The 57671-nt window shown below is 57.1% G+C and carries 45 protein-coding genes, 1 other RNA gene and 2 pseudogenes (2 of these 48 running past the window's edge); 24 read left to right on the plus strand and 24 right to left on the minus strand.

The annotated features are described in order from the left end of the window. The 3 genes from folP to rlmE all read right to left on the minus strand — a co-directional run. Positions 1–477: the 5' portion of a dihydropteroate synthase gene (gene folP / locus TU81_RS23060; RefSeq protein WP_048396626.1), read on the minus strand. Its footprint begins 375 nt before the window's first position; 477 of the gene's 852 nt are visible here — the first part of the coding sequence; it begins with the start codon at positions 475–477; the stop codon falls past the left edge of the window. A gap of 8 nt (positions 478–485) precedes the next feature. After that, the gene (gene ftsH / locus TU81_RS23065) at positions 486–2396 is read right to left on the minus strand and encodes an ATP-dependent zinc metalloprotease FtsH (protein ID WP_030128083.1); all 1911 of its coding nucleotides are present in this window, start codon (positions 2394–2396) and stop codon (positions 486–488) included. Positions 2397–2598: 202 nt separating this feature from the next. After that, entirely contained in the window at positions 2599–3228 is a 630-nt protein-coding gene (rlmE, locus tag TU81_RS23070; protein WP_007900501.1) for a 23S rRNA (uridine(2552)-2'-O)-methyltransferase RlmE, read from the minus strand. 101 nt (positions 3229–3329) lie between these two features. Here rlmE and TU81_RS23075 point away from each other — a divergent pair, with 101 nt between their 5' ends. After that, positions 3330–3638, plus strand: coding sequence for a YhbY family RNA-binding protein (locus TU81_RS23075; protein WP_007900503.1), 309 nt, complete (start codon positions 3330–3332; stop codon positions 3636–3638). 9 nt (positions 3639–3647) lie between these two features. Here TU81_RS23075 and TU81_RS23080 read toward each other — a convergent pair whose 3' ends face one another. The 8 genes from TU81_RS23080 to grpE form a co-directional block, all read right to left on the minus strand. Further along, entirely contained in the window at positions 3648–4052 is a 405-nt protein-coding gene (locus TU81_RS23080; protein WP_048396629.1) for a hypothetical protein, read from the minus strand. 28 nt (positions 4053–4080) lie between these two features. Beyond that, positions 4081–4557 carry a transcription elongation factor GreA gene (gene greA / locus TU81_RS23085; RefSeq protein WP_010463507.1) on the minus strand — a complete coding sequence of 159 codons (477 nt, stop codon included), beginning with the start codon at positions 4555–4557 and terminating at the stop codon, positions 4081–4083. Further along, the gene (gene carB, locus TU81_RS23090; protein WP_038978902.1) at positions 4554–7775 is read right to left on the minus strand and encodes a carbamoyl-phosphate synthase large subunit; all 3222 of its coding nucleotides are present in this window, start codon (positions 7773–7775) and stop codon (positions 4554–4556) included. The genes greA and carB overlap by 4 nt, the downstream gene beginning before the upstream one ends. A 117-nt stretch (positions 7776–7892) precedes the next feature. Next, positions 7893–9029 (minus strand): glutamine-hydrolyzing carbamoyl-phosphate synthase small subunit, encoded by a 1137-nt coding sequence (gene carA / locus TU81_RS23095; protein ID WP_048396631.1) that lies wholly within the window; start codon positions 9027–9029, stop codon positions 7893–7895. Between the two features lie 259 nt (positions 9030–9288). Continuing rightward, positions 9289–10095, minus strand: a complete 807-nt coding sequence (dapB, locus tag TU81_RS23100; protein WP_048396633.1) for a 4-hydroxy-tetrahydrodipicolinate reductase — start codon at positions 10093–10095, stop codon at positions 9289–9291. A gap of 9 nt (positions 10096–10104) precedes the next feature. Next, positions 10105–11229: a molecular chaperone DnaJ gene (gene dnaJ, locus TU81_RS23105; protein WP_007900528.1), complete on the minus strand. Its 1125-nt coding sequence runs from the start codon at positions 11227–11229 to the stop codon at positions 10105–10107. A 297-nt stretch (positions 11230–11526) separates the two neighbouring features. Further along, on the minus strand, positions 11527–13443 hold the full coding sequence (dnaK, locus tag TU81_RS23110; protein ID WP_038978899.1) for a molecular chaperone DnaK: 1917 nt from the start codon (positions 13441–13443) through the stop codon (positions 11527–11529). A gap of 102 nt (positions 13444–13545) precedes the next feature. Further along, positions 13546–14112, minus strand: coding sequence for a nucleotide exchange factor GrpE (gene grpE, locus TU81_RS23115; RefSeq protein WP_038978898.1), 567 nt, complete (start codon positions 14110–14112; stop codon positions 13546–13548). 241 nt (positions 14113–14353) lie between these two features. Between grpE and recN the strand changes: the two genes are divergently transcribed. Next, positions 14354–16027, plus strand: coding sequence for a DNA repair protein RecN (gene recN / locus TU81_RS23120; protein ID WP_038978897.1), 1674 nt, complete (start codon positions 14354–14356; stop codon positions 16025–16027). Between the two features lie 75 nt (positions 16028–16102). Here the strand turns inward: recN and fur are convergent, their stop codons facing one another. Next, on the minus strand, positions 16103–16507 hold the full coding sequence (gene fur, locus TU81_RS23125) for a ferric iron uptake transcriptional regulator (RefSeq protein ID WP_003197684.1): 405 nt from the start codon (positions 16505–16507) through the stop codon (positions 16103–16105). A 97-nt stretch (positions 16508–16604) separates the two neighbouring features. On the opposite strand from fur, the gene TU81_RS23130 reads away from it, so the two are divergent. Then, positions 16605–17132, plus strand: coding sequence for an outer membrane protein assembly factor BamE (locus TU81_RS23130; protein WP_038978896.1), 528 nt, complete (start codon positions 16605–16607; stop codon positions 17130–17132). A 61-nt stretch (positions 17133–17193) separates the two neighbouring features. Here TU81_RS23130 and TU81_RS23135 read toward each other — a convergent pair whose 3' ends face one another. From TU81_RS23135 to TU81_RS23145, 3 genes are read right to left on the minus strand one after another with little or no spacing between them, the layout of a single operon-like run. Continuing rightward, positions 17194–17508, minus strand: a complete 315-nt coding sequence (locus TU81_RS23135) for an RnfH family protein (protein WP_048396636.1) — start codon at positions 17506–17508, stop codon at positions 17194–17196. After that, entirely contained in the window at positions 17501–17935 is a 435-nt protein-coding gene (locus tag TU81_RS23140; protein ID WP_030128093.1) for a type II toxin-antitoxin system RatA family toxin, read from the minus strand. Before TU81_RS23140 ends, TU81_RS23135 begins: the two co-directional genes overlap by 8 nt. A 7-nt stretch (positions 17936–17942) precedes the next feature. After that, positions 17943–19346, minus strand: coding sequence for a sodium-dependent transporter (locus tag TU81_RS23145; RefSeq protein ID WP_038978894.1), 1404 nt, complete (start codon positions 19344–19346; stop codon positions 17943–17945). Positions 19347–19464: 118 nt separating this feature from the next. Here TU81_RS23145 and smpB point away from each other — a divergent pair, with 118 nt between their 5' ends. After that, entirely contained in the window at positions 19465–19947 is a 483-nt protein-coding gene (smpB, locus tag TU81_RS23150) for an SsrA-binding protein SmpB (protein ID WP_007900551.1), read from the plus strand. Positions 19948–20079: 132 nt separating this feature from the next. Here the strand turns inward: smpB and TU81_RS23155 are convergent, their stop codons facing one another. After that, on the minus strand, positions 20080–20847 hold the full coding sequence (locus TU81_RS23155; protein ID WP_038978893.1) for a GntR family transcriptional regulator: 768 nt from the start codon (positions 20845–20847) through the stop codon (positions 20080–20082). Between the two features lie 262 nt (positions 20848–21109). Here TU81_RS23155 and TU81_RS23160 point away from each other — a divergent pair, with 262 nt between their 5' ends. The 11 genes and pseudogenes from TU81_RS23160 (at position 21110) to TU81_RS23200 (ending at position 32740) form a co-directional block, all read left to right on the plus strand. Beyond that, positions 21110–22801, plus strand: coding sequence for a lactate permease LctP family transporter (locus tag TU81_RS23160; protein WP_048396639.1), 1692 nt, complete (start codon positions 21110–21112; stop codon positions 22799–22801). Between the two features lie 151 nt (positions 22802–22952). Continuing rightward, complete coding sequence (locus tag TU81_RS23165; RefSeq protein ID WP_038978891.1) at positions 22953–23777, plus strand: (Fe-S)-binding protein; 825 nt, start codon at positions 22953–22955, stop codon at positions 23775–23777. After that, complete coding sequence (locus TU81_RS23170) at positions 23774–25228, plus strand: LutB/LldF family L-lactate oxidation iron-sulfur protein (protein WP_048396641.1); 1455 nt, start codon at positions 23774–23776, stop codon at positions 25226–25228. The genes TU81_RS23165 and TU81_RS23170 overlap by 4 nt, the downstream gene beginning before the upstream one ends. Further along, positions 25228–25899 (plus strand): LutC/YkgG family protein, encoded by a 672-nt coding sequence (locus TU81_RS23175; RefSeq protein WP_048396643.1) that lies wholly within the window; start codon positions 25228–25230, stop codon positions 25897–25899. The genes TU81_RS23170 and TU81_RS23175 overlap by 1 nt, the downstream gene beginning before the upstream one ends. Beyond that, positions 25896–28706, plus strand: coding sequence for an FAD-binding and (Fe-S)-binding domain-containing protein (locus tag TU81_RS23180; RefSeq protein ID WP_048396645.1), 2811 nt, complete (start codon positions 25896–25898; stop codon positions 28704–28706). The genes TU81_RS23175 and TU81_RS23180 overlap by 4 nt, the downstream gene beginning before the upstream one ends. A gap of 129 nt (positions 28707–28835) precedes the next feature. Continuing rightward, entirely contained in the window at positions 28836–29108 is a 273-nt protein-coding gene (locus TU81_RS23185) for a hypothetical protein (RefSeq protein WP_038978887.1), read from the plus strand. A gap of 306 nt (positions 29109–29414) precedes the next feature. Beyond that, positions 29415–29690: a hypothetical protein gene (locus TU81_RS23190; RefSeq protein WP_048396647.1), complete on the plus strand. Its 276-nt coding sequence runs from the start codon at positions 29415–29417 to the stop codon at positions 29688–29690. A gap of 97 nt (positions 29691–29787) precedes the next feature. Beyond that, positions 29788–30181, plus strand: a transfer-messenger RNA (tmRNA) gene (gene ssrA / locus TU81_RS29810). Positions 30182–30359: 178 nt separating this feature from the next. After that, positions 30360–30730, plus strand: a pseudogene (locus tag TU81_RS31205) (hydrolase). A gap of 379 nt (positions 30731–31109) precedes the next feature. Next, a complete protein-coding gene (locus tag TU81_RS23195) occupies positions 31110–31904 on the plus strand; it encodes a hypothetical protein (RefSeq protein ID WP_038980204.1) in 795 nt (264 codons plus the stop codon). After that, positions 31901–32740, plus strand: coding sequence for a hypothetical protein (locus TU81_RS23200; RefSeq protein WP_038978869.1), 840 nt, complete (start codon positions 31901–31903; stop codon positions 32738–32740). The genes TU81_RS23195 and TU81_RS23200 overlap by 4 nt, the downstream gene beginning before the upstream one ends. Positions 32741–32790: 50 nt before the next feature. Here the strand turns inward: TU81_RS23200 and TU81_RS30360 are convergent, their stop codons facing one another. Beyond that, the gene (locus TU81_RS30360; protein ID WP_151152253.1) at positions 32791–33081 is read right to left on the minus strand and encodes a hypothetical protein; all 291 of its coding nucleotides are present in this window, start codon (positions 33079–33081) and stop codon (positions 32791–32793) included. Between the two features lie 73 nt (positions 33082–33154). Here TU81_RS30360 and TU81_RS23205 point away from each other — a divergent pair, with 73 nt between their 5' ends. From TU81_RS23205 to TU81_RS23215, 3 genes are all read left to right on the plus strand, one after another. Further along, positions 33155–33529, plus strand: a complete 375-nt coding sequence (locus TU81_RS23205) for a DUF6124 family protein (protein ID WP_048396649.1) — start codon at positions 33155–33157, stop codon at positions 33527–33529. A gap of 36 nt (positions 33530–33565) precedes the next feature. Further along, positions 33566–33823 (plus strand): hypothetical protein, encoded by a 258-nt coding sequence (locus tag TU81_RS23210; RefSeq protein WP_038978867.1) that lies wholly within the window; start codon positions 33566–33568, stop codon positions 33821–33823. A gap of 370 nt (positions 33824–34193) precedes the next feature. Next, positions 34194–34562: a DUF6124 family protein gene (locus TU81_RS23215; protein WP_048396652.1), complete on the plus strand. Its 369-nt coding sequence runs from the start codon at positions 34194–34196 to the stop codon at positions 34560–34562. A 504-nt stretch (positions 34563–35066) separates the two neighbouring features. Here TU81_RS23215 and TU81_RS30965 read toward each other — a convergent pair. The 3 genes from TU81_RS30965 to pmrG form a co-directional block, all read right to left on the minus strand. Continuing rightward, entirely contained in the window at positions 35067–35450 is a 384-nt protein-coding gene (locus TU81_RS30965; RefSeq protein WP_267885939.1) for a nucleotidyl transferase AbiEii/AbiGii toxin family protein, read from the minus strand. Between the two features lie 160 nt (positions 35451–35610). Then, on the minus strand, positions 35611–36141 hold the full coding sequence (locus tag TU81_RS23225) for a GNAT family N-acetyltransferase (RefSeq protein WP_048396654.1): 531 nt from the start codon (positions 36139–36141) through the stop codon (positions 35611–35613). 143 nt (positions 36142–36284) lie between these two features. Next, positions 36285–36956 carry a lipopolysaccharide core heptose(II)-phosphate phosphatase PmrG gene (gene pmrG / locus TU81_RS23230; protein WP_048396700.1) on the minus strand — a complete coding sequence of 224 codons (672 nt, stop codon included), beginning with the start codon at positions 36954–36956 and terminating at the stop codon, positions 36285–36287. Between the two features lie 390 nt (positions 36957–37346). Between pmrG and TU81_RS31285 the strand changes: the two are divergent. From TU81_RS31285 to TU81_RS23255, 6 genes and pseudogenes are all read left to right on the plus strand, one after another. After that, positions 37347–38225, plus strand: a pseudogene (locus TU81_RS31285) (methyl-accepting chemotaxis protein); the annotation flags it as partial. Between the two features lie 201 nt (positions 38226–38426). Beyond that, positions 38427–39131 carry a methyl-accepting chemotaxis protein gene (locus TU81_RS31290; protein WP_408003886.1) on the plus strand — a complete coding sequence of 235 codons (705 nt, stop codon included), beginning with the start codon at positions 38427–38429 and terminating at the stop codon, positions 39129–39131. A gap of 216 nt (positions 39132–39347) precedes the next feature. Continuing rightward, a complete protein-coding gene (locus TU81_RS29140; protein ID WP_053078307.1) occupies positions 39348–42734 on the plus strand; it encodes a Tc toxin subunit A in 3387 nt (1128 codons plus the stop codon). A gap of 26 nt (positions 42735–42760) precedes the next feature. Then, positions 42761–46603 carry a Tc toxin subunit A-related protein gene (locus TU81_RS23245; protein ID WP_048396658.1) on the plus strand — a complete coding sequence of 1281 codons (3843 nt, stop codon included), beginning with the start codon at positions 42761–42763 and terminating at the stop codon, positions 46601–46603. Beyond that, positions 46600–51024 carry a SpvB/TcaC N-terminal domain-containing protein gene (locus TU81_RS23250; RefSeq protein ID WP_048396660.1) on the plus strand — a complete coding sequence of 1475 codons (4425 nt, stop codon included), beginning with the start codon at positions 46600–46602 and terminating at the stop codon, positions 51022–51024. Before TU81_RS23245 ends, TU81_RS23250 begins: the two co-directional genes overlap by 4 nt. Then, a complete protein-coding gene (locus TU81_RS23255) occupies positions 51021–53822 on the plus strand; it encodes an RHS repeat-associated core domain-containing protein (RefSeq protein WP_048396662.1) in 2802 nt (933 codons plus the stop codon). The genes TU81_RS23250 and TU81_RS23255 overlap by 4 nt, the downstream gene beginning before the upstream one ends. 44 nt (positions 53823–53866) lie before the next feature. On the opposite strand, the gene TU81_RS23260 is transcribed toward TU81_RS23255, so the two are convergent. The 4 genes from TU81_RS23260 to TU81_RS23275 all read right to left on the minus strand — a co-directional run. Continuing rightward, positions 53867–54235, minus strand: coding sequence for a glyoxalase superfamily protein (locus TU81_RS23260; RefSeq protein ID WP_048396664.1), 369 nt, complete (start codon positions 54233–54235; stop codon positions 53867–53869). Positions 54236–54403: 168 nt separating this feature from the next. After that, positions 54404–55861: an N-acyl-D-amino-acid deacylase family protein gene (locus tag TU81_RS23265; RefSeq protein ID WP_048396665.1), complete on the minus strand. Its 1458-nt coding sequence runs from the start codon at positions 55859–55861 to the stop codon at positions 54404–54406. Position 55862: 1 nt separating this feature from the next. Continuing rightward, positions 55863–56723 carry a MurR/RpiR family transcriptional regulator gene (locus TU81_RS23270; RefSeq protein WP_048396667.1) on the minus strand — a complete coding sequence of 287 codons (861 nt, stop codon included), beginning with the start codon at positions 56721–56723 and terminating at the stop codon, positions 55863–55865. Positions 56724–56738: 15 nt separating this feature from the next. Then, positions 56739–57671: the 3' portion of a GntT/GntP/DsdX family permease gene (locus TU81_RS23275; RefSeq protein WP_048396669.1), read on the minus strand. Its footprint extends 417 nt past the window's final position; only the last 933 of its 1350 coding nucleotides appear in the window; its start codon lies off the right edge, out of view — the gene reads right to left on this strand; the stop codon is at positions 56739–56741.

Below are 57671 nucleotides of genomic sequence, written 5' to 3' on the forward strand. Positions count from 1 at the left end.
CGGATTGTCCTGCATGTCGCCCGGCTCACCGAGCATATGCATCAGACACACCGGCAAACCGGTGGCTGCAGCCGCATCCAGAGCTCCGTCCCGGCGTAACGAACGCACATCATTGATCAAACCCGCCCCCAGCCTTGCGGTTTCACGCATGACCGCCGGTGTGGAGGTATCGACCGAGATGATCACATCGAGTTCACGACTGATGCGCTCAACGATAGGCGCTACACGCTCGAGCTCTTCAAGCGGTGAAACCGCCCCGGCACCGGGCCGGGTCGATTCGCCACCAACGTCGATCAGCGTCGCGCCAGCCGCCACCATCGCCTCGGCGTGACGCAGGGCTGCATCCAGCTGACTGTATTGGCCGCCATCGGAAAAGGAGTCGGGAGTGACATTGAGAATGCCCATGACATGCGTCTGAGCCAAATCAAGAACCCGGTTGCCGCAAGGCAACCGGGTCGAAGACCGAACAGAAGTCATTTCAAACCTTATACATCAGCAGCCGGGCCACCGATTGGCGTTTCCGGACGCCCATCCTGCACCGCCGGAGGCGTACCGGAAGTATCGCTGCCGCCAGACCAGTCGCGAGGCTCGCGAGGCGCACGACCCGCCATGATGTCATCGATCTGATCAGCATCAATCGTCTCGTACTTCATCAAGGCATCTGCCATGGCGTCGAGCTTGTCGCGGTTATCCGTGAGGATCTGCTTGGCCGTGCCGTAGCACTGATCAATGATGCTGCGCACTTCGGAATCGATCAGTTTGGCTGTCTCGCCGGAGAAGCTGGCATGTTGACCACCGCCGCCACGACCGAGGAACACTTCGCCCTCTTCTTCGGCGTACATCAACGGACCGAGCTTTTCCGACAAGCCCCACTTGGTCACCATATTCCGTGCGATCTGGCTGGCACGCATGATGTCGTTGGATGCACCAGTGGTGACACCGTCGAAACCCAGGGTCATTTCTTCAGCGATACGACCGCCGTACAGCGAGCAGATCTGACTGATCAGCGCACGCTTGGACAGGCTGTAGCGATCTTCTTCCGGCAGGAACATGGTCACACCGAGCGCGCGACCGCGCGGGATGATCGACACTTTGTAGACCGGATCATGCTCAGGAACGACACGACCGACGATAGCGTGGCCAGCTTCGTGATAAGCAGTGTTCTGCTTCTCTTTCTCGGACATGACCATGGATTTGCGCTCGGCACCCATCATGATCTTGTCTTTGGCCAGTTCGAACTCTTTCATCTCGACGATGCGCTTGCCGGCACGGGCTGCGAACAACGATGCCTCGTTCACCAGGTTGGCCAGGTCGGCACCAGAGAAACCAGGAGTACCACGCGCGATCACGGCCGGAGCGACGTCGTCACCCATTGGCACTTTACGCATGTGGACTTTGAGAATCTGCTCGCGACCACGGATATCCGGCAGACCGACCACGACCTGGCGGTCGAAACGGCCCGGACGCAGCAATGCAGGGTCTAGCACATCGGGACGGTTGGTCGCTGCAATGACGATGATGCCGTCATTCATTTCGAAGCCGTCCATCTCTACCAGCAACTGGTTGAGTGTCTGTTCGCGCTCGTCGTGACCACCACCCATGCCGGCACCACGGTGGCGACCGACGGCGTCGATTTCATCGATGAAGATGATGCATGGCGCGTGTTTCTTCGCCTGCTCGAACATGTCACGAACACGACTGGCACCGACACCGACGAACATTTCGACGAAATCGGAACCGGAAATGGTGAAGAACGGCACTTTGGCTTCGCCGGCAATCGCCTTGGCGATCAAGGTTTTACCCGTACCAGGAGGACCGACCATCAGCACACCACGAGGAATGCGACCGCCCAAACGCTGGAACTTGCCCGGATCACGCAGGAATTCGACCAGCTCGCCAACTTCTTCCTTGGCTTCGTCGCAACCGGCAACGTCAGCCAAAGTGGTTTTCACCTGATCTTCGGAGAGCAGGCGCGCCTTGCTCTTGCCGAAGCTCATCGGCCCGCCCTTGCCACCGGCACCGCCCTGCATCTGCCGCATGAAGAACATGAAGACGGCGATGATCACCAGGATCGGGAAGCTTGCGACCAGGAGTTGAGTCCAGATGCTTTGCTGCTCAGGCTGTTTGCCTTCAACTACCACATGGTTATCCACGAGGTCGCCGATCAGGCCATTGTCCTGGATTGCCGGACGAATGGTCTTGAAGCTGTCGCCATCGTTGCGCTTGCCGGTAATCACGTAGCCATCAACCGCTACGCGCTCGACCTTGCCATCCTTGACCTGCTGGATGAAGTCGGAATAGTTGAGGGTCTGCGGCTCGTTAGGGCTGGAGAAGTTGTTCATCACCGTCACCAGGACAGCCGCGATGATCAACCACAGGATCAGATTCTTTGCCATATCGTTCAATTAACTACCCTCTGAAGCAAGCTCCGCTAATGGCGCGTGCTTCGCATGATATTCACCGGCCTAACTTACTACATTACCTACGGCTCTGGCAGGCGCCGTCTGTAACCCTTTGTGAAACACTTTCTACACAATATTCGCTAATGCTCACGGGACGAAATACGAAAAACCTATCGACCCGCAAAAAAACCTCGATTTACTCACTACGGCCGCGGTAGCCCCAAGCCAGCATGTATTGCTCGCGGGAACTGCCACGGGAAGAGTCCGGCTTGATCATCTGGACCTTGTCGAACTTCTGACGAGCGTCCTTCACGTAAGCATCAAACCCTTCGCCCTGAAACACCTTGATCACGAAATTACCACCCGGCTTGAGTATCCGAGCCGCCAGATCAAGAGCCAGCTCACATAGAAACATGGCTTTTGGCATGTCCACCTCAGGCGTACCACTCATATTGGGGGCCATATCGGAAATCACAAGGTCCACCTGCGAATTACCCACGGCTTCAAGGATCTGAGCGAGCACTTCGTCCTGGGTGAAGTCACCCTGGATGAAAGTCACGTCCGGAATGCTGTCCATTTCCAGGATGTCCGAGGCGATCAGACGCCCCTGACCACCGATCAGCCGACTAGTGACCTGCGACCAGCCGCCGGGCGCCGCACCCAGGTCGACAACGCTCATACCCGGACGGATCAGCTTGTATTTCTCCTGGACCTCCAGAAGCTTGTAACTCGCACGCGAGCGATAACCATCCTTCTGCGCCTGCTTCACATATGGATCATTGACATGTCTTTTCAGCCAACCAAGGCTTGTCTTGGAACGCGCCATTGGGCACCTCGATGATAAGGGTCGTGATTAATTGGGCGGATCCACGAACCCTCGGGTAAAATGGCCGCCATTTTACAGAATCCAGACTAAAGGGTCAGATTATGCCGCTCACTCAAGAGCAGAAGAAACAGTACAAATCCATTGGCCACCATCTGAAACCAGTTTTGATTGTGGCTGACAACGGTTTGACTGAAGGTGTGTTAGCCGAACTTGAACGCGCTTTGGCGGATCACGAGCTGATCAAAATCAAGCTCAATATCCTCGATCGCGAATCGCGCCTGGCAGCCATTGCAGAACTCTGCAAGGCCGGCAAAGCCGATCTGGTTCAGGTCATCGGCAAGATGGCACTGATTTACCGCAAGAACTTCAGCGTCAACAAGCAGCTGTCGAACGTCCATCGCTTCAAGTGATGACAAGGGTCAAGGGTGTGCTTCGCGCACCCTCACACTCCATCCCGGCACCGGCTGCATCACCAGCACCAGCCCGGAAAATCCCAGAACAAGATAGCTGAACAGCTGCCAATGCGCCGCGTGCGGCCAGCCGACGTGGACCGCGAAATACATCGCACCCCCATACAGCGCCATCATCAGCAGTTGCCCACGAATATCGCGCCATAGACTGGCAAGGCCCTTGGCCTGAACCAGCACCAAAGCCTGAAAACCCACACACGCCGTGGCAAATCCCACCATCAGCGTATTCAGCATGCCTGCGATTTCGTCAACCAGCAGCGGTGCCAGGCCTATTCGACCCAGCACCGGCAGCAGACCGATGTGCAACAGCCACAAGCCGCCAACCCACAACATTTGGGTCAGCTGCCAAAGCATGGCGCCCGCACGTAGCGGGCGCCTTCTTTCAGATGTGGCGAACTTCGACAATCTCATACTCGATAACGCCACCGGGCGTTTTCACGGCGACCACGTCACCCTCTTCCTTGGCAATCAAGGCGCGGGCCAGTGGCGAACCCACCGAAATCTTGCCGAGTTTGAAGTCAGCCTCATCCTCACCCACGATGTGGTAAGTGACGCTTTCATCAGTCTCGACGTTGGCGATTTCAACGGTGGTGCCGAAAATCACTTTGCCGGTATGAGGAATGGTCGTGACATCGATGATGACCTGATTCTGAATCCGGCCTTCGATGTCACGAATCCGCGCCTCGACCATACCCTGCTGCTCACGAGCAGCGTGGTATTCGGCGTTTTCCTTCAAGTCACCCAACTCGCGAGCCGTACCGATGTCCTGGCTGAGCTTCGGACGGACGACCTTGGTCAGATGAGCGTGTTCTTCTTCCAGGGCTTTCGCGCCCTGGACGGTCATTGGGTATTTGATCATGCCTTCAATCCTGCGTGTAGATCCTGCAAGCGGCGCACGGTCTTCTCGGGACCGAACTTCAGCGCTTCGCAGATAGCTTCGCCAGCAGCAATGGTAGTGGTGCAGTAGATCTTGTGCTGCAAGGCATTACGACGAATGGAGTAGGAATCGGCGATCGACTGGCGACCTTCGGTGGTGTTGATGATCAGGGTGACTTCGTCATTCTTGATCATGTCGACCACGTGCGGACGACCCTCGGTCACCTTGTTCACACGACGCACTTTCAGGCCTGCGGCTTCGATCAGCTTGGCAGTACCGGCAGTGGCGACCACTTCGAAGCCCAAGTTGATCAGATCACGGGCCACGCCTGCAACCAGTGGCTTGTCATCGTCACGCACGCTGATGAACGCGGTGCCGCCAGTCGGCAGCACTTCGCTGGCACCCATCTGGGCTTTGGCAAAGGCTTCGCCGAAGGTGTCGCCCACGCCCATCACTTCACCGGTGGACTTCATCTCTGGGCCCAGGATCGGGTCCACGCCAGGGAATTTGGCGAATGGGAACACCGCCTCTTTCACGCTGTAGAAGTTCGGAATGATTTCTTTGGTGAAGCCGATTTCCTTCAGGGTTTTACCGGCCATCACGCGAGCCGCGATCATTGCCAGGGAAACACCGATGCACTTGGACACGAACGGAACGGTACGGGAAGCGCGCGGGTTGACTTCGATGACGTAGATGTCTTCGCCTTGCAGCGCCAACTGAACGTTCATCAGGCCGACAACGCCCAGTTCCAGGGCCATTTTCTTGACCTGTTCGCGCATCTCGTCCTGGATGTGAGCAGGCAGCGAGTACGGCGGCAGGGAGCACGCGGAGTCACCGGAGTGAACGCCGGCCTGCTCGATGTGCTGCATGATCGCGCCGATCACCACGTCAGTGCCGTCGCAGACTGCATCCACATCCATTTCGATGGCGCAGTTGAGGAAGTGATCGAGCAGCACCGGGCTGTCGTTGGACACTTTCACCGCATCACGCAGGTAGCGCTTGAGCTCTTCTTCTTCGTAGACGATTTCCATCGCGCGACCGCCCAGTACGTAGGACGGGCGAACCACCAGCGGGTAACCGATCTTGGCGGCGGCACGAATCGCTTCGTCTTCGCTGCGCACGGTGGCGTTTGGCGGCTGACGCAGGTTCAGACGCTCAACCATTTGCTGGAAGCGCTCACGGTCTTCGGCACGGTCGATGGCGTCAGGGCTGGTGCCGATGATTGGCACGCCGGCTTCTTCCAGGGCACGCGCCAGTTTCAGCGGGGTTTGGCCGCCGTACTGGACGATCACGCCTTTCGGCTTCTCGACGCGGACGATTTCCAGTACGTCTTCCAGGGTGACTGGTTCGAAGTACAGGCGATCAGAGGTGTCGTAGTCGGTGGAAACGGTTTCCGGGTTGCAGTTGACCATGATGGTCTCGTAACCATCTTCGCGCAGGGCCAGTGCCGCGTGTACGCAGCAATAGTCGAACTCGATGCCCTGGCCGATACGGTTTGGACCGCCGCCGAGGATCATGATCTTGTCGCGGCCCGACGGCGCGGCTTCACATTCTTCCTCGTAGGTCGAGTAGAGGTAAGCGGTGTCGGTGGCGAACTCGGCCGCGCAGGTGTCAACGCGCTTGTAGACCGGGAAGATTTCCAGCTTGTGACGGTGGCGACGCAGAGCCTTCTCGGTCACGCCCAGCAGCTTGGCCAGACGCATGTCGGAGAAGCCTTTGCGCTTGAGGCGGAACATCAAGTCGTGGTCGATGCTGGCCAGACCCAGGGTCTTGACCTTCTCTTCTTCCTTGATCAGATCTTCGATCTGCACCAGGAACCACGGGTCGATCATGTTCATGCCGAAAATGTCTTCGACCGACAGCCCGGCGCGGAACGCGTCAGCGACGTACCAGATACGCTCGGCGCCCGGCACGGTCAGTTCGCGCTTGAGGATGCTCATGCTTTCCGGGTTGCTCAGATCGAGCTTCTCGTCCAGGCCGCAAACGCCCACTTCCAGACCGCGCAGGGCTTTCTGCAGGGACTCCTGGAAGGTCCGGCCGATGGCCATGACTTCACCGACCGACTTCATTTGCGTGGTCAGACGCGCGTCGGCTTTCGGGAATTTCTCGAAGGCGAAGCGTGGCAGCTTGGTCACGACGTAGTCGATGGACGGCTCGAAGGATGCAGGAGTAGCGCCGCCGGTGATTTCGTTCTGCAGCTCGTCCAGGGTGTAGCCGATCGCCAGTTTGGCAGCGATACGCGCAATCGGGAAACCAGTGGCTTTCGAGGCCAGTGCCGAAGAGCGGGATACACGCGGGTTCATCTCGATCACGACCATGCGGCCGGTGTCCGGGCAGATACCGAACTGAACGTTGGAGCCGCCGGTTTCCACGCCGATCTCACGCAGTACCGCCAACGAGGCGTTACGCATGATCTGGTATTCCTTGTCCGTCAGGGTTTGTGCCGGAGCAACGGTGATCGAGTCACCGGTGTGCACGCCCATCGGGTCAAAGTTTTCGATCGAGCAGACGATGATGCAGTTGTCCTTCTTATCGCGGACAACCTCCATCTCGTACTCTTTCCAGCCGATCAGCGATTCGTCGATCAGCAGCTCTTTGGTCGGCGACAGGTCCAGACCGCGGGCGCAGATTTCTTCGAACTCTTCACGGTTGTAAGCGATACCGCCACCGGTGCCACCCATGGTGAAGGACGGACGAATGATGCACGGGAAGCCCAGGCGTTCAAGAACTGCGTTGGCTTCTTCCATGCTGTGGGCGATACCCGAACGCGGGCAGTCCAGACCGATGGATTTCATCGCCTTGTCGAAGCGCGAACGGTCTTCGGCCTTGTCGATGGTGTCCGCGTTGGCGCCGATCATCTCTACGCCGAACTTCTCCAGAACGCCTTCGCGCTCCAGGTCCAGTGCACAGTTCAGAGCAGTCTGGCCACCCATGGTTGGCAGCAGCGCGTCCGGACGCTCTTTCTCGATGATCTTGGCAACGGTCTGCCACTTGATCGGCTCGATGTACGTGGCGTCGGCCATGTCCGGGTCGGTCATGATGGTCGCCGGGTTGGAGTTCACCAGGATGACGCGGTAACCCTCCTCGCGCAGGGCTTTGCAGGCCTGGGCGCCGGAGTAGTCGAATTCGCAGGCCTGGCCGATCACGATCGGGCCAGCGCCGAGAATCAGGATGCTTTTAATGTCTGTACGTTTTGGCATGGGTTGTCACTCAAATCCGCAGGTCAGTCGGCAAGCCGTCTTGTTCAATCTCTGAAGCCTTGAGGGGGCCACCGGTTTCGGGACCGCCCTCAGGCTTCGCTACATCAGGGCGAGCGATTAGCGTCGCTTGGCCATTTCGTTGATGAAGCGATCAAACAGTGGCGCTACGTCGTTCGGGCCAGGGCTGGCTTCAGGGTGACCCTGGAAGCTGAAGGCGCTCTTGTCGGTACGCTCGATGCCTTGCAGGGTGCCGTCGAACAGCGATTTGTGGATCGCCCGAACGTTGCCTGGCAGGGTCGCTTCGTCTACCGCAAAACCGTGGTTCTGGCTGGTGATCATCACCACACCGCTGTCCAGATCCTGGACCGGGTGGTTGGCACCGTGGTGGCCGTGACCCATTTTCAGGGTCTTGGCACCGGAGGCCAGGGCCAGCAATTGGTGACCAAGGCAGATGCCGAACACCGGAACCTCGGTTTCCAGCACGTCCTTGATTGCCTGGATCGCGTAGTCGCATGGCTCAGGGTCGCCCGGGCCATTGGACAGGAACACGCCATCAGGTTTCAGTGCCAGAGCTTCGGCGGCCGGAGTCTGTGCAGGCACCACGGTCACCCGACAACCGCGCTCGACCAGCATGCGCAGGATGTTCAGCTTGACGCCGTAGTCGTAAGCCACCACGTGGTATGGCAGCTCGGAGGCTTCCAGAGTCGCGTGGCTGTCGGTTTTCAGATCCCAGACAGTCGAGCGCCACTCGTACTTCTCTTTGGTGCTGACGACTTTTGCCAGGTCCATGCCTTTAAGGCCAGGGAAACCCTGAGCGGCGGCGATGGCGGCTTCTTCGGAAATGTTGTCACCGGCCATGATGCAGCCGTTCTGTGCGCCTTTCTCACGCAGGAGGCGTGTCAGGCGGCGAGTGTCGATACCGGCGATTGCCACCACATTGTTGGCTTTCAAGTAATCGGACAGTGACATCGTGTTGCGCCAGTTGCTCGCAACCAGTGGCAGGTCACGGATGACCAGGCCAGCGGACCAGACGCGATCGGACTCGGCGTCTTCCGGCGTGGTGCCGGTATTGCCGATGTGCGGGTAAGTCAGGGTAACGATCTGTTGGGCGTAGGAAGGATCGGTAAGGATTTCCTGATAGCCGGTCATTGCGGTGTTGAACACCACCTCACCAACGGTTTGACCGTCGGCTCCAATGGCTTCGCCGCGAAAAATGCTGCCATCAGCAAGGGCGAGTATGGCTGGCTTAGTCAAGAAGACCTCCCGTAAATAAAGCCTGAAAGGGCGATCGCAGGTTGTAAAAAAGCGGAGTGACGTATGGACACGTCACCCCGCTTCTTCACCGAATTATTCTGCGCGCTTTTAGTGGACACACTAAAGCTGTAGCTTACAGAAAAAGGCATTTTTGGTCTACCGCCAATGAGCCCTAAAGGCCGGAGAATGCGACAGGACGTCGCTTGGCGGAATAAAACCGGGCCCAAACGCTGAGTTTGAGCCCGATTTCGAGCACATCTTACCGCAGGTCGAGCACGTCTTGCATGTCGTAAAGGCCTGGCTCACGACCGTCCAGCCACAAAGCTGCACGTACCGCGCCCTTGGCGAAGGTCATGCGACTGGATGCCTTGTGAGTGATTTCCAGTCGCTCGCCTTCACAGGCGAACAGCACCGTATGATCACCGACCACATCCCCACCGCGAACAGTCGCGAAGCCGATCGTTTCACGCTCGCGCACTCCGGTATGACCTTCACGGCCATAAACCGCAACCTTCTGCAGATCACGATCCAGCGCATTGGCGATCACTTCGCCCATGCGCAGAGCCGTGCCTGAAGGCGCATCGATCTTGTGCCGATGATGGGCTTCGATGATTTCGATATCCGCGTCATCACCCAGCACACGAGCTGCCATATCGAGCAGCTTCAGCGACAGGTTTACCCCGACACTGAAATTGGCCGCGAACACAATCGCAATATCTTCGCTCGCCTCGACCAGCAACTGCTTCTGCGCGGCGTCCAACCCCGTCGTGCCGATCACCATGGCCTTGCCCGCCTTACGGCAGAACGCCAGGTTTTTCAGCATGACTTCCGGGAGCGTGAAGTCGATCAACACATCGAACTCATCAGCCACCGCATCCAGCTTACCGGACAGCGGCACACCGATTCGCCCCAGCGATGCCAGCTCACCGGCATCCACGCCAATCAGCGTGCTGCCAGGGCGCACAATGGCTGCCGTCAGGCCGGTCAGCGGCGCGCGTTGCTGCACTGCCTCGACCAGAATCTTGCCCATGCGCCCGGCAGCGCCCATCACAGCTATACGTCGCATGCCGACTCCTTACAAATCGCCGAAGAAGCGCTTCACGCCTTCGAACCAACCGGTGGTTTTCGGCGAATGACTGTTGTCACCCGCCAGGGAGCTGCGCAACTCCTCCAGCAATTCGCGCTGACGACGGCCCAGGTTGACCGGGGTTTCGACTGCCACACGGCACATCAGGTCACCAGCACCGCCACCACGAACCGGCGCGACGCCTTTACCGCGAACACGGAACTGCTTACCGGTCTGAGTCCCCTCAGGGATCTTCAGCTTGACCCGACCATCAAGGGTCGGAATCTCAAGCTCGCCGCCCAGCGCTGCGTCGACGAAACTGATTGGCACTTCGCAGAACAGGTGCTTGCCGTCACGCTGGAAGATCGCGTGCTCGCGCACATTGATCACCACGTACAGGTCGCCCGTCGGACCACCCTGCGCACCCGCCTCGCCTTCGCCAGACAGACGAATACGGTCACCGGTATCAACACCGGCCGGCACTTTCACCGACAGGGTCTTGTACTCTTCGACGCGACCTTCGCCGTGGCAGGAATCGCACGGATCGGAAATGATCTTGCCCTGGCCATGGCAGCGCGGGCAGGTCTGCTGCACCGAGAAGAAGCCCTGCTGCATGCGGACCTGACCGATACCGCCGCACGTCGGGCAAGTGATCGGCGATGAGCCTTTCTTGGCACCCGAGCCATCGCACGGCTTGCAGTTGACCAGTGTCGGAACGCGGATATTCACGGTCGTGCCGCGCACCGCTTCTTCCAGGTTCAGCTCCAGGGTGTAACGCAGGTCGCTGCCGCGCTGAGCGCCGCCACGAGCACCGCCGCGACCGCCACCGAAGAAGTCACTGAAGACATCGCCAAAGATGTCGGAGAAGTTCTGACCGCCAAACCCGGCACCGCCGCCACCCATGCTCGGGTCGACACCGGCATGACCGTATTGGTCATAGGCCGCGCGCTTGCTGGAATCGGACAGCACTTCGTAGGCCTCGTTGGCCTCCTTGAACATATCTTCCGACGCTTTGTCATCGGGATTACGGTCCGGGTGGTGCTTCATCGCCAGGCGACGGTAGGCCTTTTTCAGGTCCGCTTCGCTTGAACCACGCTCAACACCCAATACTTCGTAATAGTCACGCTTTGCCATAAGTCTTTGCACTCTTAAGGACGTTCGGCAAACCTCTCCTGAGCCTCGCCAAACTCGTTGAGCCCCAATACAGGCCCGGACCCAACTCACGTCAATTCAACGATCCTGGTCTTTGATTCGATGCGGTACTTTCGACTCGAAAAGCAGGAGCATTTCCGGTCATACCGCCAACATCCGAGCGTTGTCGCATGCTGTAAAAATTCGCTTACTCCAGACACGCCAACGCGGGAGCAAGCTCCCGCGCGGCGACATCCTACCAGTCACCGCCTGAAGGCAGTCAACCGGGCGACCAACAACTTACTTGTGGTCTTTGACTTCTTCGAACTCGGCATCGACAACGTCGTCAGCCTTTTCAGCCGATTCGTCTTTCGGCGCCGCGCCTTCAGCTGGCTGAGCCTGGTCGGCGTACATCTTCTGAGCCACTGGCGCGGAGACCTTGGACAGCTCTTCAACCTTGGCTTCGATAGCGGCCTTGTCGTCGCCTTTGATGGCGGTTTCCAGGGCAACTACAGCTGCTTCGATTGCAGTCTTCTCTTCAGCGCTTACTTTATCGCCAGCATCAGCGACCATTTTGCGCGTCGAGTGAACCAGGGCATCGCCTTGGTTACGGGCGCTGGCCAGCTCTTCGAACTTGCGGTCTTCTTCAGCGTTCACTTCAGCATCGCGAACCATCTGCTGAATTTCTTCCTCGGACAGACCAGAGTTGGCCTTGATCACGATCGACTGAGTCTTGCCGGTAGCCTTGTCTTTCGCGCCGACGTGCAGGATGCCGTTGGCGTCGATGTCGAAGGTCACTTCGATTTGTGGCACGCCACGTGGTGCTGGTGGAATCTCGGCCAGGTCGAACTTGCCCAGGGACTTGTTCTGTGCGGCTTGCTTACGCTCACCTTGCAGTACGTGAATGGTCACTGCGCCCTGGTTGTCGTCGGCAGTCGAGAACACTTGCGATTTCTTGGTAGGAATCGTGGTGTTTTTCTCGATCAGCGCGGTCATTACGCCGCCCATGGTTTCGATACCCAGGGTCAGCGGGCTGACGTCGAGCAGCAGAACGTCTTTCACGTCACCAGCCAATACCGCGCCCTGGATAGCAGCACCCATGGCAACAGCTTCGTCAGGGTTGACGTCTTTACGAGCTTCTTTACCGAAGAAATCGGTCACCAGCTTCTGAACCAGTGGCATACGGGTCTGACCGCCGACCAGGATCACGTCGTTGATCGCGCCAATTTCGATACCGGCGTCTTTCATCGCAATGCGGCAAGGTTCGATGGTGCGCTGAACCAGGTCTTCAACCAGCGCTTCGAGCTTGGCGCGGGAGATTTTCACGTTCAAGTGCTTAGGACCGGTAGCGTCTGCAGTGATGTACGGCAGGTTCACGTCGGTCGACTGGCTCGAGGACAGTTCGATCTTGGCTTTCTCAGCGGCTTCTTTCAGGCGCTGCATGGCCAGCGGGTCACCCTTGAGGTTCATGCCGCTTTCTTTCTTGAACTCGTCAACGAGGTAGTCGATCAGACGAATGTCAAAGTCTTCACCGCCCAGGAAAGTGTCACCGTTGGTGGCCAACACTTCGAACTGGTGCTCGCCATCGACTTCAGCGATTTCGATCACGGAAACGTCGAAAGTACCGCCGCCCAAGTCGTAAACGATCACGGTGTGATCGCCTTTCGCCTTGTCCATACCGTAGGCCAGTGCGGCTGCGGTTGGTTCGTTGATGATACGTTTAACGTCCAGACCCGCGATGCGGCCGGCGTCTTTGGTGGCTTGACGCTGGCTGTCGTTGAAGTAGGCCGGAACGGTGATCACCGCTTCGGTCACTGGCTCGCCGAGGTAGTCTTCGGCGGTCTTCTTCATTTTCTTCAGAATTTCAGCCGAAATTTGTGGCGGCGCCATTTTCTGGCCGTTCACTTCAACCCAGGCGTCGTTGTTGTCAGCCTTGACGATCTTGTAAGGGACCATCTGGATGTCTTTCTGTACGACTTCTTCGTCAAAACGACGACCAATCAGACGCTTCACCGCGTACAGGGTGTTATGCGGATTGGTCACTGCCTGACGCTTGGCCGACTGGCCAACCAGAATTTCGCCATCATTGGCATAAGCGACGATCGACGGCGTGGTACGCGCGCCTTCAGCGTTTTCAATAACTTTGGCTTTGCCGTTTTCCAGCACGGAGACGCAGGAGTTGGTAGTCCCCAGGTCGATACCGATAATTTTGCCCATGTTCACTCTCCCGAAACTTTGGATTTGGATGCCGCAGTAGTGGTGGCTGACTGCGGTAGCACTTAAACGCTTGACTTCTAAATGGGGGCCTTGCGGCTAATTTCAAGCCTGCTCGTCAATCGAAGGCGAAACCGGTGCAGGTGCCTTGCTGACCACGACCATGGCCGGGCGCAGCAGGCGACCGTGAAGCTGGTAGCCCTTCTGAAACACCTTGAGCACGCTGTTTGGCTCGACGTCGGCGCTTTCCTGCATGGCCATTGCCTGATGATGCGAGGCATTGAAGGGTTCGCCTTCAGGATCGATCGCTTCCAGGTGATAGCGCTTCAGGGTGTCCTGGAACATTTTCAGGGTCAGCTCGATCCCTTCGCGCATCGGACGAATGTTTTCGTCGTCAGGGCTGGATAGCTCCAGACCGCGCTCCAGGCTGTCGATGATCGGCAGCAGATCGCCAGCGAACTTTTCCAGGGCGAATTTGTGAGCCTTTTCAACGTCCTGCTCGGCACGGCGGCGGACGTTCTGCAGATCGGCGGCTACACGCAAAGCCTGATCCTGCGCACCAGCCAATTGCTCTTCGAGCACTTGTACACGAGCCGCCAGGTCTTCACCCGAAGCCTCGGGGCCCTGGTTGGCGTCTAGATTTTGCGTATCCACTGTCTGTTCGTCAGCCATAGATTTCTCCTTCCAATATCGTCCGCGAGCTCAACTCGCGCTTCTGCCCCGGTATATGGGGCCGCAAAATTCAGCTTCAAGGGCTATTTGATCATTAACCCTACAAAAAACAGCTGCATTGTCATTCCTCATCGCACTAAGGATTTCCTTCAATCAAGCAAATCGACCTAAGAGGGGGCATTGTCAGCTCGAAACAAAACACTGTATAAATAACCAGACCTAAAGCCTGGGAGCGGCCTTTATGCTGGTGCACCTGTCCGTACATAACTACGCCATCGTTGAACATCTCGATCTCGAACTCGATCGCGGGATGAGCGTGATCACAGGGGAAACCGGCGCCGGCAAGTCGATCATGCTCGATGCCCTGGGCCTGACCCTGGGCGATCGCGCCGACAGCGGCGTGGTCCGCCCGGGTGCGGACAAGGCCGATATCCTGGCCACCTTCGATCTGGTCGACATCCCGGAAGCCAGCGCCTGGCTGGCCGAACGCGACCTCGAAAACGACGGCCCGTGCATTTTGCGCCGAGTGATCACCGCTGAAGGGCGATCCCGCGGCTATATCAACGGCACCCCCTGCCCCCTCGGTGACTTGAAAGCCCTGGGCGAATTGCTGATCGATATCCACAGCCAGCACGAACACCAGTCCCTGCTGAAAACCGATACTCACCGACGCCTGCTCGACGAATACGCCGGTGCCACGGACCTGGCCCGCCAGGTGCAATTGGCTGCCCAACGCTGGCGCCAGACCCGCCAGGAACTGGAACGCCTTTCCAACTCCGGCGACGAACAGCGTGCGCGTCATCAGTTGCTCAGCTATCAACTCGAAGAACTGGAAAACCTCGGCCTCGGCGAAAACGAGCTGGAGCAGCTGGAACAGGAACACAAGAACCTGACCAACGCCGAAACCCTGCTGGGCATTTGCCGGCAAGTGGTCGAACAATGCAGCGAAAGTGATTCCGGCAACGTACTGAACGCGCTGACCGCCAGCCTTAACCGCCTATCGAGCGTGAACAATTCGATCGGCGCCTTGGGCGAAGCCAGCAGCCTGCTGACCAGCGCGCAGATTCAGGTTGAAGAAGCCGTAGGCGAGTTGAACCGTTTTCTCGACAATTTCGACGCCGATCCGGCCCGCCTTCAATACCTGGAAGAGCGCCTCGATGCCATCTACACCCTGGCGCGCAAACACCGCATCCAGCCGACCGAAGTCGCCGAGATGCAGCAGAAGCTACTCGATGAAATCGAAACCCTGAATGCCAACGACGAATCCATCGAACGACTGAGCGATGAGCTGGCCTCCTACGCCCGCCATTATCAGGAGAAAGCTCGGGATCTGAGCGACCTGCGGCACCAAGCCTCGAGCAGCCTGGCCTGTGCCGTGGAACAGGAAATCCAGCGCTTGGGCATGCCCGGCGGCCGATTCACCATCGAACTTCGTCCCAACAGCGGCGACGAACTGCTGCCCAACGGGCTCGAACAGGTAGAACTGCTGGTGAGCGCCAACCCCGGGCAACCATTGAAAGCCCTGGCGAAAGTGGCGTCGGGTGGCGAACTGTCGCGTATCAGCCTGGCGATTCAGGTGATCACTGCACAGACCTCGCGCGTGCCGACCCTGGTGTTCGATGAAGTGGACGTGGGTATCGGCGGCCCGACCGCCGAGATTGTCGGCCAGTTGCTGCGACGCCTCGGGGAGCGTGGGCAGGTTCTGACCGTGACTCACTTGCCGCAAGTGGCGGCGCAGGGGCATCAACATCTATTTGTACACAAGGTCCGCGGTGAAGACGCCACGCATACAGCCGTCTCTAAACTGAGCAAGACCGATCGTGTCGAAGAAGTGGCACGGATGCTGGGCGGCATCGACCTCACCAAGGAATCCCTGGCTCACGCGAAAAAAATGGTCGTTACCGCGAAAATTTAAGAACGGCAGAAAGCACGAAGGCGACCCTGGGGTCGCCTTCGTTCGTTTCGCGAACCAGAAGTTCGCGCGACATGCTTACTTTTTCTTGCGCACGTACAGCACAAGATTGTGATCAACCATCTCGAAGCCATACTTGTCGACGATTGCTTTCTGCAGCCGCTCGATTTCTTCGTCGAAGAATTCGATCACTTCACTGGTTTCGACGTTGACCATATGGTCGTGATGCTTGCCGTCGTCCAGCTCGAAGACCGCATGGCCTCCGTCGAAGTTGTGCCGCACCACAAGGCCAGCTGCCTCGAACTGGGTCAGAACACGGTAAACCGTGGCCAGACCGACGTCCTCACCAGCCTCCATCAGCGCCTTGTATACATCCTCGGCACTCATGTGGCGTTGCTCGGCGGAATCGAGCATTTGCAGAATTTTGACCCGTGGAAGGGTCACTTTGAGGCCGGCTTTGCGTAGTTCGCTATTTTCAACCATGGTCAGCTTTCTCGCGATGCTGCTTCGCAGCTTCTCTTAATGCGGGTATGATCGGCGTTTACGTTGTCCCAGCCAAGATAGTGGAAGTCGCCCACCGATGCAAAACACCAAGCTCTTGCTAACCAGTTTCACCTTTGTGGGACTGCTCGCACTCGCCGGTTGTTCATTCCCCGGGGTTTACAAAATCGACATCCAGCAGGGCAATGTCGTCACGCAGGACATGATAGACCAGTTACGCCCGGGAATGACCCGCCGGCAAGTACGGTTTATCATGGGTAACCCTCTGCTGACCGACACGTTCCATGCCGATCGCTGGGATTATCTGTACAGCCTGCAACCGGGTGGCGGTGAACGCCAACAGGAACGCATTAGCGTTATCTTCAACCCAAATGATCAACTTGTCAGCCTCTCTGGCGATTTCATGCCAGGCGTGAGCCGCGACGAAGCCATTCTCGGCAAGGACAGTGACACTACCGTGACCACGCCTGCCGAAAACGCCGAGAAGCCGAAGCCGGAAAAACCGGTCAAGCCAGGGTCGTTGCTGGACCAGATCCAGAAGGACGTGGACAACGTGGAAACCGTTCCAGTCCCGACGCCAGAACCGTTGGAAACCTCGCCGCAATAATTTGCGACGCAATAAAAAACCCGGCATGTCCGGTTTTTTTATTGCCTGCCATTTAACCGGATCACTGATTCCGGGCTTTGGCCTCGGCCGCTTTGGCTGCGCGCAACCGGCGAACTTCTTTCGGATCGGCGAGCAACGGTCGGTAAATCTCGAGGCGATCCCCTGCCTGAACCGGACGATTGGCCGGCTCAGCGATCACTTTGCCAAAGATTCCAACCGGACAACTGGTCAGATCCAACTCAGGGAATTCGCTGTTCAGGCCAGATCTGAGCAACGCATCTCGCACCGTTGCGCCCACCGGCACCGTTACGGTCAGCAGTACCTGGCGATCAACAGCGGCATACACCACTTCGACCTTGATCATTGCCTCAACCATGCATCTGTTTCGCGCGCTGGCAAAAAGCGTCCATCAGCGTATTCGCTGCCTGATTGAACAAAGGCCCCAACGTCGCACGCACCAGCGGTCCCGAATAGTCGAATGACAAGTCCAGACTGATCTTGCAGGCCTTCTCGCCCAACGGCTTGAATACCCAGACGCCGTGCAACTGGCTGAATGGACCTTCCTCGAGGTTCATCTCGATCGAACGCCCTGGCACCAGGGTGTTACGCGTCACGAAGTGCTGACTAAGGCCACCCTTGGCCACGCCGACGCTGGCACGCATAAGCTCAGGAGTGCTTTCCAGGACTTCCGCCGACGAGCACCACGGCAGGAATTCCGGATAGCGGGCCACGTCGTTGACCAGGTCATAAAGCGCTTGTGCCGGATACGGCAGCAGGGCCGAACGTTGAATGTGTGTCGTCATGTCAGCGTTACTTCCACAGCTGGGCGGCAAACACTACAAGAATGCCGATGGGCGCCACATAGCGCATCAAGAACAGGGACAGGGCGAACAGCACCGGACGGCGGATCGACAATTCGTCGCGCACCGCTTCACGCCCCATCACCCAGCCCGCAAACACCACGAAACACAAACCACCGAGTGGCAACATGATCCGCGAGGTGAAGAAATCGATCACACCAAAGAAATCCAGACCACCGGCTGCTCCCCATTGATAGAGGTGGAACATCCCGCCTTCGTTCACGAAAAACTTGGCTTGCTTCCAGATATTGAAGGAAAACACGGTGCCCAGACCGACGAACCAGCAGATGAACGCCAACCAGAAGGTGACCCAGGCGCGACTGATCTTCGTGCGCTCAACCAGGTAAGCCACCATCGGCTCGAGCAGGGAGATCGCCGAACTCCAGGCCGCAATCGCTACCAGCACGAAGAACACTACGCCCATCAACTGGCCGAACGCTACGTTGCCAAAGGCAAATGGCAGGCTGACGAACATCAGGCCAGGACCTTCGCTCGGGTTCAGGCCCGCGGCGAACACAATCGGAAACAATGCCAGACCCGCCACCAGGGAAACGAAGGTATCGAGCAGCGCCACGCCGACCACAGTCCCGGAAATCGACGAACTCTTCGGCATATAAGCGCCGTAGATCATGATCGAGCCGACGCCCACGCTCAGGGAAAAGAAAGCGTGCCCCATCGCTGGCAGCAAGCCGTCGAGGACTTTTTCCGGATGGAAGTCGAACATGAAATGCACGCCCTCCATGAAATGGCCCGTGGTCATGCTGTAGCCCAGCAGTACAAGGATCATCACGAACAGCAGCGGCATCATAATCCGCAGGCTGCGCTCCAGCCCGGCGACCACGCCCTTGGCGATCACCACGGCGGAGAGGAGCATGAAAATCGTATGCCAAAGTGTCAGACGCCAGGGATCGGCGATCACACTGCCAAAGTAAGCGCCGACCTGATCAGGCGTCGCCCCCTGGAAGTCGCCACGCCCCATGTCGATGATGTAATCCAGCGACCAACCGCCGACCACGCTATAGAAGGAGAGGATCAGCAGCGCCGTGATCATCCCGGCAAATGCGCCCCAGGACCATTTCGCCGAATGCCCCGCCTCCAGCGCCAAAACCTTCAAGGCATTCGCCGGGCTCTGCCGCGCGCGGCGACCGATCAGGGTTTCGGCCAGCATGACGGGCATACCGATCAGCGCGATACAGGCGAGGAACATCAGCACGAAGGCTCCGCCACCGTAGACGCCGACCATGTACGGGAATTTCCAGATACTACCCAGCCCCACGGCCGAACCGGTCGCGGCGAGTATGAAGACCCAGCGGCTAGCCCAACTGCCGTGGACAGAAACCTTGTCTGTCGACATCGTTATCACGCCCAAGCGTTCAAAAAAGAGGCCGCATTGTCCGGGATTCAATCAACCTGCTCAAGCACGTAGCGATACCGTAGCCGACTCGCTTGCAACTCCCTATAATGCCGCCCCTATGGCTAAACAGAAGAAACACCCAACAGGGACCATCGCGCAGAACAAAAAGGCGCGACACGATTACTTCATCGAGCATAAGTTCGAGGCTGGTCTGGTCCTGGCCGGCTGGGAAGTAAAAAGTTTGCGGGCAAGCAAGCTGCAACTGGTTGACAGTTACGTACTGCTCAAGGATGGCGAAGCCTGGCTGCTCGGTAGCCACATTACGCCGCTGATGACTGCCAGCACCCACGTCATCGCTGATCCGACCCGCACCCGGAAATTGCTGCTCAACCGGCGCGAGCTGGAAAAGCTGGCCGCTGCCGTACAGCAGAAAGGCTACGCCTGCGTATGCCTTTCCTGGTACTGGAGCAAGCACATGGTCAAGTGCGAGATCGCTCTGGGCAAGGGCAAGAAGGAATACGACAAGCGTGATACCGAACGCGAGCGCGACGCCGGTCGTGAATTGCAGCGCGCGGTGCGCAACAAGGGTAAGGAAGATTAATTTTCCACCCTGATCGTGATCGCTCCCACGCTCTGCGTGGGAATGCAGCAATGGACGCTCTGCGTCCGCTGTGACGCAGAGCGTCACGGGATGCGTTCCCACGCAGAGCGTGGGAACGATCATCATCCAAACCTACATCCCCTTGCGCCGCTCCGCCCGAGCCACGCGCTGCACTTCCTGACGCACCTCTTCCAGCACTTCCTGCACATACAAAATGTGCCGACTGGAAACCTCCCGCGCCTGCTCTGCCCGACCTTCGATAATCGCCAGATACAATTCTCTGTGCTGCGCGATCAACATGTCGCGGGTTTCAGCGCGCTGTTTGTACATGCCGCCAATGTTGGTCACCACGTTGCGCTTGAGCAGGTCGAACAGACCTCGAATGGTGTGTAGCAACACCGCGTTATGACTGGCCTCGGCGATCGCCAAATGAAATTTTGCATCTGCCGCGCCCTCTTCCGCCCGACCTACTTCGTCATGACGCGAATAGCAGTCCTGCAACTCATCGAAGGCTGCAGTCAGCCGTTCGCGATCCACGTCCGTGGCGCGCAATGCCGCGTAGTAAGCACAGGATGCTTCCAGCGTATGACGAAACTCCAGTAAATCACGCTGGGCCTCGGGGTTGCTTTCCAGCAGATGCAACAGTGGATCGCTGAACGTCGAGCCCAGGGATTCCACCACGTAGTTACCGCCGCCCTGACGGCTGACCAGCAAACCTTTGGCCGTCAGTTTCTGGATCGCTTCGCGCAACGAAGGGCGCGACACGCCGAACTGCTCGGCCAACGCACGCTCGGCTGGCAGACGCTCGCCGGCCTTTAACGTGCCCTCGAGAATCATCCCTTCGAGTTGCTCGACAATATCGTCAGACAAACGGCGCTGCCGAATCTGATCAAACCCCATCACTCAATTCTCCACGATCCCGGCGGCTCGCCGGGCTCTCTATTCTGGCCTATCGGCGCTGCGCCAGCACCTACCAGACGACGTTTGATCGAACAGATCAGATGCGTTCTGCACGGCTCATTCGACAAAAGTTTTAGGGCGGCAAATTGACACACCGCATACAAGGCTTTTACCCTAGCCAACAGCGATTGTAAATTGGTATTACCAATTATCCAAGAACGCTGACCAGTGCCTGACCAACAACAATTAGGGGCCACCCCATATGCAAACCTGGCAACAGCTCTACAGCCCGCTCGGCAGTCTCGGCGTGTCCGCACTCGCGGCCGTCATCCCCATCGTATTTTTCTTCCTGGCTTTGGCCGTGTTCCGCCTCAAAGGCCACGTGGCCGGCAGCATTACCCTCGCGCTGTCGATTGCCGTGGCAATCTTCGCGTTCCAGATGCCGGTGGACATGGCCTTTGCGGCGGCCGGATATGGCTTCGCCTACGGCTTGTGGCCGATTGCGTGGATCATCGTGGCAGCGGTGTTCCTGTACAAACTGACGGTGAAAAGCGGCCAGTTCGAAGTGATCCGCAGCTCAGTGTTGTCGATCACCGACGACCAACGCCTGCAAGTGTTGCTGATCGGATTCTGCTTCGGCGCGTTCCTGGAAGGTGCCGCCGGTTTCGGCGCACCGGTAGCGATTACCGCCGCGCTGCTGGTAGGACTGGGCTTCAACCCGCTGTATGCCGCCGGCCTGTGCCTGATCGCCAACACCGCACCAGTCGCGTTCGGCGCCTTGGGGATTCCGATCATCGTCGCCGGGCAAGTCACCGGCATCGACGCATTCAAGATCGGCGCCATGACCGGCCGCCAGCTGCCATTGCTGTCGCTGTTCGTGCCGTTCTGGCTGGTGTTCATGATGGATGGCTTGCGCGGCGTTCGGGAAACCTGGCCGGCGGCACTGGTGGCCGGTTTGAGTTTCGCCGTCACCCAATACTTCACCTCGAACTTCATCGGCCCGGAACTGCCGGACATCACCTCGGCGCTGGCCAGCCTGGTTTCCCTGACGCTATTCCTGAAAATCTGGCAGCCAAAACGCGCCGCTGGCGCCCACATCGTCGGCGCAGTCTCGGCTTCCGTGGTGGCCAGCACCGGTGGTTTCGGCCAACCGCGCACCACCGTGCCTTCGCCCTACAGCTTGGGGGAAATTTTCAAAGCCTGGTCGCCGTTCCTGATCCTCACCGTACTGGTCACTATCTGGACGCTGAAACCGTTCAAGGCGATGTTCGCTGCGGGCGGCTCGATGTATAGCTGGGTGTTCAACTTCGCGATTCCGCACCTGGATCAAATGGTGATCAAGGTCGCCCCGATCGTGACCGCCCCGACGGCAATCCCGGCGGTGTTCAAACTCGATCCGATTTCTGCAACCGGCACGGCGATTTTCTTCTCTGCACTGATCTCAATGCTGGTGCTGAAGATCAATTTAAAAACTGGTCTTACCACTTTCAAAGAGACTGTCTACGAACTGCGCTGGCCGATTCTGTCCATCGGCATGGTGCTGGCCTTCGCCTTCGTCACCAACTATTCGGGCATGTCGTCGACCATGGCTCTGGTCCTGGCAGGCACGGGGGCGGCATTCCCGTTCTTCTCGCCGTTCCTCGGCTGGCTCGGTGTGTTCCTGACCGGTTCCGATACTTCGTCCAACGCACTGTTCAGTTCGCTGCAAGCAACCACTGCGCACCAGATCGGCGTCAATGACACCTTGCTGGTGGCGGCGAACACCAGCGGCGGAGTGACCGGCAAGATGATTTCGCCGCAATCGATCGCCGTGGCCTGCGCCGCGACCGGGCTGGTGGGCAAAGAATCGGATCTGTTCCGCTTCACCCTCAAGCACAGCCTATTCTTTGCAACGATCGTCGGCCTGATCACTTTGGCTCAGGCCTACTGGTTCACCGGCATGCTGGTGCACTAAGAACTACACGCGACACGGAAAAAACCGACGCTGGGCTACGCTCCCGGCGTCAGCTATTCACAACCGGGTCTGCAAGGCTGCTGAAAGCTTCCCTCACTATATTCAGCAGCCTCAGCGGACGGATAACCGGGACCACCCGGAGACACGCCTGATGAGCGAGCTTTTTTACAACGCTGTGCCGAACGCGACCCGTGTCGCCCCGCCACTGCCCGAGCCTCGGCAATACCCCAGCGAGAAACCGTCACGGGTCTACCTGTTCGGGACTTGCGTGGTGGATCTGTTCTACCCGGAAGCCGGGATGGACGCGATACACCTGCTGGAACGCGAAGGCATTCGTGTCGAATACCCGCAAGGGCAAAGCTGCTGCGGGCAACCGGCCTACACCTCGGGCTACACCGAACAGGCCCGGACCGTGGCACGCTCGCAACTGGCGTTGTTTGCCGGCGATTATCCGGTGGTGGTGCCGTCGGGGTCTTGCGCGGGCATGTTGCGCGAACATTACGCCGACTTGTTCAAGGATGAGCCGCAAACGCTGATACAGGTTCAGGCCCTCGCGGCACGGACTTATGAACTGGCGGAGTTTCTGCTGTTTGTCTGCAAGGTGCAGCTCAAGGACAGCGGCGAGCCGCTTAAAGTGGCGTTGCACACGTCGTGCTCGGCACGTCGAGAAATGAACACCCACCTGCACGGCCGTGAGTTGTTGGCGCAGCTGAGCAACGTGGAGCGAGTCGACCACAGCCACGAAAGTGAATGCTGTGGCTTTGGTGGGACTTTCAGCGTCCGTATGCCAGATATTTCTGGCGCGATGGTGGCTGACAAGACCCGCGCGCTGAAGGAGTCCGGCGCGCACAAGGTACTCAGTGCCGACTGCGGTTGCCTGATGAACATCAATGGCTCGTTGGAGAAACAGCAGGAAGCGTTACGCGGTCAGCATCTGGCCAGTTTCCTGTGGCAGCGTACCGGAGGTGCCCGATGAGCACTTCCACGATTATTCCTACGGTTGCCGTAGAAGAAGATTTTCGCGCCCGGGCTCACAAGGCTTTGGCTGACACGCAACTGCGAAACAACTTTCGTAGCGCGATGGATTCACTGATGAGCAAACGGGCAGCGTCCTTCAGCGATGCCTTTGAGCGAGAACATTTGCGAGTGCTGGGCAATGCTGTCCGCGCCCGTGCTTTATCCAAGTTGCCCGACCTGCTCGAGCAGCTTGAACAGAACCTGACCCGCAACGGTGTGACAGTGCACTGGGCGGAAACGGTGGACGAAGCCAATGGCATCGTCTTATCGATCATCCGCGCTCACGAGGCGCGGCAAGTGATCAAGGGCAAATCGATGGTCAGCGAAGAGATGGAGATGAACCATGTCCTCGCGGCTCAAGGCATTGAATGCCTGGAGTCGGACATGGGCGAATTTATCGTCCAGCTCGACCACGAGAAGCCTTCACACATCATTATGCCGGCGATCCACAAGAATGCCGGTCAGGTCGCGTCCTTGTTCCACGACAAACTTGGCGTGGAGTACACCAAGGACGTAGACCAACTCATTCAGATCGGTCGCAAAGTCTTGCGACAGAAATTCTTCGAAGCAGACATCGGCGTCTCCGGCGTCAACTTCGCCGTGGCCGAAACCGGTACCCTGCTACTGGTGGAAAACGAAGGCAACGGGCGCATGTCGACCACCGTGCCGCCCGTACACATTGCCGTCACCGGCATCGAGAAAGTCGTCGAAAACCTGCGGGACGTTGTACCGCTGTTGTCGCTGCTGACCCGCTCGGCTCTCGGCCAGCCGATCACCACCTACGTCAACATGATCTCGGGACCGCGCAAGGAACATGAACTCGACGGCCCTCAGGAAGTGCACCTGGTATTGCTCGACAATGGTCGTAGCCAAGCGTTTGCCGACAGCGAACTGCGCCAGACCCTGAACTGCATCCGCTGCGGCGCCTGTATGAATCATTGCCCGGTCTACACCCGAATCGGCGGCCATGCCTATGGCGAGGTTTACCCTGGGCCTATCGGAAAAATCATCACCCCGCACATGGTCGGCCTGGCGAAAGTCCCCGACCACCCAAGCGCATCTTCGTTATGCGGCGCTTGCGGTGAAGTCTGCCCGGTAAAAATCCCGATTCCCGCATTGCTGCGTCGCCTACGGGAAGAGAACGTCAAAGCGCCGGACAGCCCGCATCAAGTGATGCGCGGTCAGGGCAGCAAGTACTCGCGCAAAGAACGGTTTATCTGGAACGCCTGGGCGAAGCTCAACAGCTCGCCAGCGCTCTATCGCTTGTTCGGCTTTTTCGCCACCCGTCTGCGAGCGCTGACACCGAACAACGTCGGCCCGTGGACCCAGAACCACAGCGCACCGAAACCCGCCGCCCGCTCACTGCATGACATGGCCCGCCAGCATTTGGCCAAACAGGGAGACCGCTGATGAGCGCCAAGCAAAATATCCTCGCCAAATTGCGCAACAGTCTGACGGGGACCACGCCGGTGCCTGACAACTTCGATGTCGAATTGGTGACCGAGCCCTACACCTACACGCCAGAGCAACGCATCCCGCAACTGCGCAAACTGATGGAAGCGGTGCACACCGAAATTCATCTGACGTCCGGAGAAGGCTGGCCCGAATTGCTGGCGCAACTGCTGCAAGATCGCCAGTTGCCGAGCCTATTGATTGCGCCGACGACACCTCACGGTCAATGCATCACTCAGCATTGGGCGAAAAATCCTGGCCTGCCAGCGCTCAAAGCCTACGACCGTCCAGTCGAGGAATGGAAAGCCGAGTTGTTCAACGACACCCCGGCCAGCTTGACCACTACCCTCGGCGCAATCGCCGCAACAGGTAGCCTGATTCTCTGGCCGACGCGGGAAGAACCGCGCCTGATGAGCCTGGTGCCGCCGGTGCATTTCGCCTTGCTCAAGGCCAGTGAAATCCGCGACAACTTCTATCAGGTGCAACAGGAGTTCGAATGGGCCCAAGGCATGCCGACCAACGCCTTGCTGGTGTCCGGCCCATCGAAGACAGCCGACATCGAACAAATTCTGGCCTACGGCGCCCACGGCCCGAAAGACCTGGTGGTTCTGATCCTGGAGGACCAATGAGTCTACCGGCGGCTTTCCTGCGAGATGCACAGCAACTGATTCCTGAAGCGCGACGTTTCGACGATCCGCTGTCGACCTTGGCCTTCGGCACCGACGCCAGTTTCTACCGGCTGATTCCGAAACTGGTGATCCGCGTCGAGTCCGAAGACGAAGTGGTGGCACTGCTCAAACTGGCGCAACGGAATCAGGTCCCAGTGACTTTCCGCGCCGCCGGTACCAGTCTGTCTGGCCAGGCCATCAGCGATTCAGTGCTGATCGTGCTGGGGGATAACTGGAACGGTCGCGAGATTCGTGGCCAAGGTATGCAGATCCGTCTGCAACCGGGCGTGATTGGCGCCCAGGCCAACGCCTGGCTGGCACCGTTCGGTCGCAAGATCGGTCCAGACCCGGCGTCGATCAACGCCTGCAAAATCGGCGGCATCGTTGCCAACAACGCCAGCGGCATGTGCTGCGGCACAGCGCAGAACACCTATCACACACTGGCCGGAATTCGTCTGGTGCTGGCCGATGGCAGCCGTCTCGATACCGAAGACGCCGCCAGCGTGGCGGCCTTCCGTGAGAGCCACGCCGAGCTGCTGGAACGTCTGGCGACATTGGGCCGCGAGACCCGCGCCAATGCCGAATTGGCTGCGAAAATTCGCCACAAATATCGTCTGAAAAATACCACCGGGCTGTCACTCAATGCGCTGGTGGATTTCGACGAGCCTGTGGATATCTTGAGCCACTTGCTGGTGGGCTCCGAAGGCACGCTCGGGTTCATCAGTGCGGTGACCTACGACACGGTGATCGACCACCCGAACAAGGCGTCGGCGCTGATCGTGTTCCCGGATGTAGAAACCTGCTGCAACGCCGTCACTGTGCTGAAAAGCCAACCCGTATCGGCGGTGGAACTGCTGGACCGTCGCAGCCTGCGCTCGGTGCAGAACAAGCCCGGCATGCCGGCTTTCGTACAACAACTGTCGACCAATGCCTGCGCCCTGCTGATCGAATCCCGCGCCGCCTCTTCCACTTTGCTCCAGGAACAACTGACGCAAATCATGGCGTCGCTGACCGGCTTCCCGGTGGAGAAGCAAGTCGACTTCACCGAAGACCCGGTGGAAAACGCCCGGCTCTGGGCGATCCGCAAGGACACCTTCCCTGCCGTCGGTGCGGTGCGCAAAACCGGCACCACGGTGATTATTGAAGACGTAACTTTCCCAGTGGAACAGCTGGCCAGCGGCGTCAACCGCTTGATCGAGCTGTTCGACAAACATCATTACGACGAAGCGATCCTTTTCGGACACGCCCTGGAAGGTAATCTGCACTTCGTCTTCACCCAAGGCTTCAATAGCGCGGAAGAAGTCGCACGCTACCAGGCGTTCATGGACGACGTCGCGCAGTTGGTGGCCGTTGAATTCGGCGGCTCGCTGAAGGCTGAACACGGCACCGGTCGCAACATGGCGCCCTTCGTCGAACTGGAATGGGGCAGCGACGCTTACCAGTTGATGTGGCAGCTCAAACGCCTGCTCGACCCTAACGGCATTCTCAACCCGGACGTGGTGCTCAGCGACGATCCGCAGATCCACCTCAAGCATCTGAAACCGTTGCCGGCCGCCGATGAGATTGTGGATAAGTGCATCGAGTGCGGCTTCTGCGAACCGGTGTGCCCGTCGAAAGGCCTGACGCTGACCCCGCGCCAACGCATCGTGATCTGGCGTGACATCCAGGCGAAGAAACGCGCCGGCACAGACACCGCCGAACTGGAACAGGCCTACGAATACCAAGGCATCGATACGTGCGCCGCCACAGGCCTGTGTGCACAACGTTGCCCTGTAGGCATCAACACCGGCGAGCTGGTGAAAAAGCTCCGCGGCCGCAAAGCAACGCATACGAAAACCGCCAACTGGATTGAAGGAAATTTCGCCACCACATTGCAAGGCGCACGCTTCACCCTGCATGTCGCCAACGGTGCGCGGATGCTGTTGGGAGCGCCACGCTTGGCAAAGCTGTCAGCAACGTTGACGCGCTTATCCAAAGGCCAGGTCCCACAATGGACCAACGCCATGCCACAGCCGGAAAGAGCCATCCGTTTCAGCCCGACCGTGTCGGATGAGCGACCTCGGGTGGTGTACCTGGCGGCCTGCGTGTCGCGAGTCATGGGCCCGGCAGCGGGTGATAAAGAGCAAATGTCGCTGTACGAAAAAACCCGTGGTCTGTTGGAAAAAGCCGGTTACCAGGTAATTTTTCCGGACAACCTGGACAACCTCTGCTGCGGGCAACCGTTCGCCTCCAAGGGTTACGCCGAACAGGCTGAACACAAACGCCAGGAACTGATCGGCGCACTGCTACACGCCAGCCGCGGCGGGCTCGACCCAATCTACTGCGACACCAGCCCTTGTACCTTGCGGCTGGTTCAGGACTTGGGCGAGGTGCGGCTGGACCTGTACGACCCGGTGCGTTTCATCCGCACTCACTTGATGGATCGTCTCGATTTCACACCTCAGGAGGCGCCGATCGCGGTGCACGTCACGTGCAGCACTCAGCATCTCGGTGAGAGCCAGGCGCTGATCGATCTTGCGCGCAAATGCAGTAAAAACGTGGTCATCCCGGAAGGCATTCATTGCTGCGGTTTTGCCGGTGACAAGGGCTTCACCACCCCGCAATTGAATGCCCATTCGTTACGCACGCTCAAGGACGCGGTACAGCAATGCAGTGAGGGGATTTCCACCAGCCGTACCTGTGAGATCGGTCTGACACAACATGGCGGAATTGACTACCACGGGCTGGTCTATCTGGTGGATCGAGTGACGCAGGCCAGGGCGACCTGAAGAAAAATAGAACCCTGACGCATCGTCGCAGTCCACCGATCAAGTCCCGCAAACGTGGGACCCTTCCCAAAATTGGCAGCCCGTCCTGATGGCCAGCGATGCCTGGACCCTCAGTTCAAGGAGATACACATGAAACGCTCTGTACTGTTAGGTCTGTTCGTTACTGCCTCAATGCTGGCGTCTCCCTCGTTTGCCGCCGAAGACCTCTGTGCGGTCAACTTGAAAACCATCGAAAATGCCAAGTCACAGACTCCCCCAGAGATGACTGATCAGGTAATGGAAAGCGTCACGAAAGCCAAAGCCGATCAGGCAAAAGGCACCAAGGAAGGGACTGATGATTGCATAGCCGAGACCGAACAAACTATCCAGCAACTCAAGAACGCGAACAAAGGCGGGAAGTAATCCAGCACAAGGCCAACCTTCGGGTTGGCCTTCTGAGCCATGTAAACCCTAAGCTTGCGGAGCATCAGGCAGACTCACGACTGCTTCGCGGCCGAACGCAGCCTCGCGAGCTCGGCAGCTGCAACAGATTGCATTTCGTCTTAACTGACTGGCATCAGGCGTTTCTTGTCCCTTTTTCACACCCGCATCCCGGAAAAATCTTTCACCCCATCGCCAGCAAAAACAGAACCCTTGCCCACCCCCACAGTCCATTTGTTAAGCCCCAATCAGCGTGGCCCATCCCTACCCCCGTTCCAGGAGATACCCATGAAGCGTTCCGCCCTGGCTGGACTGCTCATCGCTGCAACAATGCTGGCCTCCTCCGCATACGCCTCAAACGATAGCGATCAATGCGTAATGAAGCTCCAGGAAGTCAACAGCAAGCTGTCCAGCGCAGCCACGCTGGACGCCGCCACCAAAGGTGTCGTCATCACCAAAGTCGAACAAGCCAAGGCCGCCCACGCTGCCAACAATGACAAAGAGTGTGTTTCCCTGACGCAGCAGGCGCTTCAGGACATTCAAAGCCACTTGAATAGCCATTAGCGCCGGGCCAGATAACACGCAGGTAAGGACAGAAGGTCGACTCGCCGCGCGCATTGGCGTACACTGCGCTTGCCTGCTGGTTACACACAGCAGGTTCGGGGCCGTTTAGGATTCGACGCCGGTTGCGAAACTTTAGGTGCATGCCGAGTTGGTAACAGAACTCGTAAATCCACTGTTGCAACTTTCTATAGTTGCCAATGACGAAACCTACGGGGAATACGCTCTCGCTGCGTAAGCAGCCTTAGCCCTTCCCTCCTGGTACCTTCGGGTCCAGCAATCATCAGGGGATGTCTGTAAACCCAAAGTGATTGTCATATAGAACAGAATCGCCGTGCAGTACGTTGTGGACGAAGCGGCTAAAACTTACACAACTCGCCCAAAGCACCCTGCCCGTCGGGTCGCTGAGGGTTAACTTAATAGACACGGCTACGCATGTAGTACCGACAGCGGAGTACTGGCGGACGGGGGTTCAAATCCCCCCGGCTCCACCAATCGAAGCTAACAAAGCCCGCCAAGTGCGGGCTTTGTTGCATCTGGGGTTTGGTAAATTGTCGGCCACCCCGCATCCCCTGTAGGAGCGAGGCTTGCCCGCGAAGAGGCCAACCAGACCCGCACAAATCGCCCGTGGCCAAAGATGCAACCGTCGCAGCGACCGCCCTCGGAAATGCCTTGCGCCAAGGCCTCCTGATCATCGACGTGCAGTCTGCTTCGCCCCAATGGTTTATCGACGGCATCCAGACTCTCATCGGGCGACGGCAACCTGATCCAGGCCGACGGTATCGTCATCACGCACGTTTATGCGCCTTCCCCCGGAAACCATCGACTATTTGAAATAGCCTTCCGGTGGATCGGATATTGGTCTGCGGCCTTCAGACGGAGACCTGCTGCCTGACGGCTGGGTTTGCGCTATTTGATGCGAGATTGCAGCCGACGCCGATTACCGATTTGACGGTGGGTTCGTCAGTGGATCGAACGGGCGGGTTGAGAATTAGGCTTGTCAGCATCACTTTAAGCACATGGCGGAGGTGAGTCACCAGTAACACGACATTTGTTAGTTATCTGGAAACCCGACTTTGTTAGCGGGTGAACTCCCAGCTTAGTGAACCGGTGAACCCGGTGAACTGCTGTTCATCTGTGCAATTTACCCTACGAAACGGCGGTAATCTGATCATCGTTACCGATGCGGTAACGATGCCCTCTTTTCTTCAACGTCCTTTCAATTTCAACGTTGAAATTTCAGTAAGCTGGTACCCCTGCCACTAACAAGATCCCGCGGGTTTCCGACCCCCTGTGTACCCGAAAGCGTCAGGGGCCCCCGCTGTTTATGCGCTCTGAAAACCTAATATTCTCAGTGGGCCTAGCCGGCGATGCATCGATCTAGGTATGGTTCCATCCCGTCAAAATAAGCAGGGATGCACTGTGTTCTGGAAGAAAGATAAATCGATCCGCGTCGAGTTAGTGACCCCTATCACCCTCGTAGCTCAAAATCCTCTCGTATCGCCGCCGGACAAAACTTCCCCCGAGAAAACATCCGAACTGAAGAGATCCGAAACCAACATTGACTTGGCATTTAAGCTCATCAATTACGCCGGCCTAGGCCTTCAAGCAGCGCTCGTGGTGTATGGCTACTCTCTTCTGGTTGGCTATTACAATGGCTTTGGTATCGATACCAACGAAATAGCCTTGAGTACGCCTAGCCTCCTTCTCTATGGCTACATCAACCTATTCTCTGGCGCGCTGGCCGCGGCGAACTACGTCCCAATAATCGGCCCAGGCATCCTTGCCTTTTGCTTCATCGCAGTAGCGGCGGCTTTTGTAGTGCTTGTGGTCAAGAATGCAAGGGTAGATACCGTTATCGGTCTAGCTTGCTGGATAGGCTTTCTGATTTTCATGGCCTTTTTTGCCCCAGCGATGGGTGTCCAACAGGGCATAAAAATGAGCAAGGCTGATGTGAAAGGCTTTACTCCTCAGGAACTTAGTAAAGGCCTAGACAAGCAACACTCTCTCACCACGGATAAGGGAACGAAACTGATCGGGACGCTCATCCTGGCTGACGGCAAGAGCACATTTCTTCTAGTCGATAGAACCGTGTACAAGGTAGACAGTGCGCGCGGCCGTGTACTGCGGGAGACCCTACTGTCGCCTAAGCCAGACCCGATTCAATCAACAAAACAAGAGAGTCGGAAAATTGAGAGTACAGAGGATGTGCAATGAGCTATACCGCTGAAACCTTCAATGTGATGATCGCGTCTCCAGGTGATGTTGCTTCCGAACGAGCAATTGTTCGTGACGTCATATATGAGTGGAATGCGGTCAACTCAAGCTCGAGGAAGATTGTTTTACTACCTATTGGATGGGAGTCCCATTCATCTCCTGAGATGGGTGCCCCGCCGCAAGCAATCATCAACAAACAAATCGTTGAAAATTGCGACCTACTTGTAGGGGTATTCTGGACGCGAATCGGTACCGCCACTGATGGCTATGCGAGCGGCACAGTCGAGGAATTGGAAAGGCATATCGAATCTGGAAAACCCGCAATGCTTTATTTCTCCTCTCAACCTGTGGCCATGGATATGGTCGACTTGGAGCAGGTGGCAAGCGTTAAAAAATTCAAAGCTGATTGCCAACGCCGGGGTCTGTACGAAAGCTATGACAGTCATGCTGACTTTAAAACGAAGCTCTACCGCCAGCTGCAATTGAAAGTGAATCAACATCCCCTATTTTACAAACCTGAAAATTCGCCGGTTACAGAACTAGTTGAGTCCAAAACGGAAATTCCCGAACTGACAGCTGAAGCCCGGGTTTTGCTGAAGCAAGCGAGTCAGGATCCGCATGGAATCATCATGTATCTCCGTCACCTGAACGGCACCAATGTGCAGACAAATGGCAAAAATTTCGTCGGCAGTCGGGACAGGCGCGAAATTGCAAAGTGGGAGCATGCCCTCGACAATTTGCGCGCTAAAGGATTGGTCGTTGAACGAGGTGACAAAGGGGAGATGAACGAGCTCACAAATCTTGGCTTTCAGATCGCTGATATGATCGAGCTTTAAACCTAATTAAGCTTAGGAGAAGGGAGCGTGCTGTATCCCCAGAAATTGAACTATTGGCGAGAACCAATAAAATCGGGGATAAAAAAGCCGAGTTCAAACGGCCCCGGCCCAATCGAAGCTAACAAAGCCCGCCAATTGCGGGTTTTGTTGCATCTGGTGTTTGGCATCAAACACTCATCGGCACCCAGCCCAATGTCGTCACCGTCGAACGCCATGAAAAATCCAGAACCTCCTTCTGAAACAATTCTGGCTGGCTCCCCGCTCCGTCCTAGGAAATTTCCCTCAAGTTGTGGCGAACTCCATGAACTGGCAAGTAACAATCCAAGAAGATAACCTTCCATCTTCGCTGCAACCCGGCGGACGGTTTTGACAGGCCGAAATAGCGTAGGGCCCCTAAATCAATGGAACGCCCTTATGAAAAAGACCACCCGAAATCCACTTGAAAACCCAGCCATTTCAGAATCGGAAGAACTCGACCTGACCCAACTCTCCAAAGCCACCCAACGCGCCGTCAGCGCCCGCTTGCGCGACCCGAAACAGCCCGATCCCGTGAGCCATGTTTTCACCATCCTCCCTGACGTCGACACACCCACCCTGCTCGCTCACGCCAGTGAAACCCTTGCCTCCATGAATGTCATGACCACCGACTTGGCCGACCAGCTCGAAGGCTCGCATCGCAACGTGGCGTTGGCGACCCAGCAACTGGCCGTGCTGGCCGAGATGTTGATCAATCGAGCGCTGGACAACCTCGATTCGCCCCTGCCTTCGGTCACGCCCGTCTGCCACTGAGTGATCACGCTCGTTGATCGAAATGGAGGTTTTGTCATGGATCGATACATGCCGGTCACCGGCATCGACTGCACCATTGCGTCGCTGCTGATCGACACCGAAGCACCGCTGGATGTGCTGCATGAAACGGCGGCCTACCGCATCCGCACCGCGACTCAATTGCTGGAGAGCTTCGCCGCGAACGAAGGCGTTTACAGTGAACTGGCGCGGGTGCTGGTGACTTCGCTGCGCGATGGCTGCGATTTGCTGGATGTGGTTGGGCGAAGGTTACAGATGCAGGTTTCGGCGTCGTAACGAACCCGGCATAGGAAATCGTTGCCGCTCCCCAACACAAAAAAGGCACCTGACGAGCATATCGCAGGTGCCTTTTTTGGATTTGAGCGGGTAGGGATATTCCGAATACGTGACATCGGGAGCTGAATGTTACGTATGCGGGAGCACCTCAATGAACGCAGAGCAGCCACGCTTCGCCCAAGTGTGAAAAGGATTTCTCTGACAGATTAGAGCCACGTCATCCTGGGAAATTTCCCGCAACCCGTAGCGACTTCCATGAACTGGCGGACAAGGTTTCCGGAAGATAGTCTTCACTCTTCGCTACAAACCCTGCGGACGGTTTTGACAAGCCGAAACAGCGTAAGGATCCCTAACTCCATGGAACGCCCTTATGAAAAAAATCACCCTGCATTTAGTTGAAAATCCGGCCACTTCAGAGCCTGAAACCCTCGACCCAACCCAAGTTCCCCAAGCCACCGAACGCGCCGTCAGCGCCCGCCGGCGCAACCTGAACAGGAACATCTTCAGCGTCCGCCCCGACGTCGACACGACCACCCTGCTCGCTCATGCCAGCGAAACCCTGGCGTCCCTCAACGTCATGACTTTGGACTTTGCCAACCAACTCGAAGGCTCGCAGCACAATGTGGCGCTGGCTCTCCATCAGTTGACGGTGTTGACCGAACTTTTGGTCAACCGAGCGCGGGATAACATCGATCCGAACGGGTCGGTGGCCGTGGGCAAGCCTCCCGTTTTTCACTGAGTGATCGCGCTCGTTGATCAAATGAAGATGTTGTCATGGATCGATACATGCGACGGTCACAGACACAGGTTTCGGCGTAGAAAAACAAAATGGGCGACCTCATTGAGGTCGCCCATTTTTGCGACTGCTACCGCGTATCCTTCGGTTCCACATCTTGAAGCCAAAACTCTGAACACTCTCATGGCCGCTCAGCGCTTTATCTGTAGCCACATACAAATCACGTATATGCCCAACCAAAAACGTCCAGAACGCCGGTTCATTAACGGTTTGATTTACCAACTCCCCCGGCAGGAACCGCCCCAGGCCGCAGAGCGAAAGCTACGATTTTGTCCGCATAGATTTCTTCGCGCGTTTCAGCCTGCAAGATCAGACCGCTTGTGCCCATTTCGACGCCATAAGGATTAAGCAACTGCATTGGCTGTGGCTGATAGCTCGGGATGGAGCACACGTCGATGTTAATGCGCCGTGCCGGCAGATCTTTGCGCCCTGGTCTGGTTTGAACCTTCAGTTTCCAGATGTCGACATTCCCTTCCTCACGAACAGGCTCACCGACTTCAAAACTTCAAGGCCATATTTGGTTTTCAGTGTGGTGACCAATACATGGGCAAGTTCGGTCAGGCTCTCGCGATTGAAATCTGCACCACCGGTAAAATCCAGGTCCTCACTTAAACGGTTAGAACCGTAGCAAGCACGCAAACAGGTATCGCCAATAAAGGTCAGTTTGGCGAGCATGCCAGCAGAACTCAGCGCCAACATGATGTCGTGGTGCAGCAATTCCTTTTCTACCACGACCCGCAATGGCGCCAGATCCTGCTTGTTTTTTAGCGCCTCAGCAAAGCAATGATTTTCGTGTCTCTTCGTGGCAATACCGAGAAGGCTTCCATCCACATGAATTTTTCTTCACCCAACCACCTCTCTCCAACCTGTACATTCCCCTCGCTCATTCAAGAAACTACGGTTTGCCCGCTCTCCCGCGGGCTTTTTTTTGCCTGCCGTTTTGTTAGCGGTCAACTCAAGTGACCGGTGCACCAACAACCTCTGGCAATTCCTACAGGCATTTCAACCGGTACAAATACGTATCCTGCTCCCCATGCGGCTCCGAATACCGCGCCCGATAACACATCCTGATCAAACCAAAACCAGCCGCTTCAGCCAGGCGCTGACTCGCCCTGTTGGCCGAGGCCGTGGTCAGGTAAAACGTGAAACCAGGCATGCTTTTGATCAGTGCTTCGAGCGCCGTGCGCATATAACCTTGGCCCGAATACTCGGAGTTGACCCAGTAACCGACGACATATCGGTTGCGCCGCCGGGGCTTCAAGCCAATGCAGCCGATGATCGCGTGCGCTGCATCGTCGACGATAAACAACCGCCGCTCACCTGTTTCGCTCTTGAATTCATCGACCGCACGCGCGAGGAACGATCGGGCTTCGTCCTCAGTGGTATAGGGTTTTGCCCAGGGCAGAAATTCGGAATGGGTCGTAAAACTGGCGTTCAGCGCATGCTGCAACGCTTTACACCATTCGGGGTCGGGGGCACTCAATCTCAATCTGTGAGCGCCAACCGCCAGCGCAAGCTCCATTGCATCGTCCTTAAATACAAACTCCCTGACGTCAGACAATAACAGCGCCAGGAAGGACGCTGCTACTCAGGAGTTCAACTGGATCGCAACCTCACCGCTCCAGTTCGGGATGAGGAATGATGAATGATGAATGATGGTGAAGTTCATTCAGTGGTCACCGAGCGCCAGTCAGAGGCTTCGATGAAACCGAGCATGCGCGGCGGCTGGGACTTTTTGGCGGAGATAAACAGAGAAGCGCCGTAACCAAGGGTCGCGGTCGGTAACTTGAGGTCTTTTTCGAGCTGCGCCATGCATTCGCTATGGGTCACCAGAATCAGGTTGCGCCCGGCCACCTTGTGCGCCAAGGCATCGCGCAGCATGCTGCCCCTGCAACGGATCAACCAGTCTTCACCGACGCCGACCTTGTTGAACATGTAACCGGCGGTTTGCGCCGTACGCTTCATCGGGCTGTTATAGATGTCGGCTTGATCCAGACCCAAATGCTCGAACTGCGCGCCGACACTCACCGCCACGCTACGGGAGCGATCGGTGATGCCATCATTGCCGCTCAGGCAGGCAGCCGTGGAGTGATCGCAGCGCTCGACGTGACGCATCAGCACGATCATGTCGCCCTTGGCCCAACCGATCGCCAACGCACGGGCACCCGCCACGTTGCCATGGGCCAGGTCAGGGACGGCGGCGGGCCGCAACAGCCAAACCGTCAGCGGAATAACCAACAAGGCAGATGCCAGCACGACTGCGGCGTTTCGATAACGAGCCAAAGGGCTCAGATCGATCGAGCGTTTTATCCCGAACAGACTCAGTCTCAATTCCACATCAGGCCGCCTCGCCGGCATGCACCACTTTCATTTGATGCGCGAGGGTAAAGAGGCGCACGTCGGCAGCCAGTGAAACTCATGTGAAAAAAAGCTTAAGCCCCCAAAAACCTTGTTACAGAATCGATACAGCAAAACCTTTCAGATCTCGGAATTGCTGCCGATACACACCTGCTACCCCCTTGCTGGCTCTTAAAACAACAATCTTCCAGCCAACCGACGATCAAGAAGCACAACGTTCCTGGAGGAATATTGATGAATAGCTGGTTCGGTAATATCAGCGTGAACCTGAAACTGGGCTTGGGATTCGGCCTGGTCCTGGCACTGACCTGCGTCCTCGCCCTGACCGGCTGGAAGAGCCTGGGCGGGTTGATTGACCGCAGCAACTGGATGAGCGATATCACTCAGCTCAACGCCGGCCTGACCAAACTGCGCGTGGTTCGCCTGCAATACATGCTGACCAACGGCGACGAAACCGCCGCACAGAATGTGCAGACCACCCTCGACGGTTTCATCGCTCAGCAACAATCGTTGCTGTCGACATTCAAAAGCCCGGAAAACGTCAAGCTGCTCAAAGAGCAGAGCGCGACCATCAGCGCTTACCAGATATCCCTGAACAAAATGCGCAGCGCCTACCGCACCGGTAACAGCGCCCGCGACGCCATGGGCGCCAATGCTGAAACCGCCAGCAAGTTGATCGAAGCAATCAGCACCCGCGTGCAGCAAATGCCCCTGAGCGACCAACGCTTCGAACAGTTCCAGGCCATCACCGCCGCCAAGGAAGCGTTCATCCTGGCTCGCTACGAAGTGCGTGGTTACACGGCCAGCACCAACGCCGAGACAGAGCAAAAAGCCGTCGCCCAACTGGACACGGCCATCGCCAGCCTGAAACCGCTCAACGTACATTTCGCCGAGACCCAGCAAGACGCTCTGCGTCAGCTGGAAGCCGCGCTGAGCAATTACCGCAGCGCCTTGCAAGCGTATAAAGCCGCCAACACCGATGCGGTGCAGGCGCGCAAGGAAATGACCGAACAGGGCGCCACCATCGTGACCCTGAGCGACCACCTGTATCAGATCCAACTCGACCGCCGCGACGCCGAAAGCGCCCAGGCCCGCACACTGCAACTGATCAGCACCTTGCTGGCATTGCTGGTGGGCGTCATTGCCGCCGTGATCATCACCCGTCAGATCACCGGCCCGTTGCGCGAGACCCTGGCCGTGGTCGAGCGCATCGCCAGCGGCGATCTGTCCCAAGACGTCAAAGTGACTCGCCGCGACGAACTCGGCGTGTTGCAACAAGGCATCGCACGCATGGGCGTGACCCTGCGCGATTTGATCAGCGGTATCCGCGATGGCGTCACCCAGATCGCCAGCGCCGCTGAAGAACTGTCGGCCGTGACCGAGCAAACCAGCGCCGGGGTCAACAGCCAGAAGATCGAGACCGATCAAGTGGCCACCGCCATGCACGAGATGACTGCCACGGTGCAGGAAGTCGCGCGCAACGCTGAAGAAGCGTCCCAGGCCGCAGCCGCCGCTGATGGCCAAGCGCGAGAAGGCGATAAAGTGGTCAACGAAGCCATCGCCCAGATCGAGCGTCTGGCCAGCGAAGTGGCGCGCTCCACCGAAGCCATGAGCGTGCTGCAGCAGGAAAGCGACAAGATCGGCAGCGTCATGGACGTAATCAAGGCCGTGGCCGAACAGACCAACCTGCTGGCCCTCAACGCCGCCATCGAAGCGGCCCGTGCCGGTGAAGCCGGTCGTGGTTTTGCCGTGGTGGCCGACGAAGTTCGCGGCCTGGCCCAGCGCACGCAGAAATCCACCGAGGAAATCGAAGGCCTGGTGGCCGGTCTGCAGAACGGCACCCAACAAGTGTCGGCCGTGATGAACAACAGCCGCGCCCTGACCGACAGCAGCGTGGCGCTGACCCGCAAGGCTGGCGTGTCACTGGAAAACATCACCCGCACGGTGTCCAACATCCAGTCGATGAACCAGCAGATCGCTGCCGCCGCCGAGCAACAAAGCGCCGTGGCCGAAGAGATCAGCCGCAGCATCATCAACGTACGCGACGTGTCCGAACAGACCGCCGCCGCCAGCGACGAAACCGCTGCGTCCAGTGTTGAACTGGCGCGGTTGGGTAATCAGTTGCAGATGATGGTGAGTCACTTCCGGGTGTAACAGCGTGCCCCAGACCCGCCAGTATCGTTACTGGTGAGTCTGGGGTTTACTGGCAAACCTCCCGACTATTCGCCGTTCAAAATCCTACAACCTTCCCACCCCATTCCTCCCGCCAAGTAGCGAAGTTTCCCGTTCCCACTGAACGAAGAAGCTGACAGCGCTCCCGCCTGCCACACCGTAATGTCGATCTCTCCACCTCCTCAGAGACGCATCGGCATGGTCGACACCCCCTCAACCGAGAGCAACGCAAAATCCTTACTCGATACATTGATCAAGGCCTACGCCCCCGAAGACAAAACAGCAGAATTTGAAAAGCGCTTTAAAGAAAAGCTCGGGCTTACCTCGGTGTTCGATATCACCGGGATGACCGAAGCCGGTTTCAAGGATCATTTAGTTAGCGCGTTCGATAACGACGAGATGTTCAAGGTCCATGCTGGCAGCATCGCCGGTTCGCTCTACAACGACGCCAGATGTTACGCGGCCCAGATCAGCCACCTCTATCGAGAGCAGCGGACGTCAGACGGAACAGCACAGCATCAATGGCATCCCCTGGGCATTCGTGCGATCGAGAAACAGGGCCCCACCTATACTCATCTGTTCAAAGAGAATTGGGACGACGCCTGTAAAAATGATTCGATCGCCGCCATCGATTCACCGGTCGCCTACCTTAGAGCGCTGTACCGGTTTGCCCTGCAACTGGAATCCAGCGTCTCGCAATTACCGGATGAAAAAACCAACCGAATCCCATTGGCAAAACGTCGCCCGGATCTCGCCGATCTGTCGATTGATCAGCAAAGCACCTTCACTGCGCAACCGATGCTCGGAATCGTCAATGCGATTCTGGACAAAAACATTCAGAAGGCGCTGCAGACCACCGATGACGAAGGCAAGTCGACCTATGAGGTTCTAGCGCATAGGTATTACCCCTTTGCCCTTCCGTATGAGTTTTTCCACCATCAGTGCCTACTGGGGCTGAGCGCGAACAAACCGACGCTCGGAGAGCTGAACTATCTCATCAGCGATTCCCTCCCTATCACGCCTTCCAGAAATTCTTCGTACGGCAAGGTGCTGGAGACTGCGTCTCATGAAGCTCAGATGCTGATGTCCGGGCTTGGTCCGAAACAGCAAGCGCTGCTGACAGCTTGGGCCGAAAAAATCCTGACAGATGAGGTACACGAACGGCCCACCCCCGAGGAACGCAAGCGCAAAGACAGCTACTGGGAAAAAATCTATGGCTTCACGTCGATTTCCGACCTGAAAAAAATACCGACCTTTCTGGAGCGAACCGAACTTGAAGCCGAGCAAATGGAAGCATTGCTGGCACAAGGTAAATCTGCGCCTCGCACATCTCCTCATTACTCCTTGGGGGCACCTTTTTCCCGGCCCTATGGCGCCCGTTATGTAAACGGCCCTGTCGCTACCGATGATAAAAGCATGACGTTGGACAACGAAAACAGGCCCGGCGAAATAGCCAATGCGACCGAAGATAAATTCGAACGCCTGCATCGAATGATCCGCCTCCAGCGCTGGCTCGCAATTCCGTTCAACGAGCTGGACACCCTGATATGCAGCGCATTGGAATCTCAGTCGCGAGCCAATTCAAAGATGCAACTCGACAGCTATGTCATTCGAGCTCTCGGTGTTTATCGTTTTTTGAACCGGCGGTACTCGATCACGGCTGAAGACTTTGCAGCGCTGCTGCACCAGGTATCTCCATGCGCTACCGGCGACAATACGTCCCTATTCGATAATGTATTCAATAAAGCTCGGCTATTCGAAAAGCCACTGAAGCTCGATGGTCGAGACTTCCAGGCGAACGATTCGGACCCGGTCTCTCACACCATTCTCCAGCACTTGAGCGTCAGCCTGGGCCTGCCTCTGACAGAGGACTCACTTTTTCGGGTCGTCAAAAACACGCAGAAATACCTGGGTTCGCTCAAGTGTGACTTGCTCACGCTGTCGTCCATTTATCGCCAGGCACGGACCGCGCGGATGTTCGGTCTTTCGATTGCCGAACTGTCGACGCTGGAAAATTTTCTGGGCGGGGAAAGTATTTCAAGGTGTCTGGCAACCGGTAACACCGGCAGACGGACCTTTCAGATCAGGGGCCAAAAAGCAGATCAGTATTTCGAGCTGGTCGCGCATTTTCAGCTACCGGAGGGCGGCGATCCGGGTGAAGCTACCCTGCTTGCCGGGTCAACCCTGCGAACCAATACTTCATGGTTTGCCGACGCCACGACAATCAAAAAACTTGATGTCAGTTTAATCCCTGAGTCAGGCGACGAGGAACGACCGTGGATCACCATTGACCAGATTCAAACCACCGACTCGACCAGTGCCACATCACTGGAGGGCCAAAACATCAAGTGGCATGGTGCCGGTTTCGATGAGCTTACCCACCGAAAATGTACGAACATGATCCTGCAATCAATCCGTGGAGAAGGGTCTTTAACTTCGATTGGCACCTTTTCTGGCGAGATCGATAAAGTCGTTCTGAGTGTCCCCCCTCAGGAAGCTTCTGCACTCAACATTCTCGATATCCTGATGCAGTTGGACTGGATAACCCGCTGGATCAAAGAGTCCGCCTATGACATCTCCATGCTGCAACGTGTTCTTGAACTGCATCCCAATGACGACTATCTCTTGGGGGATTTGCAGCATCACCTCACCAAACTTGTCGCCGAAACGCGCCAGTGCGCGGTAACCGCTCAAGAATTGGCGACGTTGGCACTGCCGGAAAACATTGATTGGCAGGCGAAGCTGGCGAGTACCCTACTCGATGATAAAGGTCTGGTAAAAAATTTCGCCCCCTCGATCAAAGACGATGTACCGCAGAAGCTGACAAATGCGCTGGATAAAATCTTTGTTGAGTTGACGCTGGATGCGGATCCCGACAAAGACCTCAGGCTCAAGAACGACTGCACACAAAAACTTAAAAACCTTCTGCTGCTCGCCCATGATCGTCAGCAGCACCTGATCGAAGCGTTTCTGCAGGAAACCTTTCTGCTGCCCATGAATTGTGCAAAGGATGTAGTGATATGGGCGAGAACCTCGGTCCATAAAGTTCTCACCAAAGCCCTGGACATTGAAGACCCATACAAACTTGCGCACAAACTGCACCCGCTTCTGCGTCACACCGAAGCCGCAGTTCGGTTGCAGCTGAGCAACAAGGCCTTGCGCGCGCTCCTGAACACTGCCCACTGGCTGGACACACCGGATGGACAGCTGAGGCTGTCGTTCAAAACCTTGTATCTGTTCGATCGCTTCAACCACTTCATGAATACTTACCAGCAGCCGGAAGAAAGCCTGCTGAGTTACCTGGAGTTCGCGAACGCTTCCGGTAGCGAGGGAAGTGTCGTCAACGACCGTCTGGCCCAATTAATGAAATGGACCACGGCTGAAGTCACCATGCTCACCTCGAAGCTGATGTTCAAGCAGGCCAGAACCATGAGAGACATCGATTGGGTCATGCGCTGCCACAACGCTTGCAAAGCCACCGGGCTTAACGCGACCGCCCTGCTAAATGCAGCATCCCTCGACAACAACAGTCCAGTCGTTCAATGGAAAACCGTCGGTGAAGCCGTCATGGTGGCCAGTCGCTAATCCCACTACATGCTCAAGGAATGAACATGTCTGTCGCTATTGAAAAACAGCTGAATGAAAGCCTGCGTGATGCGCAGCTCGGGCTCTATCTGTCAGCGATCGCCCCGAAAGACGAAACCCTGAAATCCCTGAAAATCGCAGAGCACCTCAAAACGGCCAATGACCTTTACCAGTATTGGTTACTTGATGTGCTGGTCAGTCAAGACGTGCCAACCAGCCCGGTTGCCTGTGCCATTGCCAGTCTTCAGCAATACATCAACAGTATTCTGGCCAACATGGAACCGGGGTATCACACCGCACAGATTCCAACCGATCACGTCGACACCTGGCGCAGCGTCATACATCACTACCAGGCCTGGGCGGCCAATCAGCGCCTGTACTATTTCCCTGCGACATACCTTGATCCGACGCTTCGCAAAACCAGAACCGAAAGCTTCGAACAACTGGAAAACGACCTCAACCGCAACCAGCTCACTGCCGAGTCCGTGCAAACGGCTGTGCTGGCCTATCTGACCAGGCTGGAAGAAGTGGCCAACCTGGAAATCGTCAACGGTTACATTGACGGAAGCGATTTCGCCAACAGCACTTATTACTTCATTGCCAAGTCCCGTGCAGCCAATACCTGGTACTGGCGTTCGCTGGACATGGCTTGTCGCCCCTTTGTGCCCGGCTCCCGGTCGGCCAAATATGATGCACCGGAACCACAAGCGTGGTCTGACTGGCACCGCATCAATCTACCTGTTTGCGACAGCACCCTCGAACACACTATCCGTCCGGTCATGTTCAACAATCGCTTATATGTGATCTGGGCTGAATGCATCTTTCAGGATCAGGCGGCCAACGAAGAAAACAAGGACAACACCAAGCCTTTGTTTCGTCTGAACATGTGTTTCAAGAAATATGACGGGAGCTGGAGTACGCCGCAAACATGCGTGCAAGGTTACGCGTCCAAGGAAGTTCTTAATGAACGGGATTTGACAGTGTTGCTGGAAAGCACACAGACCATTGCCATCCACGATCAATCATCTGATGTGGCGTCATTGCTTCTTGCCCTGTTTATCAATAGTCCTGCACACGTTAAGACAGGGGCTTCTCACCAGTTCTGGATTTCGGTCAGCATTGACAAGGATTGCGTTATCGCCCCGACACTAAAACTCGATGGATTGAATAGTGAAAAGGACATTTTGCTAACAGCGTTCGCCGAAACGTGGCCATCGACCAGTAAAAGATCGCTCCAGTTCAACATTTCTTCCTCTAAGTCGCTTGAGAACGTCGCCCCCCGGATCGATTCCTATCAGGACGATAAATCAGGTACGACAGAATTCATCAACTTCCAAGGCTCAAAAATAGAAAACGGCGATGCCCGGACAAACCAGCCTCGCCACCCCATCCGAATGAACATTACCTTCGCCAGGCACCTGATCGCGCGCGCGGAACAAAGCATGGACAAGTTGCTGACCTGGTCCTCTCAGCACTTGGAAGAACCACCATTCGAAAGTGGCAAACCGCTTGAAAAACTGGATTTCTACGGTGCCTACGGCCGCTACTTCGTCGAGCTGTTTCTCTACCTTCCCTGGCTGGTGGCACACCGCTTCATTCAGGAGCGCCAATACGGCGAAGCCGAGCGTTGGTTGCAGTACCTGTTCAATCCCGCCCGAAAAGCAGTCAGTGACAATAACCCTGACTACTGGAACGCGGTGCCACTGATTACCGGCACTGCTCCGAAGCCCGGTCAATCCAGCTACGCCATCCAGGGGCCACAGGATCCGCACCAGATTGCACTGAGTCATCCCGTGCACTTTCGCAAAGCCTTGTACATGCTCTATATCGATATTCTGCTCAACCGCGGCGACACCGCTTACCGCGAATTGACCCCCGACAGCCTGACAGACGCGAAGCTCTGGTATCTGCGCGCACAGAACCTTTTGGGCCCACGACCGGATATCAGGCAAACCGATCCATGGGCAGCGCTCACGTTGAAAGAATTCAGCGAGGAGCCCAATAAAAAGCTGCGTGAATTTGAAAAAAAACTGGGTAAAGACGGTAAACACCAACCGACAACTGCCGAACCAGGGTTGGCCCCTGAAGTGTGTATTCGCCCATACGTCCATTCACATTCCGCGCATGCGATTGACGCCCCGCATTCGCGCTTACCCTTCAATCCCATGCTGCTCCCTCGCTGGGAGAAGCTCGAAAGCCGCCTGCACAACCTCCGGCATAATCTCGACATTGTGGGTCGCCCATTGAGGCTTGCGCTCTTCGCGGCTCCAGCCGTTTCAGACAATCGCCTCGGCGCCAATACCCCACGCGCTGCGGAGCCCGGTATGGCCCCGCGTCTTGGCACAGAGATCCCGCCTTACCGTTTCAATGCTCTGCACGCCCAAGCCATGAGTGCGGTAGACACAGTGATTCAGTTCGGCACAACACTACTGTCGTTCATCGAACGCAGCGAACAGGCCAGTTATCAAGAGCTTCAGCAACAGCACATCTGGGATATGGCCAACTATGCGGTAGACCTGCAGACCCAGGCCCTGAAAATCAACCAGAAATCCCGGGAAGCACTACTGGCCAGTAAAGCCATCGTCGAATGCCGCCAGGATTACTACAGTCAGCTGGTCAACGAGATCGTCAATCAAGAAGAAGTAACGGCTGCGGAACTCCATTTGTCGGGGCGCATCGCTGAAGTCGGCGCCCATGTGGCTAATGCAGTCGGCCAGGGTCTGAAAGTGTTGCCCAACATATTTGGCCTGGCAGATGGCGGGACCCGCCTGGAGGGTGGCCCGCACGCCATGATGGCCATGGCTCAAGGTGTGGCAACCGCAGCCTATGGCGCTGGAGAGGCCCTGGAACGCGCCGCGCAGTATCGACGCCGCCATCAGGATTGGACGCTCGCACGTGACCAGGCAACGCTCGAAATTGCCCAGATTGATGCACAACTGGCGCTGGAAGCCGAACGAGAGACCGCCTCACAACTGCTGTTACGACAAACTCAAACCTCTTTGGCTCAAGCCCGGAGCTCCTACGACTTTCTCAGTCAGCGCTTTACCAACTCTCAGCTTTACCAGTGGTTCACCCACCAACTCTCCAGTTTCTACTATCAGGTGTATGACTCAACGTTCTCTCTGTGCCAATTCACCGAACGGAGTTGGCGCTACGAGACAGCCGACAACACCACTCAAACGTTCTTCCAGCACCAGACATGGAACAGCACCTACCGTGGGCTCGGCCCCGGCGAGCGTATGAAGTTAGGCTTGGTGAAGATGCAGAACGCTTATCTGCTGGGCAACGAGCGCGAGCTGGAAATTCGCAAGACCGTGTCGTTACGCCAACTTCACGCGAAGGAAAAGACCGAGGACAAGTCTGCGCCATCGATCAACAAACCCTGGGACGATACGCTCGCAGCAGACAAAACGTCGATCAAAGGTATTAAGTCCACCCTGGTCGATACTGGCTCGTGCGAGTTCGAATTGATGGAGTCCCTGTTTGAAAACGACTATCCGGGGCACCGTTTGCGCCGGATCAAAAGCATCAGTATTTCCCTGCCGGCTGTCCTTGGCCCTTATGAAGATATCCGTGCCACGCTGACCCAGACCGGCAGCGAAGTGGTCATGCCCGGCCCCGACAAGACGGTTATGAAAGGTCTGCGGGCCAATCAACACATCGCCCTGTCGACAGGTATCGACGATAACGGTCTTTTCACCCTGAGTTTTCAGGACGAGCGCTACCTGCCGTTTGAATACACCGGCGCGATTTCTAAATGGAAGCTGTCGTTTCCCAATCATGCCGCCCAGAAGACCACGCTTGAGTCGCTCACCGATGTCATCGTGCACGTTTGTTATACGGCCCGGGCAGGCGGGGGGGCGCAATGAGTGAGCAGACAGCATTACCTGTCCACGCCCCGTCATTGCCCAAAGGAGGGGGGGCCATTCAGAGCATTGGCAAAGGATTGGGCACCGTCGGTGCCCATGGCGCGGCGTCCTATGAGATTGCCTTGCCGATTTCACCGGGACGCGGCTTCGCCCCGTCCCTCTCTCTCAGCTATTCAAGCTCTGCGGGCAACGGCGTATTTGGCATCGGCTGGGGAATCTCATTGCCAGTTGTGGCACGACGCACCAGCACGGGGGTGCCGGCCTATACCGAAGAGGATGAGATTATCGGTCCGGGCGGGGTGGTGTGGATGCCGGAGCGCGATGCAGACGGCACCATCATTCAATCGCGCATCAGCAAATACAACGACCTGCAACTGGATACGATCTACGCGGTAGTACGTCACTTTCCCAGAGTCGAAAGCTCTTTCGAGCGCATTGAACATTGGTCCTCGGAGAGCGACAAGCCGGGTTTCTGGCTGGTGCACGGTGCGGATGGCAGCCTTCATTTGTACGGAAAACGTCAGTTATCGCGGCGCTCCGATCCACTCAATGCGAGCCGGGTCGGCGAGTGGTTGCTGGAGGAGAGTATGAACGCGCACGGCGAACACATCCTCTACCGGTACAAAGCCGAAACAAACGAACAGGGCACCACTGCCCAGCGCTATTTGAGTCATGTCTGCTACGGCAACTTCGCGGCGGATGCTCACCTTTACCTATGGACAGCAGACCGCCTCGCTACGGTGAAATGGCACTTCGAATTGCTGTTTGACTACGGCGAGCGCAGTACCGGCTACGATCAGAAACCGTCCTACACGGAGCAACAATGGCTAACCCGCGACGACCGCTTTTCCAGTTTCGCTTATGGCTTTGAACTACGTACCGAACGCCTGTGCCGCCAGGTTCTGATGTTTCACCGTTTCCCTGACGAATTGGGTGCCGACCCGGCTCTGGTTCGTCGCCTTTTGCTGGATTACCGCCAAACGCCTTTGGGGTACTGCCACTTGAGCGCAGCTCATGATCAGGCGTTTACCGATTTGGCAACCGCCGAAAATCGTCCCCCACTCGAATTCAACTACAGCGAGTTCAATCTACCTTCCGTCAGCCAATGGAAGCGGTTTGAAAACATGCCAGGCCTCAATGACGGGCAGCATTACCAGCTCGTTGACCTGTACGGCGAAGGACTGCCGGGAGTGCTTTATTCCAGTGGAAATGCCTGGTACTACCGCGAGCCCATGCGAGCCGAGGGCAAAAAAGATAGCGTGGCTTATGATCAGTGGAGCGCATTACCCGCTATCCCTGCTGCCAATGCTGCAAAACCGATGCATCAGTCACTGAGCGACCTCACCGGCAACGGACGTCTGGACTGGGTGATTACTCGACCCGGATTGTACGGTTTCTTCTCCCTCAAGCCTGATCGCAACTGGTCGGATTTCGCCACGTTCAGCCAATTCCCCCTGGAGTTTTTCAGCCCTGAAGGGCAACTGGCCGATCTGATGGGCCAGGGACTCAGTGATCTGACGCTAATCGGCCCTCGCAGCGTGCGCCTGTACGCCAATCATCGAGAAAAAGGGTTTACGGCGGCTCGCGAAGTGCCCCACGACACGCATGACGACTCCCTGCCAGTGCTCAGGCCGTCATCCACCGAGCTGGTAGCGTTCAGTGATGTTTTGGGCAGTGGCCAACAGCATCTGGTGCGCATTCGTCACAACGAAGTGAAGTGCTGGCCAAACCTGGGTCGTGGACGCTTCGGCAAAGGAGTCGTGTTGGGCTCGCCGAATATTGCCTACGAGGCATTTGACGCTTCACGTGTTCGCCTGGCAGATCTGGACGGCTCCGGTGCAACCGATTTGATCTACCTGAACGCGGGCCACGCATTGATCTTCATGAACCGTGGCGGCAATAGCTTCGACGCGCCCGTTACCCTCCCCTGGCCGGCGGGTGTGAGCTATGACCGTTTATGTCAGGTCAGCATCGCCGATCTACAGGGGCTCGGCTGTTCCAGCCTGATTCTGACCGTGCCGCACAGGACACCCCGGCATTGGCGTTACGACTTCGTCAGTGCAAAACCCTATTTGCTCACCGGCACCAACAACAATATGGGGGCTGCCGGCAGCATCAGCTACCGCAGCTCAGCGCAGGAGTGGCTGGATGAAAAAAAGAACGAGGTCAACGCCGACCGCGCGCCCGTCTGCCATGTGCCATTTGCCCTGCATCTGGTCTCGAAGCTGACCCGGCTCGATGAGATTACCGGCAACCGGCAGAGCCAGAGTTTTTCCTATAGCAGAGGCTATTACGATGGCATTGAACGCGAATTCCGCGGTTTCGGTCTGCTCTTGCAAACCGATAGCGAAACGACCGGGGGCGATACCGAGTCCCCAGGTTTCACCCTGCCATGCCTGCAAAAGCGCTGGTTCCATACCGGGCAAGCCGTTGACGCGTCACGTGGCCGTTATCACCGCGCAGACAAGCAAGCAGTAAAACTGGGCAAGACACTGCTGTGTCAGTACTCCCCTGACACGGGCAACGACACGCTCATCCTGCCACGGGATGAACTGACTAGCCGTGAAATGGCCCGCGCCCTTTGCGGACGCCCACTACGTACCGAGCTCTTCGGAGTCGATAAGCGCCAGAAAACCAGAACACTGTATTCGATTCAAGAAAACCGTTTCCTGGTTCGGCAACTACACCCCCCCGGGAAAAATCAGCGCTACGCAAGGATGTTGCCACTGCCATTGGAGTCCATCAGCTACCAGTACGAAAACATCACTGATGATCCTCAATGCCAGCACACACTGAATTTGCAGCACGATGCTTATGGCACCCTTACTCATAGTGTGAACGTCCATTACGCCCGACGCAAAACCGTCGGTGACGCAGCACCGTTCAGTGATACTGACCAACAACAATGGTGGCGCGACGCTCATGACCCGGCGCAACAGTTCTACTACCTGAACGAAACCCGTGCCGAATTCATTCATCTTGACCGCGATCAGGAATGGCGGTTGGGGCTGCCTTACCGTCAGCGCGTCAATGCCTTGAAATTTCCCAAAGCCCCCGAAGCCTTGGGCTTGACCATAAAGGACATTACTTACGAAAAGTTCGTCGAGTTCGTCAAGGGAACCGTGTGGACGACCCAATGCCTTCTGACTGCATTGAGCGTGCAACGCTACCGGCACTCTACAGATGCCCAAACCCTGCCAGACGGCGTCACTCATTTCGAGGCACTGCCCGATCATGTAGAAACAGCCGAACTGGACGAGATGGCCTTAAAGGCCTTCGATGTTTTGCCAAAAGCCTCTCGACCAAAAGGAAGACTGTTCGAACGCAGCGGCTATCAGCGCATGACCGAATTTCTCCCGCTTTCTACCGCTGTAGCAAAACTCTGGTCCGTCAAACACGGGTTCGTGACTTATGCCAGGCTGGAAGGTTTCTACCGGCCACTGAACTTGCAAGCGAACCCAAGTTTGGGTGTGACCAAGGTCCGCTACGACAACTATCACTGTCTCATCACCGAGTTCGAACAGCCAGATGGCTGCATCACCAAGGCCACCCATGATTACCGATCATTCCAGCCCCTGAGCATCAGTGATCCCAACGGCAACGTACAAGAGGGCCTCTACAACGGTTTCGGGCAAGTGTTGGCCAGCAGCTTCCACCGCAACTCCGGCAACAAACACGTCGGTTTCAAACCTGTCGCCGAATACAAACGGCCAGCATTCGACAATCCGACAGACGCCATCAAGTGGGAAAAAGACGCGCTACAGGACGCTGCCAGCACCCTCTTTTACGCGCCATTCAGCTGGATGGGCTGCATATCGGACGTAGCGTTGGCGGACAAAGACTGGCTAAACCGTTGCGTGACCCATCATGACTTGCTACCGACCGGACATATCCGTGCGTCTGCTCGAACCAGGTTGTCGGACCCTGCCCCCCTTTCTGTCGACGACGTAAAACTGAAAAGCGAACTAACCGCCTCGACACGTGAACCGGTGCACATGGCCGTCCTGATCGCCGATCGTTTTCCAGATGACGATCAGAAGCAAATTCGCATCACCGTCACTGACCTCGACGGTTTCGGTCGCACGCTCCAATACAAACAAAAGGTTGCCGAACAGCGCTGGCGTGTCAGTGAACGGGTCGAATACAACAACAAGGGATTGCCGATCCGCATTTACCGCCCCTGGTTCTCCGATAAGCACCGTTATATCGATGATGCGTCCCTGCGCACTTCCAGCCACCACGACAAACAGTTTTACGATCCGTTGGGCCGCCTTGCTTGTACGCGTCAAGCCGAACAAAACGGCGTTTCCTGCATGCGAAGGTATACCCGCCACCCTTGGTACACCGTGTACGAAGACGAAAACGACACGCTGGAAGAGGTCTTGCCCAAACCCACCGCCACTACCGGAGGTGAAGCATGAACGCACGTCTGCACAACAAGACACCGACGATCAACGCCCTCGACAGCCGCGGGCTACCTGTACGGCAAGTCGCTTACTGGCGATGCAACGCAGATGACAGCGCCCAGGCACGCATTACCAGCCAGGACCATGACCTTGCCGGACGCGTAATAGCGCAGCGGGATCCGCGACTGTTTGGAAAATTTGCGAAGGCCAATCTGACAACCCTCTACAGCCTGTCCGGCAAACCACTGCTGGTAGACAGCGTTGACGCCGGGTGGCGACTGAACCTGCCGGGGGACGCCGGACAGACACTTCGCAACTGGGACCAGCGAGGCAATCATTGGCAAACGACCTTCGATAATCAATTGCGGCCGATCACTATCAAGGAAGAGTCACCGGGGCAGCCGGCACGTATCATCGAACGCTTCAGTTACGGCGACAGCTCGAAAGATTCGGCCGCACTCAATCGATGTGGCGTGTTGATTCGCCACGACGACGAAGCAGGCACCCTGCTCATCGACGAATACTCCCCTGGCGGTAAACCCTCGCGTCAGACACGCCACTTTCTGTTGAATGCCGAATCTTTAGACTGGCCGGCAGAGGAACACAGCCGAAACCTCTTGCGAGAAACGGGCGATGGCTACAAAACGCAATGGCACTACGACGCAACGGGAGAGGTCATCCGGCAGGTGGATGCCGGTCAACACCTGCAGCGATTTTCCTTTGATGTTGCAGGCCGACTCAACACCGTGAGCCTGAAACTCAAAGATGCCGAAATCGAAAATACCCTGGTGAAGGATCTCGTTTACAACGCCTTTGGCCAGGTTGAATCGCAGACGGCCGGCAACAACGTCATCAGCCGCGCGGTATTCGATCCGGCCAGCGGTCGATTGACCTCGCTGACTGCCTCCGAATCGGACCGCACCTTGCAGTCGCTGCACTACAGCCATGACGCGGTGGGCAATGTGACGCACATCGAGGACAAGGCCCAACCAGTTCAATTTGGTAGCAATCAAAAGGTCGAAGCCGTCAGCACATTCACCTATGACAGCCTCTATCAATTGACCAGTGCAACGGGACGAGAAACGGCAGGAACAACCACTGCGCCATATGTTCCCGCGCTCGGTATTACACCCATCGATACCCGGCAACTGTTCAATTTCACCCAACACTACACATACGACGCTGGCGGTAACCTGACCGAGCTGCGCCATGTGCGGGATCGCAACAATTACACCCGAACTTTTAACGTGGCAAATCTCAATAATCGTCTGGTGTCCTGGTGCCAGGGCTCTGAATTGCCAGGCACTGCTACGACCTTTGATGACAACGGCAATCTGCAAGACTTGCAATCCGGTCAGTCGCTGCAATGGAATGCACTCAATCAACTTACCCGCGTGATGTTGCTCAAGCGTGAGGATGGCCCTGACGACCATGAACGTTACGACTATGACGGCAGTGGTCAGCGTCTTCGCAAAACTACAACCACCCAGGGTGCATCGATCACTCACACCCGAGAGGTCCGTTATTTACCGGGCATCGAAATCCGTACTCGAGGGAAGGAACGGCTGGAAGTCATAACGGTGCAGGCCGGTCGTGGCAGCGTTCGTTGCCTGCACTGGACCGAAGGCCAGCCCAAAGGTATTCCCGCAGATCAACTGCGCTATAGCCTTGATGACCATTTGGGTTCCAGCTCACTGGAACTTGATGGCAAGGCCGACTTGATCAGTCAGGAGAGCTACTTCCCATTTGGCGGAACGGCATGGACAGCGTCTCGCTCGAAGGTGGAAGCCGATTACCGGACCATTCGATATTCCGGAAAAGAACGCGATGCCAGTGGCCTCTACTACTACGGGCACCGGTATTACGCACCGTGGTTGCAACGTTGGATCAGCCCTGATCCGGCGGGGACGGTCGACGGGCTGAACCTGTATTGCATGGTGGGGAACAACCCGTTGAGATTCGTCGACCATAAGGGCCTGATGAGAGATGAAGATCTTAAAGAGTTCGAAGATTGGGGTAGAGCCCGCTCTCAGGAAATCATGGATAAGGCTAAAGGTGACTTTACCTATCGCTTGATGCCCGATGACTTCGATAAAAGATCAGATTATTTTTTAGATGAAAATTTGTTGAAAAAGGAATTCCTTGCTCACTCGTATGGCCACATCAAGTCTAGCGAAATTGGGCTCAGCGACTTTTTTAACATCCCGAAACCTCAAGGCAGCATGAGGGGGTATCGAGGGGTAGATACTCGTTACCCAGGCGACGCCCAGACTGCCGAGCACTACTTGCAATTCGGAACCTACAAGATCAGTAACACGGCTGAATATTTGACCGATGTGTCCCATCGGTACGCCGCGGCACGCAATAACATGTTCCATAATGTAATTACAGATGAAGACGTATTAAAAGATTCACCTACATTAAGCAGGCTGGCCGATAGCGCCCATGAACTGCAACAACCAACCCGGGATTGGATCGAGACCCATATCGATAAAATGGGGGGGATCATGCCGATGCTCGCTGGTGGACCCGGGACTCATGCAGAGGTCCGACTGGTGAATTCAATTGTTGCGCTCTATCCGGATAGAGCGGAAAGGATACTTTCAGAAACCACTGTATTCACAGACACATTGTCTCGGGGAGACGCCCCTCAGCCGTTCCCTGCCTGTATTAACTGTAGTGGCATTCTTCCGGAAGGAATCAGTATTCCGACCGGACGAAATGCCCCCGACTATGCGGGGTACAACGCTCGGGTACAGCAAATAAACCAGGCGCCACTTTCGCGTCGGACAACGGGACGAAACAGAAGATGACGGGATTGCCATGACTAACTTGTTCGCTCCAGACGTTGCTCGGTTCAAACACTAATCGCATTGGTAAACACCAACCGATTGCCGAACGGATCACTGATGGTCATGTCTTGGCTCCCCCAGGGCATGGCCTGAATTTGCGGGCGGGAGAACTGATACTCCTTGGCCAATAGTTGCTGCTGGAACACCTCCAGTTCATCGGTCTCGATCCGCAACGCCGAACCCGGTGTGCTGTCACCGTGGTGTTCGGACAGGTGCAGCACGCATTCGCCACGGGAGATCTGCAGGTACAGCGGGAAGTTTGTTTCGAAGCGATGCTGCCAATCGATCTTGAACCCCAGGAAGTCGACGTAGAACTCCACTGCCTTGGTTTCATCGAAAATCCGCAGGATCGGGGTGGTTTTGCCGAAGCTCATGGCGTTGCTCCCAGACTGAAAAGGCCCAGAGTGTAGCTGGGCTGGATGTCAGCGCTTCGGCTTGGTGACGGCTTTCTTTAAACGCGATGTGCCACTATGAGACGTAGATCAAAAGATCGCAGCCTTCGGCAGCTCCTACAGGGGCTGTGATCCTTTCGATATCACCGATCAATGAAATCCTTTCCGCAAATCCCCTTCCCGCGCCAGAAACCGTCCTTCCCTTCTTCCATTCGCCTGTCCTTCGCTGTAACTCAAGACTCCATTTACCCAAACCCCATCAATCCCTTCCGCCGCCCGTTGCGGGTCATTGAAGTCCGCCACATCGCGAATCGTCGCAGGATCGAACAACACCAGATCCGCCCAATACCCTTCGCGAATCTCGCCGCGTTCCTTCAAACCGAATCGCGCCGCCGACAGCCCGGTCATTTTGTGCACGGCGGTGTGCAGCGGAAACAGCCCTATGTCGCGACTGAAATGTCCGAGTACTCGTGGGAACGCGCCCCACAACCGTGGATGGGGAAACGGGTCTTCCGGCAAACCGTCAGAGCCGACCATCGACAGCGGGTGCGCGAGGATTCTTCGTACGTCGGCTTCGTCCATGCCGTAATACACCGCCCCGGCCGGTTGCAGTCGGCGGGCGGCCTCGAGTAACGGCACATCCCACTCGGCGGCGATGTCGATCAAATCCCGGCCACCCATTTGTGGATGCGGCGTGGACCAGGTGATGGTGATGCGATGGGCGTCGGTGACTTGCTTGAGGTCCAGGGTCGAAGAACTCGCCGCATAGGGATAACAATCGCAGCCCACCGGGTGGGTTTTCGCGGCGTGTTCGAGGGACGCCAGCAGTTGCGGACTACGTCCCCAGTTACCGGCGCCGGCACATTTGAGGTGGGAAATGATCACGGGGGCTTTCGCGTGGAGACCAATCTGGAATGCCTCGTCCATGGCCTCCAGCACCGGTTCAAATTCACTGCGCAAATGGGTGGTGTAAACAGCGCCGAATGCAGTCAGCTCTTCGGTCAATTGCATCACTTCGTCGGTGGAAGCGCAGAAGGCGTTGGCATACGCCAGGCCTGTGGATAAACCCAAGGCACCGGCCTCAAGGCTCTCTCGCAGTTGCTCGCGCATCGCGCTGATTTCTTCGGCGGTGGCGGTGCGAAACAGGTCCTCCAGGTGATTGCTGCGCAACGCGGTGTGCCCTACCAATGCGGCCACGTTCAGCGTGGTATTCGCCGCTTCCACAGCCGCGCGATAGTCGCTGAAGCGCGGATAAACGAACGCCGCTGCTGTGCCGAGGAGGTTCATCGGGTCCGGCGGCTCGTCACGTAAACTCACTGGCGATGCGCTGATCCCGCAGTTGCCGACGATCACCGTGGTCACGCCTTGGCTGAGCTTGGGCAGCATCTGCGGCTGACGGATCACCACTGTGTCGTCATGGGTGTGCACGTCGATGAAACCTGGGGCCAACACCCTCCCGGCCGCGTCGATTTCTTCGGTGGCGCGAGCGTCGTGCAAGTCGCCGATACGCTCGATGCGGCCGTCCAGAATCGCCACATCAGCGGGGTAACCGGGGGCGTTGCTGCCATCGATAATCAACGCGTTGCGGATCAGCGTGTCGTACGTCATGTCAGTCTCCCAGCGGCAAGTGATCGTCGCCGCCGCGGTAGTCGTCCAGGGCCAGTTTGATCCGCCGCAGACGTTCTTGATTGTCTTCAGGACTGGCCAGCGCCAGCTCGGTAGCGAGCACGTCGATAGCCAGCAGCATGCCGTAGCGCGCCGCCGTGGGTTTGTAGATGAAGGAGGTCTCGGCGCTTTGCAGCGGCAACAACACATCGGCCAGTTGCGCCAGCGGCGAGTCAGCCCGGGTGATCGTGAGAATTCGGGCGCCGTAGCTGCGAGCCAGATCCACTGCTTCGAGCAGCTCGGGGGTGATGCCGGTCAGCGAACAGGCGATGATCGCATGTTCGGCACCGAGGCTGGCGGCGGTGACGCGCATCATCACCGGGTCGTGACACACCGCAATCGGGTAGCCGAGGCGCACCAGCCGCACTTGCAACTCATCGCTGCACAGGGTCGAGCAGCCGCCCATGCCGAAGGCGTGAATCATCCGCGCCTTGCCCAGCAGCTTCACCGCATCGGCGAAACGCGATTCATCGAACGCCGACAAGTGCTGACGCAAGGTCGACTCGATATCGCCGACGATCTGCCCATAGAACGCCGACTGTTCAGGCGTCCCCGCCGGGTCGAGAAAGCGACTGCCGACGCCGCTGGCCTGGGCCAGTTGCAGGCGCAAATCTCGCAGGTCGCGGCAGCCGACGGTACGGGCAAAACGCGACAACGTGGCGGTGCTGACTTCCGCCCGCTGCGCCAACTCGTCGAGGCTGGCGGAGGCGGCAAATCCTACGTCGTCGAGCATCAGCCTAGCGATGCGTCCTTCGCCGGCGCTGAAGGAATCCTGACGGGCGCGGATCTGATAGAGGATGTCCATGGCGGATGGCTCCGACTAAAGCAGGTAAGAAAGACCTACGGTCAAACCGAAGGCGACCACCGAGATGATGGTCTCGAGCACCGTCCAGGTCTTGAAGGTCTGGGTGACGGTCATGTTGAAGTATTCCTTGATCAACCAGAAGCCGCCGTCGTTGACGTGGGAAAAGATAACCGACCCCGCCCCCGTCGCCAGCACCAACAACTCCGGGTGGGGATAACCCAGACCAACGGCCACCGGCGCAACAATCCCTGAAGCGGTGGTCATGGCGACCGTGGCGGAACCGGTGGCGATGCGCATCAACGCGGCGAACAGCCAGCCCATCAACAGTGGCGACAGCTGGAATTCATCGGCCAGGCTGACGATCTGATGGGTGACACCTGCGTCCACCAGGATTCGGTTCAAGCCACCGCCGGCGCCTACCAACAAGGTGATGCTGGCGGTCGGCGCCAGGCATTCATTGGTGAACTTGAGGATCGATTCGCGGTTGAAGCCCTGGGCCAGGCCGAGGGTCCAGAAACTCAGCAACGTCGCCAACAGCAAGGCGATCACCGAGTTGCCGATGAACAATAAAAACTGGTTGAAACCACTGCCCGGGGTGGAAATCAGATTGGCCCAACCACCGATCAACATCAGCACCACCGGCAACAGAATGGTCGCCATGGTGATGCCGAATCCCGGCAGGCTATCGCGCGGTTCACGCTCGAGGAACTGGCGCTCCAAAGGGTTATCCGCCGGCAGTTGAATGCGCGGCACGATGAATTTGGCATACAGCGGGCCGGCGATGATCGCGGTCGGAATGCCGATCAGAATCGCATAGAGCAACGTCTGCCCCACCGACGCCTGATAGACCTGCACCGCCAGCATCGCCGCCGGGTGCGGCGGTACCAGCGCATGGACCACCGAGAGTCCCGCGACCATCGGCAAGCCGACCATCAGAATCGACACGCC

The organism is Pseudomonas lini, from assembly GCF_001042905.1.
Lineage (GTDB): Bacteria > Pseudomonadota > Gammaproteobacteria > Pseudomonadales > Pseudomonadaceae > Aquipseudomonas > Aquipseudomonas lini.

Bases quoted from the DNA above. Each gene is read 5' to 3' on its own strand.
- ftsH (WP_030128083.1), bottom strand. From the start codon at position 2,396: ATGGCAAAGAATCTGATCCTGTGGTTGATCATCGCGGCTGTCCTGGTG.
- rlmE (WP_007900501.1), bottom strand. From the start codon at position 3,228: ATGGCGCGTTCCAAGACAAGCCTTGGTTGGCTGAAAAGACATGTCAAT.
- TU81_RS23075 (WP_007900503.1), top strand. From the start codon at position 3,330: ATGCCGCTCACTCAAGAGCAGAAGAAACAGTACAAATCCATTGGCCAC.
- TU81_RS23080 (WP_048396629.1), bottom strand. From the start codon at position 4,052: ATGCTTTGGCAGCTGACCCAAATGTTGTGGGTTGGCGGCTTGTGGCTG.
- greA (WP_010463507.1), bottom strand. From the start codon at position 4,557: ATGATCAAATACCCAATGACCGTCCAGGGCGCGAAAGCCCTGGAAGAA.
- carB (WP_038978902.1), bottom strand. From the start codon at position 7,775: ATGCCAAAACGTACAGACATTAAAAGCATCCTGATTCTCGGCGCTGGC.
- dapB (WP_048396633.1), bottom strand. From the start codon at position 10,095: ATGCGACGTATAGCTGTGATGGGCGCTGCCGGGCGCATGGGCAAGATT.
- dnaJ (WP_007900528.1), bottom strand. From the start codon at position 11,229: ATGGCAAAGCGTGACTATTACGAAGTATTGGGTGTTGAGCGTGGTTCA.
- dnaK (WP_038978899.1), bottom strand. From the start codon at position 13,443: ATGGGCAAAATTATCGGTATCGACCTGGGGACTACCAACTCCTGCGTC.
- grpE (WP_038978898.1), bottom strand. From the start codon at position 14,112: ATGGCTGACGAACAGACAGTGGATACGCAAAATCTAGACGCCAACCAG.
- recN (WP_038978897.1), top strand. From the start codon at position 14,354: ATGCTGGTGCACCTGTCCGTACATAACTACGCCATCGTTGAACATCTC.
- fur (WP_003197684.1), bottom strand. From the start codon at position 16,507: ATGGTTGAAAATAGCGAACTACGCAAAGCCGGCCTCAAAGTGACCCTT.
- TU81_RS23130 (WP_038978896.1), top strand. From the start codon at position 16,605: ATGCAAAACACCAAGCTCTTGCTAACCAGTTTCACCTTTGTGGGACTG.
- TU81_RS23135 (WP_048396636.1), bottom strand. From the start codon at position 17,508: ATGGTTGAGGCAATGATCAAGGTCGAAGTGGTGTATGCCGCTGTTGAT.
- TU81_RS23140 (WP_030128093.1), bottom strand. From the start codon at position 17,935: ATGACGACACACATTCAACGTTCGGCCCTGCTGCCGTATCCGGCACAA.
- TU81_RS23145 (WP_038978894.1), bottom strand. From the start codon at position 19,346: ATGTCGACAGACAAGGTTTCTGTCCACGGCAGTTGGGCTAGCCGCTGG.
- smpB (WP_007900551.1), top strand. From the start codon at position 19,465: ATGGCTAAACAGAAGAAACACCCAACAGGGACCATCGCGCAGAACAAA.
- TU81_RS23155 (WP_038978893.1), bottom strand. From the start codon at position 20,847: ATGGGGTTTGATCAGATTCGGCAGCGCCGTTTGTCTGACGATATTGTC.
- TU81_RS23160 (WP_048396639.1), top strand. From the start codon at position 21,110: ATGCAAACCTGGCAACAGCTCTACAGCCCGCTCGGCAGTCTCGGCGTG.
- TU81_RS23165 (WP_038978891.1), top strand. From the start codon at position 22,953: ATGAGCGAGCTTTTTTACAACGCTGTGCCGAACGCGACCCGTGTCGCC.
- TU81_RS23170 (WP_048396641.1), top strand. From the start codon at position 23,774: ATGAGCACTTCCACGATTATTCCTACGGTTGCCGTAGAAGAAGATTTT.
- TU81_RS23175 (WP_048396643.1), top strand. From the start codon at position 25,228: ATGAGCGCCAAGCAAAATATCCTCGCCAAATTGCGCAACAGTCTGACG.
- TU81_RS23180 (WP_048396645.1), top strand. From the start codon at position 25,896: ATGAGTCTACCGGCGGCTTTCCTGCGAGATGCACAGCAACTGATTCCT.
- TU81_RS23185 (WP_038978887.1), top strand. From the start codon at position 28,836: ATGAAACGCTCTGTACTGTTAGGTCTGTTCGTTACTGCCTCAATGCTG.
- TU81_RS23190 (WP_048396647.1), top strand. From the start codon at position 29,415: ATGAAGCGTTCCGCCCTGGCTGGACTGCTCATCGCTGCAACAATGCTG.
- TU81_RS23200 (WP_038978869.1), top strand. From the start codon at position 31,901: ATGAGCTATACCGCTGAAACCTTCAATGTGATGATCGCGTCTCCAGGT.
- TU81_RS30360 (WP_151152253.1), bottom strand. From the start codon at position 33,081: ATGGAAGGTTATCTTCTTGGATTGTTACTTGCCAGTTCATGGAGTTCG.
- TU81_RS23205 (WP_048396649.1), top strand. From the start codon at position 33,155: ATGAAAAAGACCACCCGAAATCCACTTGAAAACCCAGCCATTTCAGAA.
- TU81_RS23210 (WP_038978867.1), top strand. From the start codon at position 33,566: ATGGATCGATACATGCCGGTCACCGGCATCGACTGCACCATTGCGTCG.
- TU81_RS23215 (WP_048396652.1), top strand. From the start codon at position 34,194: ATGAAAAAAATCACCCTGCATTTAGTTGAAAATCCGGCCACTTCAGAG.
- TU81_RS23225 (WP_048396654.1), bottom strand. From the start codon at position 36,141: ATGGAGCTTGCGCTGGCGGTTGGCGCTCACAGATTGAGATTGAGTGCC.
- TU81_RS31290 (WP_408003886.1), top strand. From the start codon at position 38,427: ATGACTGCCACGGTGCAGGAAGTCGCGCGCAACGCTGAAGAAGCGTCC.
- TU81_RS29140 (WP_053078307.1), top strand. From the start codon at position 39,348: ATGGTCGACACCCCCTCAACCGAGAGCAACGCAAAATCCTTACTCGAT.
- TU81_RS23245 (WP_048396658.1), top strand. From the start codon at position 42,761: ATGTCTGTCGCTATTGAAAAACAGCTGAATGAAAGCCTGCGTGATGCG.
- TU81_RS23250 (WP_048396660.1), top strand. From the start codon at position 46,600: ATGAGTGAGCAGACAGCATTACCTGTCCACGCCCCGTCATTGCCCAAA.
- TU81_RS23255 (WP_048396662.1), top strand. From the start codon at position 51,021: ATGAACGCACGTCTGCACAACAAGACACCGACGATCAACGCCCTCGAC.
- TU81_RS23260 (WP_048396664.1), bottom strand. From the start codon at position 54,235: ATGAGCTTCGGCAAAACCACCCCGATCCTGCGGATTTTCGATGAAACC.
- TU81_RS23265 (WP_048396665.1), bottom strand. From the start codon at position 55,861: ATGACGTACGACACGCTGATCCGCAACGCGTTGATTATCGATGGCAGC.
- TU81_RS23270 (WP_048396667.1), bottom strand. From the start codon at position 56,723: ATGGACATCCTCTATCAGATCCGCGCCCGTCAGGATTCCTTCAGCGCC.